The sequence below is a fragment of the Achromobacter spanius genome, assembly GCF_002812705.1.
GTDB lineage: Bacteria > Pseudomonadota > Gammaproteobacteria > Burkholderiales > Burkholderiaceae_B > Achromobacter > Achromobacter spanius.
The window spans coordinates 4,501,242-4,557,655 of the sequence record NZ_CP025030.1; the positions used below are offsets into that span (position 1 = coordinate 4,501,242).

53 protein-coding genes (2 of these 53 cut by a window edge) are annotated in these 56,414 nt (G+C 65.4%); 30 read left to right on the forward strand and 23 right to left on the reverse strand.

The genetic code is table 11. From position 1 onward, the window contains the following. The 3 genes in view from CVS48_RS20295 to CVS48_RS20305 are tightly spaced (at most 40 nt apart) and all read right to left on the reverse strand, a layout consistent with a single transcriptional unit that may run on beyond the window. A protein-coding gene (locus CVS48_RS20295) for an efflux transporter outer membrane subunit (protein WP_100856009.1) crosses the window boundary here: on the reverse strand, positions 1–1,169 show its 5' portion. The gene continues 265 nt to the left of window position 1, outside the view; only the first 1,169 of its 1,434 coding nucleotides appear in the window; its start codon is at positions 1,167–1,169; its stop codon lies off the left edge, out of view. 5 nt (positions 1,170–1,174) lie between these two features. Beyond that, the gene (locus CVS48_RS20300; protein ID WP_100856010.1) at positions 1,175–4,324 is read right to left on the reverse strand and encodes an efflux RND transporter permease subunit; all 3,150 of its coding nucleotides are present in this window, start codon (positions 4,322–4,324) and stop codon (positions 1,175–1,177) included. Positions 4,325–4,364: 40 nt separating this feature from the next. Continuing rightward, positions 4,365–5,570: an efflux RND transporter periplasmic adaptor subunit gene (locus CVS48_RS20305; protein ID WP_100856011.1), complete on the reverse strand. Its 1,206-nt coding sequence runs from the start codon at positions 5,568–5,570 to the stop codon at positions 4,365–4,367. Between the two features lie 215 nt (positions 5,571–5,785). Between CVS48_RS20305 and CVS48_RS20310 the strand changes: the two genes are divergently transcribed. Further along, positions 5,786–6,373, forward strand: a complete 588-nt coding sequence (locus CVS48_RS20310) for a TetR/AcrR family transcriptional regulator (RefSeq protein ID WP_100856012.1) — start codon at positions 5,786–5,788, stop codon at positions 6,371–6,373. On the opposite strand, the gene CVS48_RS20315 is transcribed toward CVS48_RS20310, so the two are convergent. From CVS48_RS20315 to CVS48_RS20325, 3 genes are all read right to left on the reverse strand, one after another. Then, on the reverse strand, positions 6,374–7,384 hold the full coding sequence (locus CVS48_RS20315) for an aldo/keto reductase (RefSeq protein WP_100856013.1): 1,011 nt from the start codon (positions 7,382–7,384) through the stop codon (positions 6,374–6,376). 331 nt (positions 7,385–7,715) lie between these two features. Further along, positions 7,716–8,777: a serine hydrolase domain-containing protein gene (locus CVS48_RS20320; RefSeq protein WP_100856014.1), complete on the reverse strand. Its 1,062-nt coding sequence runs from the start codon at positions 8,775–8,777 to the stop codon at positions 7,716–7,718. Between the two features lie 36 nt (positions 8,778–8,813). After that, positions 8,814–10,013: a pyridoxal-phosphate-dependent aminotransferase family protein gene (locus tag CVS48_RS20325; protein WP_100856015.1), complete on the reverse strand. Its 1,200-nt coding sequence runs from the start codon at positions 10,011–10,013 to the stop codon at positions 8,814–8,816. A gap of 214 nt (positions 10,014–10,227) precedes the next feature. On the opposite strand from CVS48_RS20325, the gene CVS48_RS20330 reads away from it, so the two are divergent. The 7 genes from CVS48_RS20330 (at position 10,228) to CVS48_RS20360 (ending at position 18,013) form a co-directional block, all read left to right on the forward strand. Further along, positions 10,228–11,019, forward strand: coding sequence for a GntR family transcriptional regulator (locus CVS48_RS20330; RefSeq protein WP_419191435.1), 792 nt, complete (start codon positions 10,228–10,230; stop codon positions 11,017–11,019). A gap of 108 nt (positions 11,020–11,127) precedes the next feature. Next, positions 11,128–12,711 carry an ABC transporter substrate-binding protein gene (locus tag CVS48_RS20335; RefSeq protein ID WP_100856016.1) on the forward strand — a complete coding sequence of 528 codons (1,584 nt, stop codon included), beginning with the start codon at positions 11,128–11,130 and terminating at the stop codon, positions 12,709–12,711. Between the two features lie 66 nt (positions 12,712–12,777). Then, entirely contained in the window at positions 12,778–13,695 is a 918-nt protein-coding gene (locus CVS48_RS20340; RefSeq protein WP_050446616.1) for an ABC transporter permease, read from the forward strand. Between the two features lies 1 nt (position 13,696). Next, positions 13,697–14,608, forward strand: a complete 912-nt coding sequence (locus CVS48_RS20345; RefSeq protein ID WP_100856017.1) for an ABC transporter permease — start codon at positions 13,697–13,699, stop codon at positions 14,606–14,608. Positions 14,609–14,610: 2 nt separating this feature from the next. Continuing rightward, positions 14,611–15,600, forward strand: a complete 990-nt coding sequence (locus tag CVS48_RS20350) for an ABC transporter ATP-binding protein (RefSeq protein WP_050446618.1) — start codon at positions 14,611–14,613, stop codon at positions 15,598–15,600. Continuing rightward, positions 15,597–16,622, forward strand: a complete 1,026-nt coding sequence (locus CVS48_RS20355; protein ID WP_100856018.1) for an ABC transporter ATP-binding protein — start codon at positions 15,597–15,599, stop codon at positions 16,620–16,622. Before CVS48_RS20350 ends, CVS48_RS20355 begins: the two co-directional genes overlap by 4 nt. Beyond that, positions 16,619–18,013, forward strand: a complete 1,395-nt coding sequence (locus CVS48_RS20360; protein WP_100856019.1) for a M20 family metallopeptidase — start codon at positions 16,619–16,621, stop codon at positions 18,011–18,013. Before CVS48_RS20355 ends, CVS48_RS20360 begins: the two co-directional genes overlap by 4 nt. Before the next feature lie 18 nt (positions 18,014–18,031). Here the strand turns inward: CVS48_RS20360 and CVS48_RS20365 are convergent, their stop codons facing one another. Then, complete coding sequence (locus CVS48_RS20365; protein WP_100856020.1) at positions 18,032–18,910, reverse strand: LysR family transcriptional regulator; 879 nt, start codon at positions 18,908–18,910, stop codon at positions 18,032–18,034. 80 nt (positions 18,911–18,990) lie between these two features. Here CVS48_RS20365 and CVS48_RS20370 point away from each other — a divergent pair, with 80 nt between their 5' ends. Together CVS48_RS20370 and CVS48_RS20375 are read left to right on the forward strand one after the other, a co-directional pair. After that, on the forward strand, positions 18,991–19,443 hold the full coding sequence (locus tag CVS48_RS20370; protein ID WP_242001208.1) for a hypothetical protein: 453 nt from the start codon (positions 18,991–18,993) through the stop codon (positions 19,441–19,443). Positions 19,444–19,696: 253 nt separating this feature from the next. After that, a complete protein-coding gene (locus CVS48_RS20375) occupies positions 19,697–20,596 on the forward strand; it encodes a pepsin/retropepsin-like aspartic protease family protein (protein WP_100856021.1) in 900 nt (299 codons plus the stop codon). Between the two features lie 33 nt (positions 20,597–20,629). Here the strand turns inward: CVS48_RS20375 and CVS48_RS20380 are convergent, their stop codons facing one another. Next, positions 20,630–21,250, reverse strand: a complete 621-nt coding sequence (locus tag CVS48_RS20380; RefSeq protein WP_100856022.1) for a TetR/AcrR family transcriptional regulator — start codon at positions 21,248–21,250, stop codon at positions 20,630–20,632. A gap of 319 nt (positions 21,251–21,569) precedes the next feature. Here CVS48_RS20380 and CVS48_RS20385 point away from each other — a divergent pair, with 319 nt between their 5' ends. Then, positions 21,570–22,151, forward strand: coding sequence for a hypothetical protein (locus tag CVS48_RS20385; RefSeq protein WP_100856023.1), 582 nt, complete (start codon positions 21,570–21,572; stop codon positions 22,149–22,151). Between the two features lie 6 nt (positions 22,152–22,157). Here CVS48_RS20385 and CVS48_RS20390 read toward each other — a convergent pair whose 3' ends face one another. The 3 genes from CVS48_RS20390 to CVS48_RS20400 all read right to left on the reverse strand — a co-directional run bounded on the left by CVS48_RS20390 (position 22,158) and on the right by CVS48_RS20400 (position 23,326). Next, on the reverse strand, positions 22,158–22,496 hold the full coding sequence (locus CVS48_RS20390) for a hypothetical protein (protein WP_100856024.1): 339 nt from the start codon (positions 22,494–22,496) through the stop codon (positions 22,158–22,160). Then, positions 22,486–22,992 (reverse strand): 2-thiouracil desulfurase family protein, encoded by a 507-nt coding sequence (locus CVS48_RS20395; protein WP_100856025.1) that lies wholly within the window; start codon positions 22,990–22,992, stop codon positions 22,486–22,488. The genes CVS48_RS20390 and CVS48_RS20395 overlap by 11 nt, the downstream gene beginning before the upstream one ends. Before the next feature lie 67 nt (positions 22,993–23,059). Continuing rightward, entirely contained in the window at positions 23,060–23,326 is a 267-nt protein-coding gene (locus CVS48_RS20400; protein WP_100856026.1) for a hypothetical protein, read from the reverse strand. Between the two features lie 125 nt (positions 23,327–23,451). On the opposite strand from CVS48_RS20400, the gene CVS48_RS20405 reads away from it, so the two are divergent. Beyond that, complete coding sequence (locus tag CVS48_RS20405) at positions 23,452–24,231, forward strand: AraC family transcriptional regulator (protein WP_100857774.1); 780 nt, start codon at positions 23,452–23,454, stop codon at positions 24,229–24,231. Positions 24,232–24,239: 8 nt separating this feature from the next. Here CVS48_RS20405 and CVS48_RS20410 read toward each other — a convergent pair whose 3' ends face one another. After that, the gene (locus tag CVS48_RS20410; RefSeq protein ID WP_100856027.1) at positions 24,240–26,054 is read right to left on the reverse strand and encodes an NYN domain-containing protein; all 1,815 of its coding nucleotides are present in this window, start codon (positions 26,052–26,054) and stop codon (positions 24,240–24,242) included. 298 nt (positions 26,055–26,352) lie between these two features. Here CVS48_RS20410 and CVS48_RS20415 point away from each other — a divergent pair, with 298 nt between their 5' ends. The 10 genes from CVS48_RS20415 (at position 26,353) to CVS48_RS20460 (ending at position 33,856) form a co-directional block, all read left to right on the forward strand. Then, positions 26,353–27,258 (forward strand): motility protein A, encoded by a 906-nt coding sequence (locus CVS48_RS20415; protein WP_100856028.1) that lies wholly within the window; start codon positions 26,353–26,355, stop codon positions 27,256–27,258. Then, positions 27,255–28,232, forward strand: a complete 978-nt coding sequence (locus CVS48_RS20420) for an OmpA/MotB family protein (RefSeq protein WP_100856029.1) — start codon at positions 27,255–27,257, stop codon at positions 28,230–28,232. The genes CVS48_RS20415 and CVS48_RS20420 overlap by 4 nt, the downstream gene beginning before the upstream one ends. Before the next feature lie 165 nt (positions 28,233–28,397). Continuing rightward, complete coding sequence (locus CVS48_RS20425) at positions 28,398–28,751, forward strand: YciI family protein (RefSeq protein ID WP_100856030.1); 354 nt, start codon at positions 28,398–28,400, stop codon at positions 28,749–28,751. A gap of 99 nt (positions 28,752–28,850) precedes the next feature. Further along, positions 28,851–29,102 carry a FitA-like ribbon-helix-helix domain-containing protein gene (locus CVS48_RS20430; RefSeq protein ID WP_100856031.1) on the forward strand — a complete coding sequence of 84 codons (252 nt, stop codon included), beginning with the start codon at positions 28,851–28,853 and terminating at the stop codon, positions 29,100–29,102. Next, complete coding sequence (locus CVS48_RS20435; RefSeq protein ID WP_100856032.1) at positions 29,099–29,533, forward strand: type II toxin-antitoxin system VapC family toxin; 435 nt, start codon at positions 29,099–29,101, stop codon at positions 29,531–29,533. The genes CVS48_RS20430 and CVS48_RS20435 overlap by 4 nt, the downstream gene beginning before the upstream one ends. A gap of 123 nt (positions 29,534–29,656) precedes the next feature. Beyond that, on the forward strand, positions 29,657–30,067 hold the full coding sequence (locus CVS48_RS20440; RefSeq protein ID WP_100856033.1) for a YciI family protein: 411 nt from the start codon (positions 29,657–29,659) through the stop codon (positions 30,065–30,067). An 18-nt stretch (positions 30,068–30,085) separates the two neighbouring features. Next, a complete protein-coding gene (locus CVS48_RS20445) occupies positions 30,086–30,493 on the forward strand; it encodes a VOC family protein (RefSeq protein WP_100856034.1) in 408 nt (135 codons plus the stop codon). Then, positions 30,490–31,764: an RNA polymerase sigma factor gene (locus tag CVS48_RS20450; RefSeq protein ID WP_100856035.1), complete on the forward strand. Its 1,275-nt coding sequence runs from the start codon at positions 30,490–30,492 to the stop codon at positions 31,762–31,764. Before CVS48_RS20445 ends, CVS48_RS20450 begins: the two co-directional genes overlap by 4 nt. An 86-nt stretch (positions 31,765–31,850) precedes the next feature. Beyond that, positions 31,851–32,732, forward strand: a complete 882-nt coding sequence (locus CVS48_RS20455; RefSeq protein ID WP_242001207.1) for an AraC family transcriptional regulator — start codon at positions 31,851–31,853, stop codon at positions 32,730–32,732. A gap of 134 nt (positions 32,733–32,866) precedes the next feature. Then, positions 32,867–33,856, forward strand: coding sequence for a DMT family transporter (locus CVS48_RS20460; protein WP_100856036.1), 990 nt, complete (start codon positions 32,867–32,869; stop codon positions 33,854–33,856). On the opposite strand, the gene CVS48_RS20465 is transcribed toward CVS48_RS20460, so the two are convergent. Further along, entirely contained in the window at positions 33,827–35,011 is a 1,185-nt protein-coding gene (locus CVS48_RS20465; protein ID WP_100856037.1) for an MFS transporter, read from the reverse strand. The two genes, CVS48_RS20460 and CVS48_RS20465, sit on opposite strands and share 30 nt — an antisense overlap. Before the next feature lie 222 nt (positions 35,012–35,233). On the opposite strand from CVS48_RS20465, the gene CVS48_RS20470 reads away from it, so the two are divergent. Continuing rightward, positions 35,234–36,139 (forward strand): LysR family transcriptional regulator, encoded by a 906-nt coding sequence (locus CVS48_RS20470; protein WP_100856038.1) that lies wholly within the window; start codon positions 35,234–35,236, stop codon positions 36,137–36,139. A gap of 79 nt (positions 36,140–36,218) precedes the next feature. Here the strand turns inward: CVS48_RS20470 and CVS48_RS20475 are convergent, their stop codons facing one another. The 3 genes from CVS48_RS20475 to CVS48_RS20485 all read right to left on the reverse strand — a co-directional run bounded on the left by CVS48_RS20475 (position 36,219) and on the right by CVS48_RS20485 (position 39,789). Next, the gene (locus CVS48_RS20475) at positions 36,219–37,028 is read right to left on the reverse strand and encodes a DUF169 domain-containing protein (protein WP_100856039.1); all 810 of its coding nucleotides are present in this window, start codon (positions 37,026–37,028) and stop codon (positions 36,219–36,221) included. A gap of 262 nt (positions 37,029–37,290) precedes the next feature. After that, complete coding sequence (locus CVS48_RS20480; protein ID WP_100853105.1) at positions 37,291–38,424, reverse strand: IS481 family transposase; 1,134 nt, start codon at positions 38,422–38,424, stop codon at positions 37,291–37,293. A gap of 447 nt (positions 38,425–38,871) precedes the next feature. Further along, the gene (locus tag CVS48_RS20485; protein WP_100856040.1) at positions 38,872–39,789 is read right to left on the reverse strand and encodes a LysR family transcriptional regulator; all 918 of its coding nucleotides are present in this window, start codon (positions 39,787–39,789) and stop codon (positions 38,872–38,874) included. A 103-nt stretch (positions 39,790–39,892) separates the two neighbouring features. Here CVS48_RS20485 and CVS48_RS20490 point away from each other — a divergent pair, with 103 nt between their 5' ends. Continuing rightward, positions 39,893–40,642, forward strand: coding sequence for an SDR family oxidoreductase (locus CVS48_RS20490; RefSeq protein WP_100856041.1), 750 nt, complete (start codon positions 39,893–39,895; stop codon positions 40,640–40,642). A 22-nt stretch (positions 40,643–40,664) separates the two neighbouring features. On the opposite strand, the gene CVS48_RS20495 is transcribed toward CVS48_RS20490, so the two are convergent. Together CVS48_RS20495 and CVS48_RS20500 are read right to left on the reverse strand one after the other, a co-directional pair. Continuing rightward, positions 40,665–41,453 (reverse strand): HEAT repeat domain-containing protein, encoded by a 789-nt coding sequence (locus tag CVS48_RS20495; RefSeq protein WP_419191473.1) that lies wholly within the window; start codon positions 41,451–41,453, stop codon positions 40,665–40,667. A gap of 41 nt (positions 41,454–41,494) precedes the next feature. Next, positions 41,495–42,007, reverse strand: coding sequence for a MarR family winged helix-turn-helix transcriptional regulator (locus CVS48_RS20500; protein ID WP_100856043.1), 513 nt, complete (start codon positions 42,005–42,007; stop codon positions 41,495–41,497). 171 nt (positions 42,008–42,178) lie between these two features. Here CVS48_RS20500 and CVS48_RS20505 point away from each other — a divergent pair, with 171 nt between their 5' ends. Further along, positions 42,179–43,435, forward strand: a complete 1,257-nt coding sequence (locus CVS48_RS20505; RefSeq protein WP_100856044.1) for a hypothetical protein — start codon at positions 42,179–42,181, stop codon at positions 43,433–43,435. Positions 43,436–43,484: 49 nt separating this feature from the next. Here CVS48_RS20505 and CVS48_RS20510 read toward each other — a convergent pair whose 3' ends face one another. From CVS48_RS20510 to CVS48_RS20530, 5 genes are all read right to left on the reverse strand, one after another. Further along, positions 43,485–45,422 carry a TRAP transporter large permease gene (locus CVS48_RS20510; protein ID WP_100856045.1) on the reverse strand — a complete coding sequence of 646 codons (1,938 nt, stop codon included), beginning with the start codon at positions 45,420–45,422 and terminating at the stop codon, positions 43,485–43,487. Then, on the reverse strand, positions 45,419–46,045 hold the full coding sequence (locus CVS48_RS20515) for a TRAP transporter small permease subunit (RefSeq protein WP_100856046.1): 627 nt from the start codon (positions 46,043–46,045) through the stop codon (positions 45,419–45,421). Before CVS48_RS20515 ends, CVS48_RS20510 begins: the two co-directional genes overlap by 4 nt. 19 nt (positions 46,046–46,064) lie before the next feature. After that, on the reverse strand, positions 46,065–47,189 hold the full coding sequence (locus tag CVS48_RS20520) for a TRAP transporter substrate-binding protein (protein WP_100856047.1): 1,125 nt from the start codon (positions 47,187–47,189) through the stop codon (positions 46,065–46,067). A 268-nt stretch (positions 47,190–47,457) separates the two neighbouring features. Beyond that, positions 47,458–48,090, reverse strand: coding sequence for a Vgb family protein (locus CVS48_RS20525; protein WP_100856048.1), 633 nt, complete (start codon positions 48,088–48,090; stop codon positions 47,458–47,460). Between the two features lie 31 nt (positions 48,091–48,121). Further along, on the reverse strand, positions 48,122–49,351 hold the full coding sequence (locus CVS48_RS20530; protein WP_100856049.1) for a helix-turn-helix domain-containing protein: 1,230 nt from the start codon (positions 49,349–49,351) through the stop codon (positions 48,122–48,124). A gap of 257 nt (positions 49,352–49,608) precedes the next feature. Between CVS48_RS20530 and CVS48_RS20535 the strand changes: the two genes are divergently transcribed. From CVS48_RS20535 to CVS48_RS20555, 5 genes are all read left to right on the forward strand, one after another. Continuing rightward, positions 49,609–50,328, forward strand: a complete 720-nt coding sequence (locus tag CVS48_RS20535) for a DUF3348 domain-containing protein (RefSeq protein ID WP_100856050.1) — start codon at positions 49,609–49,611, stop codon at positions 50,326–50,328. 10 nt (positions 50,329–50,338) lie between these two features. Next, positions 50,339–53,569 (forward strand): DUF802 domain-containing protein, encoded by a 3,231-nt coding sequence (locus CVS48_RS20540; protein WP_242001206.1) that lies wholly within the window; start codon positions 50,339–50,341, stop codon positions 53,567–53,569. Next, positions 53,566–54,216: an OmpA family protein gene (locus CVS48_RS20545; protein WP_100856052.1), complete on the forward strand. Its 651-nt coding sequence runs from the start codon at positions 53,566–53,568 to the stop codon at positions 54,214–54,216. Before CVS48_RS20540 ends, CVS48_RS20545 begins: the two co-directional genes overlap by 4 nt. Continuing rightward, entirely contained in the window at positions 54,206–54,925 is a 720-nt protein-coding gene (locus CVS48_RS20550) for a DUF2894 domain-containing protein (RefSeq protein WP_419191434.1), read from the forward strand. Before CVS48_RS20545 ends, CVS48_RS20550 begins: the two co-directional genes overlap by 11 nt. Before the next feature lie 223 nt (positions 54,926–55,148). Beyond that, positions 55,149–56,414: the 5' portion of a B12-binding domain-containing radical SAM protein gene (locus CVS48_RS20555; RefSeq protein WP_172616226.1), read on the forward strand. The gene runs 648 nt beyond the window's last position; 1,266 of the gene's 1,914 nt are visible here — the first part of the coding sequence; the start codon lies at positions 55,149–55,151; the stop codon falls past the right edge of the window.

Here is a 56,414-nt window from a genome sequence, read left to right on the forward strand (position 1 = left end):
GCCAGCGCGTCGGATACCTCTTTGAACGCGGTCTGGATCGCCAGCTCGTACTGCGCCACGGCGATGTCCTTGCGCACCGTTGCCAGGTCCAGGTTGGCCACATTGCGCCCGCCCGAGAAAATGGGCAGCGTGATCTGCGGCGTGAACGACCAAGCCCGCTGACCACCGCCGAACAGGTCGGACAGGTCCGCGCTGGACGAACCGAACAGGCCCGTCAGCGTAATGCTGGGAAAGAACGCCGCCCGCGCCGCGCCGATGCTGGCGTTGCGCGCTTGCAGTTCGTGTTCGGCGGCCAGGATGTCGGGCCGACGTTCCAGCAGTTCCGACGGCGCCCCCGCCGCAATCTCCTGCACCAGCACGGGCGACGTGGGCAATTGCTGGGGCAGGTAGGGACGCAGATCGTTCACACCTACCAGCAGCCCCAGCGCGTTGCCCGCCTGGCGGACCTCGCGGTCGATGCGCTCGCGCTCGGCGCGTGCCTGTTCGGTCAGGCCCAAGGCCTCTTGGTAGTCCAGCGCCGTGGCCGCGCCGGCCTGGCGCCGCTGGGCGGTCAGGTGCAGCGACGCCTCGCGGCTGGCCAGCGTCTGCTCGGTGACTTGCAGGCGGCGCATCGCGCTGTCGCGCGTGAGATACGCCTGGATCACTTCAGCCACCAAGCTGATGCGGGTGCTGTGCGCGGTTTCTTCGGTAGCCAGATAGCTTTGCAGCGCGGCGTCCGACAGGCTGCGCACGCGGCCAAACAGGTCGATCTCGAACGAGGTCAGCCCAATACCGGCCTGGTAGCTGCTTTGCACGGCCGAACTGCCCGTGCTGTTCAGGTCACCCGGCACCCGCTGCCGCGTGCCCGTGCCTTGCGCGTTGATGCCCGGCAGGCGGTCGGCGCGTTCAATGCGGTACTGCGCGCGGGCCGCCTCGATATTCAGCACGGCCTGGCGCAAGTCGCGGTTATTGTCCAGCGCCAACGCCACCAGTTGGCGCAAGGGCTCGTCGGTAACGAAGGCCTGCCAGTCCAGCGTGCCGGCCGCCGACGGCGCCGAGGCTTCCGGCTGGCCGAACTGCGTGGGGATGGGGGCATCAGGCCGCTGATAGACCGGCGCCATCGAGCAGCCGGCCAGCGCCGCCGTCAACATCAGGGCGCCCAGGGTGCGCGAAAAAGAAGTTTGCATCATGACGGTCATTCCTCGGCCGTGCGCGTGGCAGGCAAGGCATCGGGGGCCGGCTTGCTGCGATTCTTCGGCAGCAGCGACAGCACCCAGACAAAGAAGATGGGCACAAAAATCACGCCCAACAAGGTGGCGGTCAGCATGCCGCCGATCACGCCCACGCCCAAGGCGCGCTGGCTGGCCGCGCCCGCGCCGCTGGCCAGCGCCAGGGGCACCACGCCCAGGATGAACGCCAGCGACGTCATCACAATGGGACGAAAGCGCAGCTTGGCGGCCTGGATGGCGGCGTCCGCCAGCGTGTGGCCCTGCTCGCGCAGGCTCTTGGCGAACTCCACGATCAGGATGGCGTTCTTGGCCGCCAGGCCGATGATGGTGATCAGGCCCACCTTGAAGTACACATCGTTGGACATGCCCAGCACGGTTACCGCCAACACCGAACCCAGCGCGCCGATCGGCACGATCAGCATCACCGATGCCGGAATGGCCCAGCTTTCATACAGCGCCACCATCAGCAGGAACACCACCAGGAACGCCAGCGCGAACAGCATGGGCGCCTGCGCCCCGGCGAATTTCTCCTGATACGACAGGCCGGTCCATTCATAGCCAATGCCGTTGGGCAGTTCGGACACGATCTTTTCAATCACGGCCATGGCCTCGCCCGTGCTGTGCCCCGGCATCGCGTCGCCCGCGATCTTGAACGCGGGGTAGCCGTTGTAACGCGAGATCTGCACGGGGCCATTTTCCCAATCGGTCTTGACGAAGGCCGACAGCGGCACCATGCCGCCCGACTTGTTCGGCACGTTCAGCGTCAGGATGCTTTCGGGCGTCATCCGGTCACGCACATCGGCCTGCACCACCACGCGCTGCAAGCGCCCGGCGTTGGCAAAGTCATTAACGGTGGCCGAGCCATAGGCCGCCGAGATGGCCGTGCTGATCGTGTCAAAGCCCACGCCCAGCGCTTCGGCCTTCTGGCGGTCGATGTCCAGGCGCAACTGCGGCGCGTCGGCCAGGCCTTCCATCATGGCGTAGGCGATAACGGGCGAGCTATTGGCCTTGGCCAGCAATTGGTTGCGTGCATCGGTCAGCGCCTGGCGGCCCAAGCCGCCCCGGTCTTGCAGGCGCAGCGCAAAGCCGCCTGAATTACCCAGGCCGTCGATGGGCGGCGGGTTCACCGCCATGATGGAACCGTCCGGGATCACCGCGAAGCGTTCGTTCACGCCAGCCGCCACATCCGAGGCTGCCTGACCCTTGCCGCGTTCAGACCAGTCTTTCAGCGTGGGAAACGCAATGCCCGCGTTCTGGCCGGTGCCCGAAAAGCTGAAGCCCATCACGGTAAAGGCGTCGCCCATCGCGTCCAGCGACATCAGGTGTTCCTCGACATCCGCCACGACCTTGTCGGTGCGGTTGTAGGTAGCGCCCGGCGGCAACTGCACGTCAACAATGACGTAGCCCTGGTCTTCGGCCGGCACGAAGGATTCCGGCACGCGCACGTACAACACGCCCAGCACCGCCACGATGGCCACGTAGATCACCATGTAGCGGCCGGTGCGCTTGACCAGCCGCGAGTTCAAGGCTTCGAAGCGCCCGGTCAGGCGGTTGAACATGCGGTTGAAGCCGCCGAAGAAGCCCTTCTTCTCGTCGTGATGCCCCTTCGGGATGGGCTTGAGGAAGGTGGCGCACAACGCCGGCGTGAAGGTCAGCGCCAAGAAGCCCGAGAACAGAATCGACACCGCCAGCGACAGCGAAAACTGCTGGTAGATGACGCCCACCGAGCCGCTCATGAAGGCCAGCGGCAGGAACACGGCGGACAGCACCAGCGTAATGCCGACGATGGCGCCCGACACCTGCTCCATGGCCTTGATGGTGGCCTCGCGCGGGGGCAAGCCTTCTTCGGCCATGATGCGTTCCACGTTTTCGACCACCACGATGGCGTCGTCCACCAGGATGCCGATGGCCAGCACCATGCCGAACATCGTCATCATGTTGACCGAGAAGCCCAGCACCGACATCACCGCGAACGTGCCCAACAAGCAGACCGGCACGACGATGGTGGGGATGAGCGTGTAGCGGAAATTCTGCAGGAACAGGAACATCACCAGGAAGACCAACACCATGGCTTCCAGCAGCGTGTGCACGACCTTGGTGATGGCCACGCTGACAAACTGCGAGGTATCAAAAGGCACCGAGAATTCCACGTCCTCGGGGAACGAGGCCGACAATTCCTGCAAGCGTGCCTTCACGGCCTTGACCGTGTCGATGGCGTTGGCGCCCGGCGCCAACTGCACCGCCGCGCCCACCGACTTCTTGCCGTTCAGGCGCGTTTCAAAGTCGTAGCTCTGGCGCCCCACTTCCAGGCGCGCCACGTCCGACAGATGCACGACCGAGCCATCCGCATTCGCGCGCAGCACGATGTTGCCGAATTCCTCCGGCGAATCCAGCATGCCCTTGACCGCCAGCGTGGCCGTCAATTCTTGTTCGGACGAACCGGGGCGGCTGCCGAAACTGCCGGCCGGCACCTGCAAGTTTTGCGCGGCGATGGCCGCGTTGACGTCCGCCACCGACAGGCCCACGCCCAGCAACTTTTGCGGGTCGATCCACACGCGCATGGCCGCTTCGGCGCCAAAGAACTGCACCTTGCCCACGCCTTTGACGCGGCGGATCTCGTTGTTGATGTGGCGCGCGGCGTAGTCCGACAAGCCGACCACGTCCTTGTGCGCGTCTTCGCCCTTGTACGTCAGCGCGTAGATCATCAGGAAGTTCGAGCTGGCCTGCTCCACCTGCAAGCCCTGCTGCGTCACCGCCTGCGGCAGGCGTGCTTCGGCCTTCTTGATGCGGTTCTGCACGTCCACCTGCGCCAGGTCCGGGTCCATGCCCGGTTCGAACGTGACGGTGATTTCAGCGCTGCCGCTAGAACTGCTGGACGACTCGTAATACAGCATGTTCTTGGCGCCGTTCAGCTCTTCTTCGATGACGCTCGTCACCGAATCCACCAGCACCGAGGCCGACGCGCCGGGATAGGTGGCGGCAATGGTCACCTGGGGCGGCGCCACCACCGGAAACTGCGATACCGGCAGCGACGGAATCGCCAGCAAGCCCGCCAGCGAAATGAAGATGGCCACCACCCACGCAAAATTGGGACGGCCAATAAAAAACTTGGACATGATCTACCTTTGGGAATGCACGCGGTGCGTGGGCGGCTGCTTAGTTCGCGGCATGGCTGGCGGCTGGGTCGGTGGCCGGGTTGCTTGCCGCAACCCGCGCTTGTTCAGCGGGCGGCGTCACGCTGACTTTCTGGCCGGGCACGGCGGCAGACACGCCGCCCACGATCACGCGGTCGCCCACCGACAGGCCGTCGACGATGTGCCAGTCCGCGCCGCGCATCGTGCCGGTTTGCACCGCGCGCGATTCCACCACGTCGTCCTTGCCCACCAGCATCACCTGCGGTTTGCCATCGGTGCTGCGCGTAACCGCACGCTGCGGCACCAGGATGGCGTTCGGGTCCACGCCCTGTTGCGTTTCCACGCGCACGTACATGCCGGGCAACAGCAACACGTCGGGGTTGGCGAATTCGCCGCGCACCGACACCTGGCCGGTGCTGCGGTCCACCGCGATGTCCGAGAACAGCAGCTTGCCGCTGCGCCGTTGGTCCGTGCCGTCGATCGTGATAGAGATGCTGGCGCCCTCGCCCTGCCCCAGGCTGCCGTTTTGCAACGCCGCGCGCATGCGCAGCATGTCGGCCACGGGCTGGTTGAAGTCGACGTAGATGGGGTCCAGTTGCTGGATCGTTGCCATGGCGGTGGCTTCGTTCTGGCCGACCAGCGCGCCTTCGGTCACCTGCGCGCGACCGATGCGGCCCGAGATCGGCGCCTTGACGGTGGCGTAGTCCAGGTTCAGTTGCGCGGTCTCGACGTCGGCCTGGGCAGACCGGCGCGCGGCCTGGGCACTTTTCAGCGTGGTGGTGGCGGTATCGAAATCCTGCTGGCTGACGGCTTCGATCTTCACCAAGGGGGTGTAGCGCTTCAAGATGGCTTGCGCGTCGGCCACGGCGGCGTCCGCCTTGGCGAGCTCGCCCTGCGCGCGCGACAGCGCGGCCTTGAACGGCGCGGGGTCGATGCGGAACAGCACATCGCCCGCCTTCACGTCGGCGCCTTCCTCAAAGTTGCGGCTCAGAACGATGCCCGCCACGCGGGCGCGCACTTCGGCCACCCGAACCGGTTCGACGCGCCCGGGCAAGGTGCTGGACAGCGCATAGCGCTGCGCTTGCACCTCAACCACCTGCACCGGACGCGGCGTGTCGGCCTGCGCCTGGTTGGGGCTTTCGCCGCCGCAGCCAGCCAAAACCAGGGTCAAGCCCAGGGCTGACACCAATGCCGTCGCGGGCAAGCGCCGCTTCATCTGAATCTTCATTTTTTTACCTTGCGCCCCGCGGCACTGTATTCACCAAGTTGCGGATGCTACTGGAAAGATCGATTTGAATCAATAAAGATTCATTTGATTATCAAAAGATCATCAAAGACCATTAACAAGTCGTTTCTTGTCAAATCCGCAAAAGTTTGCACAAGCTGAATCCTGCATGCTCCAATACCCCGCAAATGATCTCACGCACATAACAGGGGAAGGCGATGTCTGACGACACAGGACACGAGCGGTTTTTGGTCGCGTTGGCGTTGGCGATGGTGGACCAGCCGCGCGCCACCTTGCAGGAGCTGGCCAAGGCCGTGGGCGTCAGCAAGGCGACGCTATACCGCTTCTGTCAGACGCGGGACCAATTGGTCCTGCGGCTTACGACGCATTGCGCGCACATCATGAAGAAGGCGCTGGCGGACTCGCATCTGGATAGCGCGCCGCCGCGCGAGGCGCTACGCAACCTGATTCAGCAGAACATGGCGCACAAGGAATTGACCGCATTCCTGATGTATCACTGGAAGCCCGACAACGAGCAGCAGCCCGACATCATGAGCAGTTGGTCGGGCTACCAGGAATCGTTGGATGCGTTCTTCCTGCGCGGCCAGCGCGAAGGCGCCTTCCGCGTGGACATCACGGCGGCGGCGCTGACCGAGATGTTCTTCGGCGTGCTGACCAGCATGGTGGACGCCGAACGACGCGGGCGCGTCGCACGGCTGGGCATTGCGTCCGTGGTCGAGCAGATGATGCTGCACGGCATCGCCAGCGAACCGGTGCGCGCCCCGGTCCAGGGCGCGCCGGCCTGATCAGGCGCTGGCGACGGGGCGACCGAAGAACGGGTAGTTCGGGTCGTTGTAGCCGTGGCTGGAGGCGTGCCCGGGCACGACCCAGCCATCCACGATGGCTTCGTCTTCGGGCGTGATGGTGACGTCCAGCGCCGCGTAGTAGTCGTCCATTTGCGCCAGCGTGCGCGGGCCGGCGATCACGCCGGTGATGATCGGGTTGGCCAAGACCCAGGCGGTCGCGAAATGGCCCGGCAGCACACCACGCGCGGCGCTGTGCTGCACCAGTTGCTGGGCAATCTGTAGCGATTCTTCGCGGAATTCCGTGGCCAGCATGCGGCGGTCGCCGCGCCCGGCGCGGGTATCGGCGGCGGGCGCCTGGCCCGGCAGATACTTGCCCGTGAGCACGCCACGCGCTATGGGGCTGTAAGGCACCACGCCCAGGCCGTAATGCTTGCACGCCGGCAGGATTTCAACTTCCGGACCACGGTTCAGCATGTTGTAGTACGGCTGGCAAACCACCGGCTGCGGCACGCCCATCTTTTCGCAAAGACGCATCACTTCGGCAATGCGCCATCCCCGGAAGTTCGACAAGCCAAAGCTGCGCAGCTTGCCCGCGCGGATCAGGTCGCCCAGCGCCCACAGCGCCTCTTCCAGATTCTCTTCGTGAAAGTCGCGGTGCAGGTACAGGATGTCCATGAAGTCCGTACCCATGCGCGCCAGGCTTTGCTCCACGCCGCGCATCAGCCACTGGCGCGAGTAATGCGACTGGTTCGGCCCCTTGCCGACCGGGTTGCCGATCTTGCTGGCCAACACCCAGTCGTGGCGCTGCCGTTGCAGCAGCTTGCCCACCACTTCTTCCGAGCGGCCTTCGTTGTAGACATCGGCCGTATCGATGAAGTTGACGCCATGATCGCGCGCCGACGCGACGATGCGCGCGGCCTCGTCATCCGGCGTCTGCTCGCCAAACATCATGGTGCCCAGGCACAAGGGCGAAACGCGAAGATTGCTGGTTCCCAGTCGACGGTATTTCATGGGACAGTTCCCTTTCAAATGTAGGATGGGTGAAGCGCGAAGACCCACGCCAAAAGAAAAACAAAGTGGAACGCGCGCAACCCATCAAGCGGCGCGGGCCTCGCGGCGATTGTTCCTATATAGAGGCCGTCACAAGAAAACCGGTCAGGAACCGTCGCATGAAAACCGTTGCGTTGCACGATGGGTTGCGCGCGTTCGACACCTGTTTGCTATGTTGCGATTTTGCGCGCTTCACCCATCCTACACCTCGTCGACGGCATCCCCCACGTAGGATGGGTGAAGCGCGAAAACCCACGTCAAAAGAACGCCAAGGCGCAACGCGCGTAACCCATCAAGCAGCCTCGCCCGCATCCACCGCCGCCAAAATTTTCCCAAACAGCGCATCAGCGTGCGCCGAATTCAGCCAACGCACGATCACAACCATTTTTCGCTCCGGCTCCACCCACGTGAACGAACTACCCGCGCCCACCCCGAAGAAGCTCGAAGCCGGCACGCTGGGAAACACGCGGCCTTCGTGATTAAGCCAGATCAGATAACCGTAGTACGGCGCAATCTCGCAAGGCGTGCGCATCGCCTGGATCCATTCACGCGACAAAATCTGTTTCCCATTCGCGGCCTGGCCGTCATTCAACAGCATCTGACCGATCAGCGCCTGGTCGCGCGCGCTGATGGACATGCCGCCGCCCCAGTGCGAACCGCCCGGCACCGACGGCATGCGCTGGCCGTCGATCTCGACCCAGGCGGTGTCGTAGCCTACCCATTGCCAATCTTCACTAGCGCCGATGGGGCGCGTGACGGCTTCGCGGAAGACGTCGGGCAAGGGTTTGCGGAACAGGTGCAACAAGGCATACGACAACTGGTTGATGCGGACGTCGTTGTATTCCCAATACGTGCCCGGACGCTGCAAGGGCCGCGCATCGCCCTTCTTGCCGTCCGGCGGCACGCCGAAGGTCACCGCGCGATAGCGGTCCGCCTGGTCCGACACGCCAAAGCGTTCGCCTTCCCATTCGCTTGTCTGCTGCAACAGATGGCGCCAGGTGATGTCGGCGTTCTGGCCTTCGTCAAAGCCGATGCCCGGCACGCGCTTGCCCACGGGTTCGTCCACGTCTGGCAACAGGCCACGGTCATGCGCCACGCCGGCCAGAATCGCCAGGTACAGCTTGGCCACGCTGAAGGTCAGATCGGCGCGCTCGGGTTCGCCCCAGGACGCCACCGTCTTGCCGTCCACCACCACCACGCCCGACACCGGGCCACGATCGTGAATGGGACCCAGCAGGCGGTTCCACGGCGGCGGGTCGTTCAGGTGCACGCCAAAGTTGCCCTTGACGCTGCGGTCCCAGGTGGATTCGTGTTCATTGGCGAATTCAATCGCCTGCTGCATAAGCGTGTTCATGGTTTCCCTTCGTGTTGTCTTTGTCTTGCTTGATCTTCAGACCGCCGTTGCGCCCTCGGGCGAGCGCGCCAGAAATTCCATTGCCGCCTGCACACCGCCGGAACGATGCGGCACGCCCGCGGCTGCCAATCCCATTTCGACGCCGGCCAGCGTGCCGCACAGCGTCAGGTCGTTGAAGTGGCCCAGATGGCCGATGCGGAAAATGCGGTCGGAAAGCTTGCCCAAGCCCTGCCCCAACGACATATCGAAGCGTTCCAGAATCAGCTTGCGCAGCGCGTCGGCGCTATGGCCCTCGGGCATCATCACCGCGGTCAGCGCGGGGCTGTGGGCGGCCGGATCCAGGCTCAACAATTCCAGCCCCCAACCCGCCACGGCCAGCCGCGTGGCGCGCGCGTGGCGTTCGTGGCGCGCGAACACAGCGGGCAAGCCTTCGGCTTGCAACATGGCCAGCGCTTCGTGCAGGCCGTACAGCAGATTGGTGGACGGCGTATACGGAAAATAGCCCTTGGCGTTGGCGGTCAGCATTTCGCCCCAGTCCCAATACGAACGCGGCAGGCGCGCAGAGTCGGCGGCGGCCAGCGCACGCGCGCTGACGGCGTTGAACGCCAGGCCCGGCGGCAGCATCAAGCCCTTTTGCGAGCCGGCCACGGTGACGTCCACGCCCCATTCGTCGTGGCGGTAATCAATCGAACCCAAGGAAGAAATCGTGTCCACCATCAGCAGCGCGGGGTGCGCGGCGCGGTCGATCGCGGCACGCACGGCGGCGATGTTGCTGGTGACTCCCGTGGACGTTTCGTTATGCACGACACACACCGCCTTGATCCGGTGCTGCGTGTCTTCGGCCAGGCGCGCGCCGATCACGGCGGCATCAACGGGATGGCGCCAGTCGCCTTCCACGTATTCCACTTCCAGCCCCAAGCGCCCCGCCAGCTTCTTCCACAGGCTGGCGAAGTGGCCGGTTTCCACCATCAGCACGCGGTCGCCGGGCGACAGCGTATTGACCAACGCCGCTTCCCAGGCGCCGGTGCCCGACGACGGAAAAATCACCACGGGCGATTGCGTCTGGAAGACCTGCTTTGCGCCTTCCAGCACGGCGAGGCCCAGCGCGCCGAACTCGGGTCCGCGATGGTCGATGGTGGGTTGATCAATGGCGCGCAAGACGCGGTCGGGCACATTGGTTGGCCCCGGAATCTGCAAGAAGTGCCGGCCGGACAGATGGGTGTTCAGGGTAAGCATGCGTAGCCCCAGGGTGGAATTTTTTGTATACCAGTGAAAGAAGCGCGGCATTTAACACGGCGTTTGAAACGACCGGGGCCGAGCACGCGGACTTGCGGCATGCGCCACTCTATCCCATTGTTTTTACATCGATAACCTAGGGTATACACCCATCAATGAAGTCATGGCGACGGGTTTATAGTGCAAAAAAACACGGGGAAATGTTGGTATACCAATGAGCAGCAATCCTAGCCTGATGCCGGGTTTGGCCAGGTCGGCACGCGCCGATTCCACCACGCCCGACGCGTTGCCAGACGCCGCCGCGCCTGCCGCGCCACGTGCCGCCGGCAACGGCCGCACGCTGCCCGGCGCGGTTGCTGGCGCGCTGCGTGAACGCATCATCCAAGGTGAATTCCCCCCCGGCTCCCGCTTGAACGAACGCGCCTTGTGCGATCTCTTGGGCGTATCTCGCACTCCGATGCGCGAAGCCTTCCGCGTATTGGCGGCCGAAGGCCTGGTGCAGATCGAACCCAACCGCGGCGCGCAAGTGGTGGCGCTGTCTGAAGCGAACATCCGCGAGGCCTTCGAAGTCATCGGCGGCCTGGAAGCCATGTCTTGCCGGCTGGCGTGTGAACGCGCCACCGACCTTGAAATTGCCGAGATCCGCGCGCTGACCTACGAGATGATGGCCAGCCACGCGCGCCACGACCTGCCCACCTACTTCCACACGAACCGCGAGATCCACGAACGCATCAGCCTGGCTTCGCACAACAGCCTGCTCAAGCAGTTGTACGACGCGCAAAACGCGCGCATCCAGAACCTGCGTTTCGTGTCGAACGAGAACCGGCAGAAGTGGGACCTGGCCATGCGGGAACACATCCAGATGGCCGAGGCCCTGGACGCGCGCGACGCGGACCGGCTGGCGGGCATCATGCGGCAGCACTTGCAGCGCAAGTGCGAGGCCGCGCTGAAAAGCCTGAACCCCGATGCGGCGCCCCCGCCCGCGCAATCGTCCAACTCTGGTTGAGCCTGCCCTCCCAGCGCAAGGACGATAACGATCAAAACAGGGTGGCGCGGCCCGGAGCGAGACGTTGGATACGCAGTACTTGTAGTGCCTTCCACAGGAGCCTTCACCATGGCTGATAGTCGCTTCACACCGCAGCACCTCATCTCCGTACCCGCTTTGCGCGCCCGCCGCATCACCCCCATGCGCGCCGTTGCCGCCGCCATCCTGGCCTGCGCCACGCTTGCCGCCCAGCCCGCGCTGGCCGGCAAGAAGGACGACACCTTGCGCATGGCGTATGACCAGGCGCCGGAAAGCGTGGACCCCTACTTCAACAACGTGCGGATCGGCGTCATCATTGCCGCCAACGTCTGGGATACGCTGCTCTACCACGATCCCGTCTCCAATGAATATCGGGGGCAACTGGCCAAGAGCTGGAAGCAGATCGATGACAAGACGATGGAATTCGAGCTGCGCCAAGGCGTGAAATTCCACAACGGCGAAGAGTTCGATGCGGACTCCGTCGTGTACACGCTGAACTATGTGGCCGACCCGAAGAACAAGGCCGTTACGCAGCAGAATGTGTCGTGGATCGACAAGGTCGAAAAAATCGACAAGTACAAGGTGCGCCTGACCACCAAGGAGCCCTTCCCCGCCGCCAAGGAATACCTGTCCACCACCGTGGCCATCCACCCGGCCAAGTACTACAAGGAAGTCGGCCCCCAGGGCATGAACGCCAAGCCGGTGGGCTCTGGCCCGTACAAGGTGGTGGACTATCAGCCGGGCAAGTCCATCACGCTGGAACGCAACACCGAGTACTTCAAGGATTCGCCCAAGGCGCAGCCGAAGATCGGCAAGGTCGTCATCCGCTTCATTCCTGACCGCCAGACGCAGATGGCTGAAGTCATCTCGGGCGGTGAAGACCTGATCATGAGCGTGCCCAAGGACCAGGCCGAACAGCTGGGCCAGATGCCGAACCTGCAGATGGTCACCGGCAACACCATGCGCATCGTGTTCATGCAGATGAACATCAAGGAAGGCACGCCCGCGCCGCAACTGAAAGACGAGCGCGTGCGCAAGGCCATCATCCACGCGATTGACCGCGAATCCATGCTGAAGAACATCGTGGGCGAAGGCGGCGGGCTCATCAACACCATCTGCACGCCCTCGCAAGTGGGTTGCACACAAGATGGCGCGCCCACCTACAAGTACGACCCGGCGCTGTCCAAGAAGCTGCTGGCCGAAGCGGGCTACCCCGACGGTTTCGACATCGACATCGTGGCCTACCGCGAGCGCAACCAGACCGAAGCCATCATCAACTACCTGCGCGCCGTGGGCATCCGTGCCAAGCTGAACTTTTTGCAGTACGCCGCCATGCGCGACATGATCCGCGCCAACAAGGCGTCGCTGACGCACCAGACCTGGGGCTCCAACCTGGTGAACGATGTGTCGGCGTCCACGCCCGTGTACTTCGCCTTCGGCAACGACGACATCACCCGCGACCCCAAGGTGCGCGACCTGCTCAACAAGGGTGACCACACCATCGAGGCCAAACCGCGCAAAGCCGCCTACAAGGAAGCGCTGGATTTGATTGCGGAGAAGGCGTACGCGGTGCCGCTGTGGACGCTGCCCGCCTACTACGTTGCCACCAAGGACGTGAACTTCAAGCCCTATTCGGATGAACTCGTCCGCTTCTGGGACATGAGCTGGAAGTAAGGCCCAGGCTTGGCGCCGGGCGTGCGTAATGCGCGCCCGGCGTGCTGACACGTTAGAGGAAGTCCTATGCTGTATTTCACGATCAGGCGTCTGGGCCTGGCGGCGCTGGTGGCGCTGACCGTATCGGTCCTGGCGTTCCTGCTGCTGCACCTGTCGGGCGACCCCGCCCTGGCCCTGGCGGGCGAAGGCGCGCGCCAGGCCGACATCGACATGATCCGCAAGACCTACGGGCTGGACCGGCCGCTGGTGGTGCAGTATGCCGACTGGCTCTGGCATATTGCGCAAGGGGATTTCGGTACGTCTGTGTACTTCAAGACCGACGCCGGCCCGCTGATTTGGTCCAAGCTCAAGACCACCTTGATGCTGGGCATGGGCGCGCTGGGCTTCGCGCTGTTTATCTCGATTCCGCTGGGCGTGCTGGCCGCCATCTACAAAGGCAGCGTGATCGACCGCGCCTGTCTGGCCATCGCGGTGCTGGGCCAGGCGCTGCCGAATTTCTTCTTTGCGCTGATCCTGATCATGCTGTTCTCGATCTCGCTGCGCATCCTGCCGGTATCGGGCAGCGGCACCTGGCAGCACTTCGTAATGCCCGCCATTGCGCTGGGCTACTACGTGGCGCCCGCCTTCATGCGGCTGATACGCGCCGGCATGATCGAGGTGCTAGGCGCCGACTACATCCGCACCGCGCGCGCCAAGGGCCTGCCGGCCCGCAAGATCATCTTCAAGCACGCGCTGCGCAACGCCATCGTGCCCGTGGTGGCGCTTGCCGCCGTGCAACTGGGCTACCTGCTGGGTGGCTCGGTCGTCATTGAAACCATCTTCGCGCTGGACGGGCTGGGCTACCTGGCCTACCAAAGCATTACGTACAAGGACTTTCCGGTGATGCAGCTGATCGTGCTGCTGCTGTCCGTGCTGTATGTGCTGCTGACGCTTGCCGCCGATATCGCCAACGCGTGGCTTGATCCGCGCATCCGGGTGTCCTGACATGACTACGCCTATCCTCACCCCTACGGTTCCGGGCGCCCCCGCGCCCATGGAACTCACCGCCGCCAACTTGCGCTGGCGTCGGCTGCGCCGCAACAAGGCCTTGCTGGCGGGCGGCGGCATCCTGCTGATCATTGTGCTGATTGCACTGCTGGCGCCGTGGATCTCTCCGCACGACCCCTACTTCCAGGACCTGGCCTACCGTACGGCGCCGCCCGTCTGGTACGAAAAAGGCACCTGGCTGCATCCGCTGGGCACCGACCAGTTGGGCCGCGATTACATGTCGCGCCTGTTCTACGGCGCCCGCATCTCGCTGTTGATCGGCATCAGCGTGGCGCTGATATCCGGCATCATCGGCACCGCCATGGGCATGGCCGCCGGGTACTTCGGCGGCAAGGTCGACATGGCCGTGTCGTTCCTGATCACGACGCGCCTGTCGATGCCTGTGATTTTGGTGGCGCTGGCCACCGTGGCCATCGTGGGCGGCTCGCTGTGGGTCGTCATCCTGGTGCTGGGCCTGCTGAAATGGGACCGCTACGCCGTCGTCATGCGCAGCGCCACGCAGCAGGTGCGGTCATTGGAATACGTGGCGGCGGCGCAGGCGGCGGGCGCGTCCACCTGGCGCATCGTGTGGGGCGAAGTGCTGCCCAACGTGGTGCCGCAGTTGATCGTGATTGCCACGCTGGAAGCCGCCAGCGCCATTCTGCTGGAGGCCTCGCTGTCGTTCCTGGGCCTGGGCGTGCAGCCGCCGCTGCCGTCCTGGGGGCTGATGATCTCTGAAGCCAAGGCCTATATGTTCTTCTCGTTCTGGCTGATCGCCATTCCGGGGTCTGCGTTGGCGCTGCTGATCTTCGCGATCAATCTGGCTGGCGACGGGCTGCATCAACTGCTGACGCCTGAAGAGAGGGGCTGACCATGAACGACAAGGAAATTGTTCTGGACGTGCAAGGGCTGACGGTGGACATCGCCACGCCGCGCGGGCCGCTGCACGCGGTGCGCGACGTGTCGTTCCAGGTCAGGCGCGGCGAAACGCTGTGCCTGGTGGGCGAATCGGGCTGCGGCAAGTCGATGACCTCGCTGGCCATCATGGGCTTGCTGCCCAAGGCCGCCAAGCGCAGCACGCGCCGCCTGGCGGTGCTGGGTGAAGACCTGTCCGCCGCGCGCGGCCGCCGCATCAATGCGCTGCGCGGCAGCAAGATGGCGATGATCTTCCAGGAACCCATGACGGCGCTGAACCCGGCCTACGCCATTGGCGAGCAACTGACCGAGCACTACATTCACCACCGCCACGCCAGCCAGCAACAGGCGCGCGACCGCGCCGTGGAGCTGCTGGAAAAAGTGGGCATTGCCTCGGCCGGGCAACGCCTGACGCAGTATCCGCACCAGTTGTCGGGCGGCCTGCGCCAGCGCGTGATGATTGCGATGGCGCTGATGTGCGGCCCGGAATTGCTGATCGCCGACGAGCCCAGCACCGCGCTGGACGTCACCATCCAGGCGCAGATTTTGCGCTTGCTGGCCGACCTGCAAGCCGAGCTGGGCATCGCGATGGTGCTGATCACCCATGACCTGGGCGTGGTGGCGCGCATTGCGCAGCAGGTGGCGGTGATGTATGCCGGGCAGATTGTCGAGGAAGGCCCGGTTGAAGATATCTTCGCCACGCCGCGCCATCCCTACACGCAAGGGCTGCTGGGCTGTATTCCCGTGCCCGGCCGCACCCCGCCCGGCGAATCGCTGGGCACGATTCCGGGCGTGGTGCCATCGCTGGTGGGCGACCTGCGCGGCTGCGCCTTCGCCGACCGCTGCCAGTATGTGCAGCCGCAATGCCGCGACACGGTTCCCGTGTACGGCCACCCGCCGCACCAGCAATGGCGCTGCATCCGCCAAGAAGAAGGAGTTCCGGCATGAGCGCGCTCTTGCAAGCCGAAGCCGTCAGCCGGCAGTTTTCCATCCGCTCGGGCATGTTCCGCCCACGCAGTACCTTGCATGCCGTCAATGGTGTGGACCTGGCGGTGGAACGCGGCGCGGTGCTGGGGATCGTGGGCGAATCGGGCTGCGGAAAATCCACGCTGGCGCGCATGCTGCTGGGGCTGACGCCGCCCAGCGCGGGCGTGATCAAGCTGGACGGGCAAGACATCAGTCAGATGGACCGGCGCGCGCTGGCCCGCCGCGTGCAGCCGATTTTTCAGGATCCGTACTCGTCCTTGAACCCGCGCCGTTCCATTGCGTCCATCGTGTCGCTGCCGCTGGAGGTGCACGGCATCCCCAACCCCAAGCTGCACAAGGCCATTGAAATGCTGGAGCGCGTGGGCCTGCCGCCGCGCCTGGCGCACAACACGCCGGGGCAGTTGTCGGGCGGGCAGCGCCAGCGGGTGGCGATTGCGCGGGCGCTGGTCATGAACCCCGAGATCGTCATCTGCGACGAGCCGACGTCCGCGCTGGATGTGTCGGTGCAGGCGCAGATCATGAACCTGCTGATGGACCTGCGCCGCGAATTCAACCTGACCTATGTCTTCATCAGCCACAACCTGGCAGTGGTGGAGCACATTGCCACGCACGTGGCCGTGATGTACCTGGGCCGCGTGGTGGAATCCGCCGACACCGCCAAGCTGTTCCACGACCCGCGCCACCCCTACACGCAGGCCTTGCTGGCGTCGGTGCTGACGCCCGAGCCCGGCCTGGGCATACCTGACATGGGCTTGGGGCTGTCGTTTCCCGACCCGCTTAACCCGCCGCCGGGCTGCCCCTTCCACCCGCGCTGCCAGTACGCCATGGCGCAATGCAAGACCGAACGGCCTGCGCTGACCTTGCGTGATGAGTCCGTGGTGGCTTGCCATCTGTACCCCGCGGCCCCGTCCGCCATTGCCGCATCGAATGCGTCTTCACTGCTATCTTCAATACCCAATTCCACCGGAGCTCGACCATCATGACTCGTGAGCAAGCCATCGCCCAGGCGCAACACTGTTTTGATTCTGGCGCCTTCCGCGCGCTGCTGGCGCGCCGCCTGGCGCTGCCCACGGAAAGCCAGAACCCCGAGCGCGCCGCCGTGCTGGCGGACTACCTGGAAACGGAAATCCGCCCCGCATTCGAGGCGCTGGGGTTCACCTGCCAAACCTTGACGCATCCGAAGGCGCTGGCGCCCTTCCTGTATGCCGAACGGATTGAAGACCCGGCGCTACCGACCGTGCTGGGCTACGGGCATGGCGACGTCATCCGGGGCTTGGAAAAGGAATGGAAGGAAGGCTTGTCGCCCTGGGCGCTGACCGAGGCCGAAGGCCGCTGGTACGGCCGCGGCATCGCCGACAACAAGGGGCAGCACACCATCAACATGGAAGCGCTGCGGCTGGTGCTGGAAGCGCGCGGCAAGCTGGGCTTCAACGCCAAGTATTTGATAGAAATGGGCGAAGAGACGGGGTCGATGGGTTTGCGGGAATTGTGCGCCGAGCATCGCGACATGCTGTCCGCCGACCTGCTGATCGCGTCCGACGGCCCGCGCCTGGCGCCCCAACGGCCCACCATCTTCCTGGGCGCGCGCGGTAGTTTGAACTTTGACCTGTCGATCGAGGCGCGCGCGGGCGGGCATCATTCCGGCAACTGGGGCGGGCTGATTTCCAACCCCGGCATCCAGTTGGCCCACGCCATTTCCACGATTGTGTCGCCCACCGGCCAGATACGCATCAAGGAATGGGTGCCCGCCGAACTGCCCGACGCCGTGCGCCGCGCGCTGGCGGATTGCCAGGTGGATGGCGGCACCGACGGACCCGAGATTGAACCGGAATGGGGTGAACCCGGCCTGTCTCCAGCGGAGCGGGTCTTTGGCTGGTGCTCGTTTGAAGTGTTGGCGTATAAGACCGGCAACCCGGAAACGCCCGTCAACGCGATTCCGCCACGCGCCTGGGCGCGTTGCCAACTGCGCTTCGTGGTGGGCGTGGACCCGGACGACCTGATCCCAGCGCTGCGCCGCCATCTGGACCGCGAAGGTTTTCCGATGGTGAAAATTGCGCTGACGCGCGAGTCCATGTTCCGCGCCACCCGCATTGATCCTGACGACGCCTGGGTGCGGTGGGCGGTGGATTCGCTGGAACGTACGTCGGGGCAGAAGACGGCGTTGCTGCCTAATTTGGGTGGATCATTGCCGAATGATATTTTCACGGACGTGCTGGGCCTGCGCACGATATGGGTCCCGCATTCATATCCTGGATGTTCGCAGCACGCGCCGAATGAGCACCTGCCGCCGGAGCTGCTGCGGCAAGCGCTGGGGTTGATGACGGGTCTGTATTGGGACTTGGGCGCGGGGGGAACGCCGGCGGTGTCGCGCTGAATTTTTCTGCGGACGGGGTTATTTCGCTGTCCGCAGAAAATCAATGAAGCGCCGCACCTTGGTGCTGACATGGCGGGTATCGGCGTACACCGCATACACAGGCTGTGGCGGCAACGCGTAAGACGACATTACCCGCTGCAACGCGCCGCGCGCCAAGGGCTCTGCCACCAGCCAGTCGGGCAGAGCCGCCACGCCGCAACCGCCTTCCACAAACGCCAGCAAGGCCGACGCCGTGTCCGCATGCGCCACGGGCGACACGCGCAGTGTGTGGTCGCGCCCTTTGCTGTCCGTCAAGCGCCACTGGTCGCGACGGCCCGGGCGATTCGCCAGCCATGGCATCGCGGCCAATGCCGCGAGCGACCGTGGCGTGCCTTGCTCCGCCAGCAACGCCGGGCTGGCCACCAGCAACAGCTTGAATTCACCGATGGGCGTGGCGCGGTACGTGGAGTCCGCCAACGCGCCCACGCGGATCGCCACGTCCACCCGTTCGCCAATCAAGTCCGCATGCGCCGATCCCGCCTGATAGCTGACCCGCAACGCCGAATGCTGCTTGGCGAACGCGGCGAGTGCAGGCGCGACGATGCGGTTGCCATAGTCCACCGACGCCGTCACCCGCAAGCTGCCGGACAACGTCAGCTGCCCCGATCGCGCCTCGTCCACCGCAGCGTCGGCGTCACGCAGCAGCCGGGCGCAATTGCCGTAGAAGCCGTCGCCCGCCTCGGTCAGCGCCAAGCGGCGCGTGCTGCGTGTCAGCAGGGCCACGCCCAGCTCCTGCTCCAACTGCTTGACGTTGAAACTGACAACGGCCTTGGTCGTGCCCAGCGCGTCGGCTGCCGCCGTGAACGAGCCGGAGTCCACCACGGCCACAAACATGGACAGACGATTCAGGTTGATCATGGCAAGGATTTATTGTCAAAAAACTGCGAACAGTATATCTACTTGAAGGCTATTTTTTTGAACATGGCAAGCTGCCTAGAATGGCGCTCCTTGTTGATTTCACCGCGCTTTCCATGACGGATTTTTCTTCTCTCCACCCGCCTTCGCCGCAGGACGCCCACGTGCAGTTTGCGCTGGACGTTCATGCACACATCGAACAATGGATAGGCCAGACCGACGCGCCGACCTCCGTGCTCACTGCCCTGCTGGGCAGCTTTGCGCCTGCGTTCAGCATGATCACAACCGACGGACAACGCCTGCCGCACGGGGCATTGGCTGCGTTGTTCGCCGGCTTGCGCGGGTCGCGTCCGGGCTTGAAGATCCGGATCGATGAATGGGCGGTGCCATATGCGGACGCGGGCTCGGCGCTGCTGACCTATCGCGAACGCCACACCTGGAACGGCGGCGCTTCGCAGCGGCGCGCCACTGCGCTGTTCACGCCGGGCGAAGATGGCCAGCCGCAATGGGCGCATCTGCACGAAACCTGGGCCTGACCCGGGTGCTATATCCCCGGTAGCTATAAACAAGCGGCGAATAAATCTTAAGTTCTAAACCGAATCAGCCACATCTCAAACGCTGCTTGATGGGTTTCGCGCGGTCGATTCTTGCGTTCTTGCGATGGCCTTGGCGCGCTACACCCATCCTACTCACCACCTGAATCGGTCTTAATAGATAGATAAAATTCGACATTAGCCCGCTTCTGCTTTCTAATGCCCGCATTGTGTATTTAAAATCAGGAAACGTACTTTGTCCTATTGCCGATGGACCGTTACCGCAGCGCTGCTATTTGCTTGCGGCGCAAGCCTTGCATCCCCCACCGTCATCCCCGTCAAGATCGCCGATGATCTCGGCGTGCCGTTTATCAGGGTGACGCTTGGCACGGTCAAGACGGATTTGATGCTGGACACGGGCGGCCAGATTGGCATCACGGTGCCCGAAACCCTGATCACCCCCGAGACCGGGGTGTTCCTGACGGGCAGGCAAGAACGTCGGACCGACGTGACCGGGAAAATCTTCCAGGTGCGGCAATTGATTGCCCCCGACGTCTATTTGGACACCGCAAAACTCGGTCCCGTCGCGGGCGCCGTGAATTACGTCTGGGGGCTGCGCATCAACGATGACGACCGCATGCCCGTGCCAGAATCGTTGAAAGCGGGCGTCATCGGGCTGGGCGCCCTGTCCTCGCGCAACATGCTGCTGGATATGGCGCAGCAACGCCTGCTGTTGTACGAACGCGGTGGCATGGAGCGCCCGGACCTGTCTTCCTGGCAGCACGTTCCGTTTGTCTACGACGACGAAGGAATCGTGATCACGCTACACGCCGATGGCATTCCGATACGCTTCTCGCTGGACACCGGCGCCAGCACGTCGATACTGCGCGACGACGCAGCTATCTTCACCCAGCGGCCGTCGCCCTGCGCCGGCAAACAAGCCGAGGACACCCACTGCGGCATCTGGCGGCTGAAGCGTCCCGAATCTAATGGTATGCCGCTGGACGACCTGGACGTTCTCGTCGTCCCCATGGCAGGCGTGCCATTCGACGGATTGATTGGCATGGATTTCCTGCGCAGCCACAAGGTGTTCATCGACTTCGACACGCAGACCCTGCACATCCAGGCCACGCCCGACACGAATGCGTCCGGCTGACCGCGCGGGCAATGGCCCAAAAAAAGCCTCCGTCTACGAGGCTTGTCGTTGAGGGTGGCGGATGCCATCCAGCAGCAGGTCTGTGATGAACTCCGCTAGCGCCTGTTGCTGTGCCGCGTCCGGCATCTGGCGGGTGAAGCGCTCGATGATGCCCATCAGCGATTGTGCGAACCAATCCGCTGAAACCTCGGTGCGGAACAAACCCGCCTGCTGCTCGGCGCGAATGTTGTCAGCGATCATCGCCACCAGTTCGTCCTTCAGCGCTTCGGCCGCCGCCACCTGAAAGAAGCCGATGCGGGTCAGGTTGGGATCTTCTTGCAAGATGGCAAGCAGGCCCAGCACGCCGCCACGAATGCGATCGGCCAGTTCGGCCCCTTCCAAACCAGCCGGCAATCGCGCCTGGCTGATCGCCTGACGCAAACGCTGCGCGAACATGCCGACCAGTTCGTCGTAGGCGGCTTGCTTGCTTGAGAAGTATTGATAGAAGACGGGTTGGGTGACCCCGGCCCGGGCGACGATGTCGCTGATCCGGGTGTGCTGGAATCCGCGTTCGGCGAACTCCGCGGCGGCAACTTGCAAAAGCTGTAAGCGGGTGCGTTCACCTTTGGTGAGACGCTTGTCTTGCGATAAAGAAGGGGGTCGTGCCGTCATCATCGCGAGAAAGTACCCTGCTTCATAGCTTTGCGCTACTAGTTCGCATGGCCTTCGCGCAACGCGATGTCACGGCATTACAACGCCCGCCACGAGGCCAGCCGAAAAGTTTACAAATTACTGAAATGAAGCCGTCGCGATTTCACGACAAACCCGCGTCTGCACACGCCTCAACCGATTTCCCGGCCTGTTTACAGCCCTTGAAGTCACTTGAAATGCCCGTAGCTTTTGCAACAACTTTTGATGCCCCCGCAGCAGTAAAGTAGCGCTATCGCCGAGCGCATTTCGACTATGCACGCGCCCGGCGGACAGGAGCAAGATCATGAAACGGTATACAGGCCGGATGGTTGCCTTGACGTTGGCGCTTGCCGTGGCAAGTGCGCCCGCGATGGCGGGCGGCCGTGGCGGCGGCGGTTACCACGGAGGCTATTACGGCGGCAGTGGCTATCACCACCATGGCGGTGGCGGGAGCAGTTCAGACGGTTGGTGGATAGGCGGCGCTTTCGCGCTGGCCGCCGTTGGCCTGTTGCTGGCGGCGAACTCTGGCCCCAGTTATGCGCAGACCAGTGTCTATGCCTCGCCGGGTATTGGCTACACCAGCCCGCCCATCTATGCCGCGCCCGTCTACGACGCGCCGCCCGTGTATGCCGACCCGTCCGTTGCCTATGCGCAACCGCAATCGCAGCTTGAATCGCAGCCGCAGTACGCGCCCGTGCAATACGAGGCCGCGCCCCAGGTCAGCGCCGCCCAGGCCAGCGCCACCACCGATTGCCAGCGTTGGGCCATGAACCAAAGCGGCTACAACCCGGCCACCATTTCGCAATGGACAACGCAAGTGATGGTGGATTCGTACAACCATTCGCTGGATTCGTGCATGACCAGCCGGGGTTACCGCAGTCAATAAAGTCTGTCAGCGGGCGTGGCGCCGCCAAGCGCGCCACGCCAGTCCCAATCCGGCGGCCAGCAATGCCGTCGCCGGCAACACCCACACAAAACCTGACGACGTATAGACCACCTGGTCCACCGGATCGTAATAGCGACCCAATTCGTTGAAGTCCCACTTCCAATAGAACGCATACCAGGCGTAGTAGAAGAAAGCGGACAGCCCCAGGCACAGCACGGCGCCAACGCGCGCACGCCGCCGATGGCGGCGCACGGCATCCTTACCACCAGGCAGCATCGCCGCCAGTCCGCCGCACGCCGCGATGACCAGCACCGCCAGCACCACGGCTCCCGCGCTAAGCCACATCTTGCGACTCCAAGCGCGCCAGACAGGCGTCGGCCTCGGCCCATTGCTTTTCGCTGAAGACCTGCACGCCGGCGCCGATCAGCAATTCGGCCGTGATGCCCACGCCCGCTTTCCGCTGCCCCGAGTAATGGCCGTCGTACACATAGCCGCTGCCACACGACGGGCTGCCTTCTTTCAGCACCGCGATGCGAATGCCGCGCTGGCGCGCCAAGGACAACGCCGCATGGCCGCCTTGCACGAATGCCTGGGTGACGTCGTCTCCCGTCACGGCGACCACGCGCGCGCCGCCGGCCAGCACGTCGGCGGCCTGTTTGCCCGGCTCGATCTCAGCGGGCGGGCGCGGTATAGCCATGCCCCCCGCGACTTCCGGACACACCGGCACGACCCGCCCTTCCCCGCGCCAGCGGGCCAGAACGGCGTCATCGTTGGGCACCGCGCGTCCGTCATAGCGCACGGGGTTGCCCAACAGGCAGGAGCTGATCAACACGTATTGCATGGGATATTCAAACAGGGCTGGGCTTGGAAATAAGCAGCCCTGAATCATAGACCAGCAGCCCGGCGCGTCAGCAACGGCTCGGCATCAGCGTCTGTATCCACGCCCGCAAGCCGGGGTCGCGCAGTTCCAGCACATCGAACAGGCCAAGCGCACGCAGGGCCGGCAGCGCGTCTTGAATGTCGCGCCTCGCGTCGGCCACCGCCTCTGGCGAGGCCTTGGCATCGGTGCATACGCGCGCGTTCGCCAGAAACGCGCCCACGGTTCCCTTGCGCACCGGCACGCCGTTGAATTCACTGTGGTTCATGCTGTCCGGCAAGATGTCTTTGGCTTGCATGCCTGGCTCCTGATGGTGAGACACAGGCGTTACGATAGCGGCATCAAGTTGGCGTTACTGCGGGGTTTTGGTCAATGAATACCGCGTTTCTGCCACATGCCACGCGCCACCCGCCACCTGCTGACATGACGACTCCCTTGCTGCACCCCGAACGCGCTCAATCGACGCACGGCCCGGCGCTGATCGCCGCGCGCCGCGATGACGGCCTGCTGCGCGACACCGCCATGCACCAGCATGCGCGCGGTCAACTGCTGGGCGCTTATCGCGGCCTGGTGACGGTGGTTGCGGGCGCGCGGCAATGGGTGGTGCCGTCCGCGCATGCAGTGTGGATTCCGCCGGGCCAGCCCCATGGTTTGAGATCGCACGGGGCGTACGCGGGCTACAGCGCCTACCTGAGTCCCGCCGCTTGCGCGGGCTTGCCCACCACTGCCCGCGTGCTGCAAACATCAGCCTTGTTGCTGGCGGCCGTGGACCGCGCCGCTTCGTGGAATGGCAATGAGACAGCCGCCGCGCGCAAGCGCGTACTGGAATTGATTCGAGACGAAATACGCACCCTACCCCTGGCCGGCCAAGCGCTGATCCTGCCTGGCGACCCGCGCTTGCAACGGCTGGCGGTGGCTATGTCGGATCACCCGTCGGACACCCGGTCATTGGATGCCTGGGCCGCGCAAATCGGCATGGCGCCGCGCACTTTGGCGCGCCGCTTCCTGGCCGAAACCGGCCTGCCGCTGGGCGCATGGCGGCAGCAGGCCCGCCTGATGCGGGCGCAGGAAATGCTGGCGGCGGGGAGTGCCGTGACGACGGTGGCGCTGGAATTGGGCTACGACAACATCAGCGCCTTCATCGCCATGTTCAAGCGTGAAGTCGGCATCACGCCGGGCCGCTTTCGCGGCCCGGTGGACTAAAACCCTGATCAGGATTCCTTGGCCGCCGTTTTGCGGGGGCTGCGGGTGCGCGACGCGGTCTTGCGGGCGGGCTTGGCAGGCGCCTCGGCCGTGGCTTCAGCAGCTGGTGCCGATGCCGCCGCTTCGGTTGCCACCGATTCCGTTGCAACGGCTCGGGTGGTACGACCCGCTTCGGATTCCGCCGACTTGGCCTTCGTGGTCTTGCTGGCGGTACGGCCGCGCTTGGCCGGGGCTGCCGGAGCGGGAGCAGGTTCCGCCGCGGGCCTGGCGTTTCCGCCCGCGAACGGGTCTGCCACTTTAGCGGGCGCCTTGTCGGCTGCCTCGCGGCGCGTCTCCGCAGGGGGCTCAACAAACGTCCATTCCGCAATATTCACGGCAGGCAGCGGCTGGCGCGCCTGCGGCAAGGGCGTCGGCATGGGCGGCAGGCGTGACGGCTGGACAGGCTTGGGCGCTTGAGCGCGCGCCAGCGCATCCGCGCGCATGGACTCCAGTTTGGCGACTTCCCGGGCAAGCGCCTTGGCAGTTTCGTCGTCGGCCTCGGCCTGCTTGTCCACCTGGGCCTGCTTGTTCGCCTGGCGTTCAGCCTGGGCCGCGCCCTGGAACGAACCGGGCGACGTAGTGGCTGGCGTAGTGGCTGGCGTAGTGGACGGCGTAGTGGACGGCGTATGCGAGCCCTCTTGCGCCCCCTCTTGCACCCCCTCGGCCGCGGCAACCGGAAGGACCAACTGCGCGTCCGGCGCGGCGTCAGACGATGCGGCCATCGCCGCTTCGCTCGCGCCTTGCTCGACCGCATGGCTGGCGCCTCGGCCGGATCCGCCCGACTTGCGGCCGCCGCGCGATTTGCGGGCAGGCCGGGAAGTGCTTTCTTCTTGCACCGCTCCCGTTTGGCTGTCATCGACATCCACCTGCGCCGCCTGTGCCGACTGGCGGCCCTGCGACGACCGGGATCCGCCCTGGCCGCCCGAGCGGTTCACGGCCGGCGCGCCGTCGATGCTGTCGCGATACACGTAGGTGCCGGACTTCTCTTCGCGGCCCACTTCCAGGAAGCCGCGCGACTGCGCTTCGTCCAGCAGGTTGCCGAAGGCACGGAAGCCGTAGTACGACTCGTTGAAATCCGGCTTGCGGCGCTTCAACGCATCTTTCAATGCCGATGCCCAGATCTTGCCGCTGTCGCCGCGTTCGGCCATCAGCGCCTCGAAGGTCTCGACGACCATGTCCACGGCCTGGGTCTTGCGCGCTTCCAGTTCTTCCTTGCGGCGGCGTTCTTCGTCCGGCGTGCGGCGTTGGCCGGTACCGGCAGCGGCGCCACCACGGTTGTCGCGGCGGGCGTCGGCGGTGCGCTGGCCTTCGCGCGCCAGGTCGTCATAGAAGATGAATTCGTCGCAGTTGGCAATCAGCAGGTCGGACGTGGATTGCTTCACGCCCACGCCGATCACCTTCTTGTTGTTCTCGCGCAGCTTGGACACCAGGGGCGAAAAGTCGGAATCGCCGCTGATGATCACAAAAGTATTGACGTGCGACTTGGTATAGCAGAAGTCCAGCGCGTCCACGACCAGCCGGATGTCGGCGGAATTCTTGCCCGATTGGCGCACGTGCGGAATTTCGATCAGCTCGAAATTGGCCTCGTGCATGGGGGCCTTGAATTCCTTGTAGCGTTCCCAGTCGCAATAGGCTTTCTTGACGACGATGCTGCCCTTGAGCAGCAGGCGTTCCAGCACCGGCCGGATGTCGAACTTCTGGTATTTGGTGTCCCGCACACCCAGCGCCACGTTCTCGAAGTCGCAGAAAAGCGCCATGCTGACGTTTTCGTTGGGGGTAGTCATATTCGTCTCCAAAGCGAGGCGGCCACGTGCTTCGGGCCGCCAGATAGCGCTCATGATATACATATCCGGCATTACCCCCCGTCTTCCCTCCCCTTGAGCCGCGCATTTGTTACCACCGCGGCGGCTTGACCCGGCCCTGTTTCCGACGGTACCGGCCAGATCCTGACGACTTGCCTAAGCCGGCGCTTACCGGCCCTTTCGCCCCGCTTTCCGGCGGATTGACTTGGGCGCGTGCTGGCTAGAATTCCCGACAATCCGGCATTCCGGCTCGGCGTGCCATCCCCTTCGGGCAAGATCCATGAATCCGTCTACCCTCATCGGCGCCGCCGTCGGCCTGCTTAGCCTTGTTATCGTCGTGGCGCTGTCCGCCACCGACGCCAGCATGTACGTCAACCTGCCGGGCTTGGCCATCGTGCTGGGCGGCACCTGCGCCGCGCTGTTCATCGCCTACCCGCTGCATGAAGTGCTGCGGATCTTCAAGCTGGTCCGCACGGTGTTCCGCAACGACCAGCACGACCAGCAGCGCGACATCGAAGAACTGGCCACGATGGCGCAACTGTGGATGAACACCGACGTCCACAAGGTCGAGCACGAGCTCAAGAAGGTGTCGAACCCGTTCTTGCGTACCGGCGTGCAGTTGATCATCGACAACACCCCCGAAGACCAGATCATTGAAGTGCTGCAATGGCGCGTGGCGCGGCTGCGCGCGCGTGAACAGGCCGAAGCGCAGATGTTCCGCGTCATGGCCACGTTCGCGCCCGCCTTCGGCATGTTGGGCACGCTGATCGCCTTGATCAACATGATGGCGGTGCTGGGCGACGGCAGCATGACGACGATCGGGCAACATCTGGCCGTGGGCCTGATGACGACGTTCTACGGCATCTTGCTGGCCAACCTGATCTGCAAGCCGATCGCGCTGAAGCTGGAACGCCGCACCGCGCGCCGCGTGGAATCCATGAACATGGTGCTGCAAGGCATTTCCATGATGTGTGAGAAGCGCGGCCCGGCCGTGGTGCGCGAAACGCTGAATTCCTTCGTGCTGCACGTCGAAGACGAAATCTATGACGGCGGCGTGGCAGCCGCGCCGCCATCCAATTCCAAGGTCAAGCCCAAGACGGCGACGCCGGCCAAGGGCGCCAACAAGGGTGCACCCGCCGCCAACCCGCCCGTGTCCATCACCCGCCCAGCCGCCGCGCGTCAATGAGCCTGATTTCCCCTTCCCTGGCGCAGCGGATCGAACTGGCCCGCCAGGCCCAACTGCGCGCCCAGAAAGCCGCGGACACGAACGCCTGGCGGCCCAGCAAGAGCGACCGCAAGGACCGCTACGCCCGCTGGCACGTCGAGGAAAAAGTCGAGCAGGACGCCGAGAATTGGCTGCTCAGCTACCTGGACCTGATCACCCTGCTGCTGGCGATGCTGGTCGTGATGCTGGCGGTGTCGCGCCTGCACGGCCTGGGCCCTGATGCCTCGGGCAAGCCCATCGAACTGGTCGGCACGCTGGCAGCCGCCGGCTTGCCGGTGTATGACGGCGAATACTCGGAGTTCGACGCCGTCGCCATTCCCGCCAGCTGGGCCGAGCCCCCCGCGCCGCCTCCCGCCGCCGTCCAGACGGCCGACGCGGCGCCGGTCGAAGACGGCGTGAAGGTAGCCGAGGCCGCCCCGCCGCTGATCGCCCCGTCCAAGGAATCCCTGGGCCTGGACGACCTGGGCAAGTCGGTGGACGTGATCATCAACGAACAGTCCGTCAGCTTTCGGATCAGCAATGAATTGCTGTTCCCCTCGGGCCAGGCCACGCTCAGCCCCGCCGGACTGGACGTGATCAAGCGCCTGGCGGTCATCCTGAACAAGAACGCGCACCCGGTGTCGGTGGAAGGCCACAGCGACCCCGTGCCGATCCAGACGCGCCAGTTCGCGTCCAACTGGGAACTGTCCACCAGCCGCGCCACCAGCGTGCTGCGCGAACTGGTGCGCGACGGCGTGTCCGCCGACCGACTGCGCGCAGTGGGCTACGCCGAAACGCGCCCGATCGAATCCAACGACACCCCGGCCGGCCGCGCCGCCAACCGCCGCGTCGAGCTGATCATGGACATCGCGCCGAAGCAGGCCCCCACGAAGAAAGCCCAAGCCCCCGCCGCGCCGTCGGCGCCCCAGGCGGACACGGCACCGGCGCGCTCCTGATCGGGCGGCCTCACAACACGCTGCGCACGGGCGGCATCACGGCAATAAGCACGTGGTTTGTGCCGCTCCAGGGCGGACAAAAGCCTCACGGTCAGGCTGGCGGGGCACTGGGCAAGGGCGGTAAGCTTCGCCCCATCGCTCCCCAGGCCCGAACCAGGAAACGCCATGTCCTATATGTTGCTGATCGTTGAACCGGTAGGCCAGCGCGCACAGCGCACGCCCGAAGAAGGCCGCGAGGCCTATGCGCAGATGGTGCGCTACGCCGAAGGCCTGAAAAGCCGCGGCCTGCTCGTCAGCGCTGAATCATTGAAATCCGAATCCGAAAGCGTCCGCCTGCAAATCCGCGATGGCGAACGCTCGCTGATGGACGGGCCGTATGCCGAAGCCAAGGAAATGATCGGCGGGTTCTTTCTGTTGACCTGCGACACCCGCGAAGAAGCGCTGGCCCTGGCCGCCGAATGCCCCGCTGCGCAGTGGGCAACGGTAGAGGTCCGCGAACTTGGGCCCTGCTTCCTGTAGGGCGAGGCTTGCTCCTGGCCGGCCACGGCAATTTAGGTTGCACTCGTGACTGCATATTCCTAGAATGCATGCATCGAATGCATCAGGAGCGCTCGCATCATGCCCATGTTGACCGTTAGAAATATCTCTGAAGAAGTGCACCGCGCGCTGCGCGTGCGCGCCGCCCAGCATGGCCGAAGCACCGAAGCCGAGGTCCGCGCCATTCTTGAAGACGCCGTCAAGCCTGAAGGGCGCGTCAAGCTGGGCTCGTTGCTTGCGCAGATCGGCCGCCAGGCCAAGCTCACCGAAGAGGAAGCCGCCTTGTTCGACCAACGCGACAAGGCGCCCGCCGCCCCACCGAGGTTTGAATGATTCTGCTGGACACCAATGTCATTTCGGAACCGCTGCGCCAAGCGCCCGCCGACGCCGTCATCGAATGGATAGACCGGCAGCCCTTGGAAACCCTGTTCCTTTCCGCCGTCACCGTCGCTGAATTGCGGTTTGGCGTCGCCTGCATGCCAGTGGGCAAACGGCGCGACGCCTTGCATGGCGACCTGGAACAGCGCGTGCTGGCCTTGTTTGCCGGGCGCGTCCTGGCTTTCGACACCGCCGCCAGCCTGGAATACGCCACGTTGATGGCGCGCGCGCGGGCTTCGGGCCAGTCCATCGGCGGGCCAGACGGCTACATCGCCGCCACCGCCGCCGCGCACGGCATGAGCGTGGCCACCCGGGACATTGCGCCCTTTGAAGCCGCGGGCGTTTCCGTCATCAACCCTTGGGGCGCCTCGCACCCGCCGCACTAGTACTTACCCTGATTTCGTGACAGTCCTGTCGATCTGACCGCCTTCCATTCGTCGTCCCCATACAAGCCCCCGAAGATTCACCCCGGAACGGGCGGCGAAGTCCCACTCCAAGGAGAGACTCGGATGCGTTTCATGATGATTGTGCGGGCCACGCCCGATAGCGAAGCCGGCCTGATGCCGGACGACAGCCTGCTTGCCGCGATGGCGACCTACCACGAGGCGCTGATGAAGGCCGGCGTGCTGCTGGACGCCAATGGCTTGAAGCCCACGTCCCAAGGCTGGCGCGTACAGTACGCGGACGGCCAACGCCAGGTGGTGGACGGCCCTTTCGCGGAAACCAAGGAACTGATCGCGGGCTACACCCTGATTCAGGTGCGCTCGCGCGAAGAAGCCATGCAATGGGCGATGCGCTTTCCGCAACCCTTCCCCGGCCAGAACTGCGCGATTGAAGTGCGCCAGTTGTACGAACTGGAAGACTTCGAACCCAGCCAGCAAGTGGAACGCTTTCGCGACATTCCCGGCGTCAGCCACTGATACTCAGGAGACAAGGCCATGCACAAACAGATTTTCGTCAACATCGCCATCAGCGACATGCAGAAATCGCAGGACTTCTTCAAGAAGCTGGGCTTCACCTTCAACCCGGATTTCACCAACGAGCAAGGCGCCTGCATGGTCATCAGCGATGACATCTACGCCATGCTCCTGACGCGCGATTTCTTCCAGGGCTTTACCGGCAAACCGCTTGTGGACGCCAAAGAGGCTACAGAAGTCCTGATCTGCCTGTCTTGTGAAAGCCGCGCCGAAGTCGACGACCTGGTCGCTCGCGCACGCGCGGCCGGCGGCACCGTACCGCGCGAGCCGCAAGACCACGGCTTCATGTACGCGCACGGCTTCGAAGACCTGGACGGCCACATCTGGGAACTGGTCCACATGGCGCCCGGCGAGGTCCCCGCGGCATGACGCAGGCGGCCACGCATCGTGCCATCGAGGCGGTCTGGCGGATCGAGGCCGCCAGCGTCATCGCCGGCGTCGCGCGCCTGGTGCGCGACGTCGGGCTGGCCGAAGAACTGGCGCAGGACGCGCTGGTGACCGCCCTGGAACGCTGGCCGCAGACCGGCGTGCCGGACAACCCGGGAGCCTGGCTGATGACCACCGCAAAAAACCGCGCCCGCGACCGCCTGCGGCTGGATGCGCTGCACAGCCGCAAGCACGAGCAGATTGGCCATGAACTTGAAGCCTTGCACGCGGATGTAGAACCCGACTTTGTCGACGCCCTGGACGCCGCGCGCCAGGACGACATCGGCGACGACCTGCTGCGCCTGGTGTTCACCGCCTGCCATCCGGTGCTGTCCACCGATGCCAGAGTGGCGTTGACGCTGCGCCTGCTGGGCGGGCTGTCCACCGCCGAGATCGCCCGCGCGTTTCTGGCATCTGAATCCACCATTGCCCAGCGCATCGTGCGCGCCAAGCGCAGCCTGACCGCCGCCAAGGTGCCGTTTGAAGTGCCCGATGCCAAGGACCGCGCCGCGCGCCTGACGTCGGTGCTGGAAGTCATCTACCTGATTTTCAATGAAGGCTATTCGGCAACATCAGGCGACGACTGGATGCGCCCGGCGCTATGCGACGAAGCGCTGCGCTTGGGCCGCATCCTGGCCGAACTCACGCCTGACGACGCGGAAGTACACGGCTTGGTGGCGCTGATGGAACTGCAAGCCTCACGCCTGCATGCGCGCACGGACGCGGGCGGCAAGCCGGTGCTGCTGATGGACCAGGACCGCAGCCGCTGGGACCCCTTGCTGATCCGGCGCGGCTTGGTCGCGTTGACCCGCGCCGCCGCGCTGGGCGGACCGCCCGGCCCCTATGCCTTACAGGCGGAATTGGCCGCCTGCCACGCGCGCGCGCCCACGCCGCCAGACACCGATTGGCCGCGCATCGTGGCGCTTTACGACGCGCTGGTGCAACTGACGCCCTCGCCCGTGGTCGCGCTGAATCGCGCGGTGGCCGTGGGCATGGCGTTCGGGCCGCAGGCGGGGCTGGTCCTGGTCGACGCGCTGGCCAGCGAGCCCGCCCTGGCTAACTACCACTGGCTGCCCAGCGTGCGCGGCGACCTGCTGGCCAAGCTGGGGCGCAACGCCGAGGCACACACAGAATTCGAACGCGCGGCCGGCATGACCCGAAACGCCCGCGAACGCGAGCTGCTGTTGGCGCGCGCCCAGGCGATGCAGGCGTAGGTGATTCCTGGCTAGCCGATGCACGCCCACGCGATGCGCGCCGGGCCGAAGGGCCGACAACCCTGCGCCGTGCTTAAATTCCAAGCATGGGTTCCCTGCCTGCCGCCTTTTCCGCTTCCGACGCCGATGCCGACGCTTCCGTCTTGACGGGGGTGCCGGCCGCGTTCGACCATCCCAACGACCGCGCCGAATTCCGCCGCGCGGCGCATCAGCCCGGCGTGGAGCTGTACCGCGCCCACATCATCCGCCACGCCTTCGAACCGCACACGCACGAAGCCTATGGGCTGGGCGCCATCGAATCCGGCGTCGAACGGTTTCGCTATCGCGGCGCCGATCACCTGGCGCCGTCAGGCTCCGTCGTGCTGATGAACCCCGACGAACTGCACACCGGCCGCGCCGAAACGGAAGGCGGCTGGCGCTACCGCATGGTGTACATCGACCCCGACGTGGTGGCCCGAGTGTCGGGCGAAGCCGGCTGGTGGTTCGACACGGCCGTCGGCCATGACGCCGCCGGCGCACAGCGCGTCACCGCCCTGCTCGACTCCTTGTGGCAGGCACATGAACCGCTGGCTTTCGATAGCGCGCTCTACACCCTGCTCAGTGAATTCCGCCGCCACGCCCAAGTGCCGCGCGATGCGCCGTCCGAGGGCGCGCCGCGTTTTGCCCCCGTCGTCGACTACCTGCGCGCGAACCTGTCGCGCCGCCTCACGCTGGATGAGCTGGCAGCCGTGGCGGGACTGAGCCCCTTTCATTTCCTGCGGCGCTTTCAGTCGCACTACCACGCCACGCCCCAGCAGATGCTGATGGCCTTGCGGCTGTTCGAGGCCAAGCGGCTGTTGGCAATGGGGATCCCGCCCGCGCAGGCGGCGCTGGCGGCCGGCCTGACCGACCAGGCGCACCTGACGCGGGCGTTTTCGCGCCGCTACGGCGTCACGCCCGCCCGCTATCAGAAGCAGGTACGTGGGTAGGCCCGGCCACACCGCAGACCAGAAACAGGCGCGGACGTAAGCCCAAGCACGCCGCGAACCACACCGCAATCTGGTACAAGATTTGCCCCGCCCGCGCCGCTAGACTGCCCCCCATCGATACGCAGGAGCATGGCATGTGGGCAGGAACCCTTTACGCGCTGGCCGCCGGCTTGATGTGGGGGCTGGTGTTCGTGGGGCCGTTGTTGTTGCCGGAATACCCGGCCGCGCTGCAATCGGTGGCGCGCTACCTGGCGTTTGGCCTGATCGCGATGCCGCTGGCGTGGCTGGACCGCAATCGGTTGCGGCAACTCCGCCGCGCCGACTGGATCGAGGCGCTGAAACTGGCGGCCATCGGCAACCTGCTCTACTACCTGTGCCTGGCCAGCGCCATCCAGCGCGCGGGCGGCCCCGTGCCCACGATGATCATCGGCACGCTGCCGGTCGTGATTGCCGTTTGCGCCAACCTGCGCAACGCGCGCCGCGACGGCAAGCTGCCATGGAAGCGGCTGGCGCCATCGCTGGCCCTGATTGCGCTGGGCATTGGTTGCGTCAACCAGGTAGAGCTGCAAGCGCTGCGGCAGGACGCCGACGCCGACTTGTCGCGCTACGCCGTGGGCGCCCTGCTGGCGCTGGCCGCCGTCGCCTGCTGGACCTGGTATCCCCTACGAAACGCCGACTGGCTGCGGGCGCACCCCGACCGCAGCCCCAGCACCTGGGCCACCGCGCAGGGCGTGGCCACCCTGCCGCTGGCGCTCGTGGGCTACGCGGCGCTATGGGGCGGCATGGCCGCTACCGGCAACCCCTTCGACATGCCGCTGGGACCGCGCCCCGACGTATTCCTGGGCCTGATGATCGCCATCGGCCTGTTCGCGTCCTGGCTGGGCACGCTGTGCTGGAACGAAGCCAGCCAGCGCCTGCCCACCGCCCTGGCCGGCCAGCTTATCGTTTTCGAAACGCTGGCCGCGCTGGCCTACGCCTTCATCCTGCGCGGCGCCATGCCTCAACCGCTGACCTTGGTCGGCATCGCCTGCCTGGTGGTGGGCGTGCTGCGCGCGGTGCGCGTCAAGCCGGTGCCAGTGCCTGCGCCCAAGCCACTACAAGTGGGCCGCCCGCACTCGCCGTAGACCGGCCGCGATGACCAAGCCGCCTAGCGCCGCCGCCAGCACCACATATGACGCCGCCCCCCAGCCAAAACGGTCGATCACCCCGCCCACGGTGACCGGTCCGATCACCTGCCCCAGGTTGCTGCCCTGCATCACCAGCCCGACCGACGCCGCCGTCAATGCGGGGCGCGGCGCGACCAGTGGCGCCGTGCCCAGCAAGGTGGCGGGTATCAGCCCGCCGACCGCCGAGAACAGCACGCACAGCAGAAAGGTAGGCATGGCGGGCAGTACGGACTGGAAGATCAACAGCGCCACCACGCCCATCGTGGCGCTGGCGCAGGCGATCAGGGTGGATCGCCGCCAGCCGCGAGCCAGCAGCACGCCCGCGCCCAGGTTGCCGATGATGTTGGCGGCGCTGGCGATGGCGCTGTACAGGCCGGCTTGCGCCAGCGTCAGGCCCAGTTGTTCCATCAGCAGCACGGGCAGGAAGGTGAACAGCGCGAAGAACATCAGGCTGTAAAGCGTGAACGACAGGGCCAGCAATACCGGCCCGGCCGCGCCCAGCGTATCGACGCTGTCCTGCCGCATGCCGCGCCAAGACAGCGATGCCGAGGTCGTGGATTCCCCCACGGGCACCAACGCCGCCACGCTTGCCAGCGCCACGGCCACCGCCGCACCCGCGCACCACCAATAGGCCTGCCAGTGGTCGAACGCCTGCGAGGCCAGCATCGCGACGGCCATGCCGGTCGGCATGTAGCAGCTCCAGAGCGCAAAGGCGAAATCCCGGCCGGACGTTGACACCATGCGCTGCAAGGCGGCGGGGCCGGCCACGGTGATCATCAGAAAACCCAGGCCCTCGATCACGCGCGACGCCAGCAGCAGCCCATAGCTGGGCGCCATGGCGCCCATGGCGGTGCCCAGCGCCGTGGCCAGCAAGCCCAGCAGCAGCATGCGCCGCGCACCGAAACGCGCGATCACCCCGCCAGCGGCAATACCACCCACTACGCCCAATAGCGAAAACACCGCCGTCAGCGTGCCGATCGACGCCAGGTCCAGGCCCATGTCCTGGCGCAACAAAGGCGCGGCGATGATCACCTTGCCCACCTGCAACGACGCCACCACGCCCGCGCCCACAATAGCCAGCACCCCGGCCCAACGGGTTTCAACCTGATTCATTGCTGCCTCGATACCCATGCGATGGTCGCCAGCATGCCCGCTGAAAGCGATCTTGAGAAGTGATAATTTTTCGATGAAAATGATCGACGGAATAGATCACTGAGTCGATCAGCGATTCGATCACTGAATGGATCACTGAATCAACCACCGAATCGATCAGCGGTTCGATCACCGATTCGATCAGCCCGTCGCATCAAACAAATAGCCGATCAGCCCCGCCCGATGATAGATGCCCTGACCCTGGACCAATTGCGCGTGTTCGCCGCCGTGGCCGATGCCGGCAGCTTCCGCGCGGCCGCCCGGCGCCTGTCCCGCGTGCAATCGGCGGTCAGCCACGCCATCGCCAATATGGAACTGCAATTGGGCGTGACGCTGTTCGACCGCACCGGCCATCGCCCCGTGATGACGACGCAAGGCCAGGCGCTGCTGGCCAACGCCCGTGACATCCTGCTGCGCGTGGACGCCATGCGCGCGCGCGCCCAAGGCATGGGCACGGGTGTCGAACTGGAATTGTCTCTGGTGGTGGACACCCTGTTTCCCATCGCCACGGTGGGCGCGGCGCTAAAGACCATGCGCGACTTGTATCCCATGGTGGCCACGCGCGTGGCGGTCTTGCCGCTGGGCGGCCCGATTGATGCGCTGCTGTCGGGCAGCCATACGCTGGGCATCATTGCGGGCGAACACTTTCGCCATCCGCGCATCACCGTGCAGGCCTTGTCGTCGGTGCAGATGGTGGCCGTGGTCGGCGCCGGCCATCCGCTGGCGCGGCACGCGACGGGCGACGCCACGTTAGGCGCGTCGGAATTGGCCGATCACTTGCAGATCGTGCAGTCCGATCCGTCCAGCTTGAGCGAGGGGCGCGACTTTGCGGTGCTGTCGCCGCAAACCTGCCGCGTCAGCGGCCAGGACACCAAGCATGCCTTGATTGTGGCGGGCCTGGGTTGGGGCCGACTACCGCTCTGGCAAGTGGAGCGCGACCTGGCCGAAGGCCGACTGGTACGCCTGCCCACGCAGAGCCTGGGACGCGGCAGCCAGGTCGCCACCGAGACGTACCTGGCGCACCGCATCGACATGCCGCTAGGTCCAGCCGCGCGCGCGTTTGCGGAAGCGCTGAGGGCCAGCGCCTAAGCATTGCGCCTACGCATTGCACCCAAGCATCGCGCCTACGCGCCAAGCCGCAAGCTCCGCCTGCGACACCTATCGCCCCCTAGGCCTTGCGATCCCCCCGCGCGGGCGCTTGCGCGTAGCTCACCCCCATGCCGGCGCGCACATCGTTCTGAATGCCGTAAGGCGCAATCGGATAGCGCAAGCCGTTGGCGGCCAAGGCCTTCATGCCTTCGATGGCAATCGGCAGATAGCGCGGCGGCAACGCCATCAGCATTTCTTCATCCGGCACACCGCCGTAGCGGCGTTCGGCGAAGCAGGGCAAGGACAAGCTCGGTTCGTCCGTGGCAAGCGCCCGGCCCCAGGAATCCGCACAGGCGGTTTCGCCCACCACGCTGAAGTCAAAGCGCCGATAGTTCTTCCACTGCAAGCCATTGATAAGAATGATCATCTGCCCCGGCGTGGCATACACCAGGCAGATGTCGGGCGGGTCCAGCCGGCCCGAGGCCAGCGGCGACACCACCATGCCCCGGTACTTGCCCGCCGGCACACAGGACAGCGCTTCCTGGCGTGCACGCGCGTCGGCTTCAGTGGCATGCCACACGCCCACGTACTCCTTGCCGCTTTTCCAGGCTTCGTCCTGCGGGCCAAGACCTATCACCGCGCGGCATTGCGACCCGACAAGATCATCGCCCGTGATGCCCACCGTCCAGCCCAGCCGCGCCGCCATGCCGACGATCTGGTCGGTGGTGTGCGTGGCTTGCGGCCGGCGCAAGCCCTTCACGCCGGCCATGTCCGCTTCGTTCTCGAACAGCTTCATGCCGATGACCGTGGTCTTCAAGCGCAGCAGCTTGTTCAGGTCGTCCACCAATTGCGGCCAGTTCAAGGCCGCGTCTTGCGTTGTCTCTTCCATACCCGTCCTTTGGACTGTTATGCGCGGCGTCTGCCGCGATGGGAATTCGTGCCGGCGAGTTGGCTGGGTGTTTACCGCGAGTGACCGCGGGTTGAGCGCGTATCGACCGCGTGTTGCCCAATCGCTGACGAGGCATAAGCATGCACCAATCCGCCGGCGCGTGAAATATGCAGAATTGGGGTATGTGGTATCCCATGCCTGTATGGACCGGGGACATGGGTGACACATGTTCGGGGACATGGGTAACACATAGGTTTTTATCCTATTGGCGTGCTCTGAGGTCGATCTGTTGAACAATTTTGTACAGGAAGACGACATCAAGCACGCCGTCTTGCGAGGAGGGTCTGACCGCGACAGGCAGACCCGCCATTCCCTCTCCGACGAAGACGACGCGTCCGTTCACAATGATCTGCCCTTTGGTCCTGACCTTGAGCACTCGATCGCCCGGCTCGTATTCGATCGGGGGCAACGAGGCAGGATAGCGACGAGGGCTAGGTCGATATCTCGACAGGGGCGGCATCTGCCCCAACGCCTGGTGGGGCCGGACGTGGTTGTACTGTTCACGCCACTGATCCATGGCTTGCTGGCAGTCCAGCAGACTGCTAAACCCCCGGGCCTGGATCAACTCGCGCTTGAGCGTTCGATGCAGGCGTTCTAGCTTGCCTTGGGTTTGCGGGTGGCGAGGGCGACTGTGGCTGATACGCACGCCCAGCCGCATGAGCCAAACCTCCAGGCCTGTCAGCCCCAGGCCGCGCACCGATGCCCAGGATGGGCCGTTGTCCGCGGTGATCCGTTCGGGCAATCCGTAACGGCGAAATACGGCCTTCAGGTGCTGCTGCACAGTTTTGCTGCGCTCATCGCCACAAGCCTGGATGCACAGGGCGTAGCGTGAGTGATCGTCCAATAGCGTCAGCGGATGGCACCGTCCCTGACGCGCGTCGGTCAGGGCAAAGTGCCCCTTGAAGTCCATCTGCCACAACAGGTTTGGCGCCTCATGCTCAAAGCGCTGGTTCGCCAGCCCGACGTTCGAGTCCTCGCCTTGGACCCGATAGCCATGTCGTCGCAAAATTGCCGAGATGGTACTGGGCGCGGGCGCCGTAGTCGGCCCAAGCAGCGCCCGCAACTTGCGAGGCCCCCAGTACGGGTAACGCTTGTGCAGGTCGATCACCTGCGCTTCGATTTGCTCACACGTGCGCCCAGGACTATTGCCTGGCCTGCGAGACAGATCTTGCAACCCAGCCTGGCCGTTCTGCTCGTAGCGGCCCAACCACTTGTATGCGGTCTTGGCGCTGATATCGAAACGCCGGCAAAGCTCCCGCACATTGCTGCCCGGTTGCAGGGCAAGCTGAACGAACTCCATTCGGCAGGACATAAGGCTTGACTCCTTCCACGGCATCGCTCGCTCCTAAAAACGACCATACCGTGATGCTAGAAGTGTTACCTATGTCCCCGAACACCCGTTACCCATGTCCCCGGGCCATACACCATGCCTTTGATCCATCGTGCTTGCGGCAAGACGGCGAGTCGTCGGTGCGGCGACTTGCATTTGGCGGTGCGGCGCTTTGCATTCGTCAGGGCGGAGCTTTGCATTTGGCGGTGCGGCGCTTTGCGAGTCGTCGGTGCGGCGTTTTTGTGGCGGTGGTGCGTGATGGGTTTCGCGCGGTTGAAACCGGGGTTCGCGGGGCGACGTCACCGCGCTCCACCCATCCTACGTAGGATGGGTGGAGCGCGCGAAAGCCACGCCGCGCAAACCCATGGTTCAACGCGCGCAACCCATCATGTCTTGTTTGCGTCACAGCGCATCCAGACTGGCGCGCGCGTCGTCCGCCACGCGCCGCCCCGCTCAACGAAACGCATCCACGCCCCGCATCAGCGCCGCCGCCATGGTGGGCTGGCGCAACTGCTCCAGCCACCACTTCAGCGCCCGGCCCTCGTGGCCGCCGCGCCACGCCAGGTACAGCAGGTTAGGTTCACGCGGGGTCTCGGTCGCCATTTCCAACAGTTCGCCGCGCGCCAGCAAGGACGCCACACGATGGCGCGGCAACCAGCCCACGCCCAGCCCATCGCGCTGCGCCAGGATCTTGGCGCGCATGCTGGGTACGGCCAAGACCGGCTGCCCGCTGACCCTGCCATAGCCGCGCGCCGCCGCCCCGCGCGACGTGTCCGCCACCACCACCGCGCGGTGCTGCTGGATCTGGTCTTGCCGCAAGGGTGTTTTCAGCTTGGCCAGCGGATGGCGCGGCGCCACCGCGAACAACCACTCCATCTCCCCCAATTGCGCCCACTGAAGATTCGGCATAGCTTGGGGCTCGTTCGTCGCCCCCACGATCAGGTCGGCCCGGCCCTCGCGCAGCGCTTCCCACGTACCGCCCAGCACCTCGTGCGTCACGCGCAGGCTGACCCCGGACGCCAGCTTGTCGAACGCGTGGATCAAGGGCAGCATCAGCTCGAATTCCAGGATCTCGTCGCTGACAATATGCAGCCTGTCTTCCCAACCGCTGGCCACCTGCTTGACGCGTTGCGTCAGCCGCGACACGTCCAGCATCAGGCGGGCGGCTTCGTCGGCCAGCAGTTGGCCGGCCGGCGTCAGTTGCAGCCGGTAGCGGCGGCGGTCGAACAGCAGCACGTCAAAACGTTCTTCCAGTTGGCGGGCGGCGTGCGACACCGAAGATGGCGCGCGGCCCAGTTTCACCGCCGCGCGGGACAGGCTGCCGCTGTCCCGGATGGCTTCCAGCAGTGCCAGTTCATTGGTCGTCAACATGTGCGATTCCTTCGAACGTGTTCGTCCGAAAGATCGTACGACAATGCGCCCACCCAGGCGCAACATGGCTACACCTTATCGAACGACTCCCAAGGAGATCACCATGAACCGTTTTGAACACAAGACCGTATTGGTCACCGGCGGCACCAGCGGCATCGGCCTGGCGGCCGCGCAAGCTTTCGCGGCCGAAGGCGCCCGCGTCATCGTCACGGGCCGCGACGAAACCGCGCTGGAAGCGGCGCGAGTCACCCTGGGCGGCAATACGCTGGCCATTCGCAACGTGGCCGGAGCGCCGGGCGCCTCCGCTGCGCTGGCCCAGGCGCTGAAAGACGCGGACGTGCGCCTGGACGCCGTCTTCGTCAACGCGGGCATCGCCAAATTCGCCACCTTGGCCGAGGCCACTGAAGACCTTTGGGACCAAACCTTCGACACCAATATCAAGGGCGTGTTCTTCCAACTGCAAGCCCTGGACCCGCTGCTGAATCCGGGCGCGTCCATCGTGCTGAACGGCTCCATCAACGCCCACATCGGCATGCCCGCATCCAGCATTTACGCCGCCAGCAAGGCTGCGCTCATCTCTTTGGCCAAGACCTTGTCGGCGGAACTATTGCCACGCGGCATCCGCGTGAATGTGGTCAGCCCCGGCCCGATCTCCACCCCCATCTACGGCAAGCTGGGCCTGGACGCGGCAAGCTTGGAAAAGACGGCCGCCGGCATTCAAGCGCAGATCCCGCTGGGCCGCTTCGGCACCCCGCAGGAATTGGCCTCGACCGTGCTGCATCTTGCCGCCTCGGAATCCGCGTTCATCGTGGGCACCGAGATCATCGTGGACGGGGGAATGAGTCAGCTTTGACTCATCATCGCTGCCCCCTCTGCTACGTCCCGATCGAACGCAACGCGCGCTGACAGATGCGTTCGGTCGCGGCGGCCGGCTTGCCCGTCAGCCATCGCGCGCAGACTTCGCGCCCCCAGGCGGGCTGGTCTTTGCCGGCGTCGTTCAGCCAGTTGGCCACCGAATCCTGCACATACACCGAGGGGTCCGCGCGCAACGGTTCCAGCAAGGGCAGCGCCATGGCGGGGTCGGCTTTAAGCGCCGCGATGTGCGCGCACCAGACACCGCGCGGGCGCAGGCATTCGCTGGCAAAGCGGCGCACGCGCTCGGACGGGTCTTGGGTCCAGGGGCGCAATGCCTGGATGGCCCCCGGCAGATCCACCGCCAGGCGCGGGCGCACCGCCAGCCATGCCCATTCGCGTACGCCGAAATGCGCGTCGTCGGCCAAGGGGCGGATCCGCTCAAGCCGCGCACGCAAGGGCAAGTCCGGCCGTGCGCCGATGACAAAGCAGGCCCAGCCGCGCACGGTGTCGGACGCATGCGCGGCAAGCTGCGCTTCGCAATCGGCGCCCAATGCTTCCACCAGCAGTTCGGCGGCCAGCGCCATGCGTTTGGAGATTCCCAGCGCCGACTGCGCCTGCATCCGCGCGATGGCCTCGTGCCCGGCTTGCGGGGCCGCCGCCTGCATCAGCGCCGCGAAATCTACCGCCAGGCATTCGGTCAGCGTCGTGGCCGGCGCGCCCGCGTTCAGTTGCGCAAGCCGCGCGGCGGGGATGTCCTTGACGCCACGCCCGGTGGGCTTGGCGGTGGAGACCTTTTTGGAGGTCGGCATGTTGGCGGAGGGTGATTTGGCAATGGGTGATCTGGCAGTACTCATGACTGCCTCTGCGCGATAGCGGCGCGGCCGGCATCGGTGCCGCGCCAGACGCGCGCCAGCAATCCGCTTAGTTGTGTCTTGTCCGCCGCGCTCAACTTGCCGAACAGCGACGCAATCCAGGCCGTGTGCTCGTCGAATAATTGCGCCGCCGCCGTCTTGCCCTTGGGGGTCAAGGTCACCATGATCTTGCGGCGATCGCCCTGGCCCGCCTGGCGAAGCACGTAGCCGTCCCGCGTCAAGCCATCGAGCAGGCCCGTGATGGTGGCGCGCGTCACGCCCGCCCCGTCCGCCAACTGATGCGGCGACAAGCCATCGGGCTGCTCGTGCAACAGAAACAGCAGCACGAACTTGCCTTCCGACAATTGCCGGGGCGCCAGGCGCGCCGCGCAATCGCGGTCGATGGCATTGGCCAGCGACAACAACTGAAAGCACAGTCCGATATCGTCGGCCGAGGCCAGGCCGCGCCGCGCGGCTTCGTCCAGCAGCGCGTGATGTTTGGGTTCAAGCATGGGGAGGTCGGGGGGCAAGGCGAGGTTCATGGTTCAATTCACGAGCAGATAGTAAGGCACCTAATCATAAGACGGCAAGCGCGGGGGTTGCCCGTTGAAAATTGCCGGGGTCCAAAGCGAGCCCCCTGCCGCTATCATCCCGATCTTCCCCTTAGCGATCCGCCCATCCCGATGATCCCTATCCTTCCTGCCCGTCTGCTACTTGGCGCGTTGGCACTGGCCGTGTTGGCACCCTGCGCCGCGCCGGCCGACGCCGCGTTGCGCACCGTTTACCGTGGCACGCTCGAAGGCGCGGGCGATGTGGTGATGGAACTGGATAGTGAGACGTCTTCGGGCGGCACATTGACGGGCCGATACTTCTATCCGAAGCACGGCGTCGACATCCCCTTGAAAGGCACGCCCGAGGCGTTGACCGAACCCCGCCTGTTTCAGGACCTGGCGCAAGCCGGCATCGACCCCGACACGTCGGCAGCCACCGCCGCCACCTGGCAAGGGCGGCGCGACGCCGACGGCTATCGCGGACGATGGATCGACGCGCGCACGGGCAGGCAACGCGCGTTCACGCTGCGCCGCGTGGCCCAGTACGATCCCGACGCGCTGGCGCCGAACAGCGTGCAAGCCGTTACCGACGCGATCAGCGGAGGCACGGGCAGCGGCATCGATCGCAGCGTCGGCATCAATGCCACCAACGCCCCGTACGAAACCCTGAAGCTTGCGGCTTACGCCAAACCGGTCGGCCCCGACAGCGGCACGGGCGCCGTCGCCTACCGAATGTGGCGCGATCCGCGCACCCAGTTCAGCTACCCGCGCCTGAGCCGCCACCCCGACCCGCACGTGTTGGCGCGCATCAATCACCTGCTTGAACAACGCCATTGGCAGATGAACCTGGCCGCGCTGGCTTGCATGGCGTCGGCCTATACCGACGGCAACCCCGCCGCCGGCACGCTGGGCAGCTATGACGATGAAACCATCACCGTGCAGTGGCTGTCGTCCGCGCTGATGACCGTGACCGAGTCCGGCAGCCTGTACTGTGGTGGCGCGCATCCCGACAATCATTTCGAGCCCTACACCTTCGACCTGCTGCAAGGCGGCTACCTGGATTGGAACCGCGTGCTGGACGCATACGTGCCGGGCGAAAACGGATGGCGCCAGGAAAGCCCCGCCCTGCTTGCGCTGGTGGACAAAGCGCGCGCGCCGCTGGCCGGCACAAACGTCGAGAACACGGAAGAGGCATCGCTGAAGGAATGCTCTGACCTTTGGCCCAGCTATCTGGCCTTGGGCACCCAGGCGCCGGGCGAGCTGACCCTGTCAGTCTCTGGCGTGGGCCACGCGATGGGCGTCTGCCTGGGCACGCACGCAAGCGTGCCGTTCAAGGACCTGACGCCGTATCTGGCGCCGGGCGGGCAGGCGTATCTGGTTGGCGAATAGCGGGATCGCGCCCCGGCCGGGCGCGCCCTTATCGCTTACCGCCTGCCACTTACCGATACAGCACCGTGGGCAGCCACATCCCGATTTCCGGGAACATGTACAGCAGGAAGATCGCCACGATCTGGATGCCCATGAACGGCATCATGCCCAGGAAAATCTGGTTCAACGTCACGTGCGGCGGCGACACGCCTTTCAGATAGAACGCCGACATGGCCACGGGCGGCGACAAGAACGCGGTTTGCAGGTTCAGCGCCACCAGCAGGCCGAAGAACAAGGGGTCGATGCCGAAGGTGTTCAAGAGCGGCACGAAGATGGGCATGAAGATCACGATGATCTCGGTCCATTCCAACGGCCAGCCCAGCAGGAAAATAATGGCCTGCGCCAGCAACAGGAACTGGATGGGCGTGAGGCCCAGCGACAGCACCCATTCTTCAATGATGCGCTGGCCGCCCAGCAGCGCGAACGCCGCCGAAAAGATGGATGAGCCCACGAACAGCCAGCACACCATCGCGCTGGTCTTGGCGGTAAGGAATACCGATTCGCGCAGCACCGGCAGGTTCAGGCGCCGGTACGCCAGCGCCAGCAAGGCGCCGCCCATGGCGCCCATGGCCGCGGCTTCGCTGGGCGTGGCCAGGCCGAAGACGATGGAACCCAGCACCGCTGCGATCATCACCGCCAAGGGGAAGAACGACCCCATCAGCATCTTGAAGATCTCAAGGCGCGCCCAGGTCAGCGCGGCGTAGAACACCACCAGCATCACCGCGCAGATGGCGGCAAAGATCCAGAAGCCGGTCGGCGCGGGCACGCTGTTGTCGTCGTCGGCAGCAGCAGCGGACGCGGCCGCGGCGGCTTCGGGCGCGGCTTGTGACGCGTCCTGGGGCGTGCCGGGCGGTTCCGACAAGCCACCCGCCCCCGCATCCGACGACGGCGGCTCGGCCAGGCCGTCGGCTGGGGGTTCGCTAAGTCCGGAATCAAACCCACCGGAGCCCAATTGCAGTTCAGCGGGAATCTCGTATTCCACCACCGGGCGCGTCAACCCATGGTGCACCACCGCCACCAGCAACACGGTCACGGCCAGCGGCGCCAGCACCGTCGCCATGTTGCGCAGCATGAAGCCGAACGACACGCCTTCGTTGCGGCGGCCCTTGAACATGGCGGCCACCATGCCGGTCAAGGCGCGCGTGTATCCGGCGTCGGCCAAGGTCTTGGTTTCGGGTGACAAAGGCACTCCGCGCTCGCTGACCGGCAAGGGCGGCGCCATGTCGGGGCGCAGCTTGGCCAGGATGATCACGTAGCCCATATACAGCGCGGCCAGCATGATGCCGGGAAACAGCGCGCCCGCGTACAACTGCACCACCGACACGCCGGTGGTCGCGCCGTACACAATCAGCATGACCGACGGCGGCAGCAAGATGCCCAGGCAACCGCCCGCCGTGATGGACCCGGCCGTCAAGCGCACGCTGTAGCCGGCCTTCAACATGGCGGGCATCGCCAGCAATCCCATCAGTGTCACCACCGCGCCGACGATGCCGGTGGCCGTGGCGAAGATGGCGCAGGTGGCCAAGGTGGCGACCGCCAGCGCGCCCGGCAGCCGCGCCAGCGCCAGGTGCATGGACCTGAACAGTTTTTCGATCAGGTTGGCGCGTTCGACCAGATACCCCATGAAGACGAAGAGCGGAATCGAAATCAGCGAATCGTTCGTCATGGTGGCGTACGTGCGCTGCACCATCAGGTCCAGCGTCTGCCCGATCGAGCGGCCCGCGTCGTCGCTTTGCAGGTAATACGCCAGGAACGTGAACAGCACGCCCATGCCCATCAGCGTGAACGCCGTGGGAAAGCCCAGCATGATGGCCACCACGATCAGCGCCAGCATCAGCAGCCCGATGTGCCCCGTGGTGATCTCACCCCACGGGGTCAGGAAGGCGATCATCAACAGCACTATCCCGATGCAGGACAGGCCAAACCACAACGCCTTGTGGATTCTCATCGGTGGGATTCCCCGGGGGTGGTCACGTAACGGTCCAGTTGGGCGATGTCTTCGTCCTTCACGTGCACCATCTCTTTCAGCTTGTCGATGTCCACTTCCTCGACGTCTTCTTCGCGTGACGGCCACGCGCCTTGGCGCAGGCACAGCACGCAACGCAGCACCTCGGCCACGCCTTGCAGCAGCAGCACCGCGCCCGCAATCGGAATGAACGCCTTGAAGGGATAGATGGGCGGCCCGTTGGCCATCAGCGACGAGTGCTCACCGATGGCAATGGAATAGCTGGCGTAATACCAGCCCGCCCACACCAGCGCGATCACGCCGGGAAAGAAGAACACCAGGTACAGGATCAGGTCCAGCCCGCCCTGCACGCGCGGCGGCAGAAAGCCATAGAGGATGTCTCCGCGCACATGGCCGTTCTTGGCCAGCGTGTAGGCGCCGGCCATCATGAAGAGGATGCCGTAATACATCATCTGCATGTCGAACGCCCATGCGCTGGGCTTGTTCAGCAGATACCGCGCCGCCACCTCCCAGCACACGTGCAGGGTCAGTACGACGATCAGCCAGGCAAACGTCTTGCCGACGAAGGTGGAGACGCGGTCTATCAGACGGACGAGACGAAGCATCGGGGGGCCTGGGTTGGGGTCAGGCCGGCTTGCTGCTGCGCGCGAAATAATGGTTGTAGGCCATTCGGAAATTGACCGAGGTGTCCCCCTGCCAACGCCCCACCCGTTCGGCGAAAGCCCGCTGCGATTCCAGCACTTTCTTGAACAGGGGATTCTCGGCCGAGCGCTTGGCGATCATCTCGTCCCAGATCTTCAATTGCTGCTGCAGGATGGCGTCGGGCGTCTTGTAGAACTTGACGTTGTGTTCCTTCTGCAGCTTGATGTAGTCCTGCGAATAGCGGTTGGCCGCCTTCCAAGACATGTCCGCGCTGCTGGCCTGCGCCGCATAGCTCAGCACGTGCTTCAAGTGCGGCGGCAGCGCGTCGTACTTGGCCTTGTTGAACATGATTTCGAACTGCTCCGCGCTTTGGTGAAAGCTTTGCAGCATGCAGATCTTGGACACGTCCTGAAAGCCCAGCGCCAGGTCAGACGACGCGTTGTTGAATTCGGCGCCATCCAGCAGGCCGCGATCCAGGGCGGGCACGATTTCACCGCCCGGCAAGGCGTTCACCGCCAGGCCCATGGCCGTGTACATATCGATGGCCAGGCCCACGGTGCGGAACTTCGCGCCCTTGACGTCTTCGATCTTGGTCACCGGCCGCTTGAACCAGCCGAAGGGTTGTGTCGGCATCGGGCCGTACATCAGGGACACCACGTTCACGCCCATGGCCTTCTGGATTTCCGTCAGCAGGTCCTTGCCGCCGCCGTACTCGTGCCAGGCCAGCAGCATGTTGGCGTCCATGCCGAACGCCGGCCCCGAACCCCACAGCGCCACCGCCGTGTTCTTGCCGTACCAGTACGCCACCACGCCATGCCCGCCGTCCAGCGTGCCGGCCGACACCGCGTCCAGCAAGTCAAACGCCTTCACCACCGCGCCCGCCGGCAGCACCTCGATCTTCAACTGGCCGCCGGCCATGTCGTTGACCTTTTGCGCGTAGTCGCGGGCGAACTCGTGGAAGATGTCGTTGGCGGGCCAGGTGCTTTGGAACCGCAACGAAATGGGCGCGTTCTGCGCCCGGGTAACAGCAGGAAAACCCAGTGCGGCGGCGCCCGCGACGGCAGCGCCGGAGATGAACTTGCGGCGGGGCTTTGTGACGTGTTGCATGGCTTTTTGTCTCCTTGGTGGACTACATGGGACCAGCTTGTAGTAACTGCACCTGCGAGGACGCGGGGATCGCCTGCTGCGCGCTTCCCTGTGTCGGGGCTACGACTGCTTTGCAACTTTGTGCTGATTAAACCTGCCTGACTAACGGCTGACAATCAGCTTGTAGTCGGGAATTACCCTACAGGAGGGCTAGTGCATATGAGGGGGGTCCCGCGATTGCCTGAACTGCCGCGTCGCCAGGCAATGCGCATGCCCTCACGAAGCAGGCTTACTTGGGCCGACGCACCGCCCTGACCTTGCCGCTGTTGCCGCCGCCGCAGAAAAAGCGGCCCGCGCCATCGGACTCCAGGCCCGACACGCCCACGCCCGCCGGCATGTCGACGCTTTCCAGCACGGCCCCGGTGGCCGGGTCCAGACGGCGCAAGTCGCTGTCGTCGTTCTCCCAGGTGCCGTGCCAAAGTTCGCCGTCCACCCAGGTGACGCCGGTCACGTAGCGATTGGATTCGATGGTGCGCAACACGCGGCCGGTCTCCGGGTCCACTTGGTGGATCTTGCGTTGCTGGTATTGGCCGACCCACAACGACCCATCGGCCCAGGCCATGCCCGATGCTTCGGCGCCGCCGGGCGCGGGGATGGTGGCGTGCACGCGACCGTTGGCCGGGTCCAGCTTGAGGATGCTGCCGTCCGAAATTTGATAAAGGAATTTGCCGTCGAAGGCGGTGCCGGCGTTGGCCACCATGTTCAACGTACGCTGCGTTTCGCCGCTGTCGGGGTCCAGAGTGATTAGCTTGTCACCCGTGGCAAACCAGACCTGGCGGCCGTCGTAGCTCACGCCATGGACGGCGTCGACATCAGGGAAAGGACCAAATTCACGCAGGATTTGGGCTTGGCTTCGTTTCATGTCTGGCTCCTTGTAATGGGGTGAATCCATGCTACAGGCCGGGCACCAGCGACGGGAGTAACAAGCTTGTCGTGAATGCCGGCACGGCCGGTGTCGTCCAGCGCCGCGCGCGGCCATGGCCCAGCGGCTGCGCCTGGCCCGACGCCGCCAGCGCATCCAAGGCGCGCTGTACCGTGCGCTGGCTCGCGCCCAAAGCCAACGCCAGCGCCGAACTGGACCACGCCTGCCCATCCACCAGACAGGCCAGCACCGCCGCGTGATCGCGGTCCGCAACATCGACGGGACGGGCCAGCACGATGACCTGCGTGTCCGCATGCGGGCGCAGCACAAAGCCATGCCGCGTGGCACTCACGTCCGCCATGCCTTGCATCGCGGTGCGCAAGCGCCCGATTTCCACGCGCAGCCGTACGCGATGCGACTCGTCTTGAAAGCCGGTGCGGAAAGCTTTGGCGATCAGCAGTTCACGGGTCACGTCCTGTGGCCAGGCCTCGGCCAGCATGCGCGCCAGCGTGAACAACACGGGGCGGCTGGCCAGTGGCGCCGTCTGGCCGTCCTGGCGCAATACGTTGCGGCACGCGTCGATGATCAGCGCTGGAGACGCCAGCAGCGATTCCACCTCGTCCAGCAGCAGGTTCCGCGTGCCGTCTTGCGCGACCAGACGCGCGGCCGGCGCGCGCAGCGTCTGCACCGCTTGGTCCACCTCGGCCTGCAAGGCGGCGATGCCCGCCTCACGCGCAGCCTGTTCGGCGCGCGCCAGCGCCGCTCTGGCATGCCCGGCCTGCACGCGCCGCAGCGCGATACCGGCCGCGATCAGTTCATGCATGGCGCGGGACGCGACCGGCATCGCGTTGCCGTCCACGCTGGCCAGCGTCTGTTCGGCATCATCCAGGCGCCCCAACATCAATAAGCGCCGCGCCGCCAGATACGCGGCGTGCGCCGCATTGATGGCGTCGCCCTGCGCGGCCAGCGTGGCGCGCGCCGCCGCCAGCGATTTCTCGGGCCAGGCCAGGTCGCGCGAGGCCAGCGCGACTTCGGCTTCGGCCACGATGCAGCGGGCGCGCGCCACGGCCTGCGCCGGGCCGAATGCGCGGGCTGCCTGGCGCAACAACGCCTTGGCCCGAACGAAGTCGCCCAGTTGCGCCATGGCGATGCCGCGCAAGGCCAAGGCGGGCGCGTCATCGCGCAGCGCAACGTGGTTCAGCGCGGTCAGCGGGTCGCCCGCCGCCAGGGCGCGCGCGGCGCTTGTGATCAGCAAATCCATGGATGTCTCGCCACCTTCAACCCTTGCCTATGCCGGTTGCGACTGAATCTACCACTGCCCGCGGCGCGGATGCGGGCAAGCCAGCGTCAGAACGACGATGCACCCGTGACGATGCACCCGTGACGATGCAACCCCTGGGGATGCAACCCATGACCAAGCAACCCATGATGCGACCCCATTATTAAGGCAGCGCCTCCCCCACCCGCCCTTAAGCAGCCTGCCAGCGTGTAAACTCCCCCCTTTTTGACTCTGGTGGTATGTTGCAAGCCCCACAGCGCACAGGTTTAAGCGGCCCGACGCTCATTCGCTTGCTGACTCGCCTGACGGATGTCGACGTTCCGGAATCCAGGCAATCGCTTTCCGACCATTTGAGCCAGTGGCTCGGTTGGACGGACGCGATCGCGCTGTCCGCGGCCCTGACCACGAGCCCGCCGGTGATCGCCCCCGGCGCGCGTCTGTTCAGCAGCGCCGAAGAGCGTGAATGCGTGCGCGTGCGCACGACGCTGGCCGACGCCATCGCCAGCGATACGGCGGCCACAAGCGCCAAGCGGCTCGTTGCCGGACAGGCGCCGGCCAAGCCGTCGGCGGCGGTTGAAGAAGCCCAGGCCGATTACTCGAATTTTCGTCAGCGGTACGTGTCGTTACAGCACACGATGGAGACCAGCGTGGGCAATTTGCGCAGCCGCCTGCGCGGCATGGTCGCCGCCCGGAATGGCGAGATGACGCGCCTGGCCGTGGTGGACGCCATCATGGACCGCGCGTTGCTGCCCAAGGAACGCACCCTTCTGGGCGCGATCCCGAAGTTGCTGCAAGGCCATTTCGAGCGTTTGCGCCTGGCTGAAGAAGCGCAAGAGCCCGCGACTCCCGGCGCGTGGCTGGACGTATTCCGCAAGGATATGCGCAGCGTTCTGCTTGCCGAATTGGATGTACGTTTACAACCGGTGGAAGGGCTGCTTGCCGCCCTTCGCGCCAGCTAACCAGGACACCATGTCCAAGACTCTGATCAATTTCGTTGTGTTTTTGGCCGGTTTGGCCGTTGTGGGCTGGATCGGCGCGGGCTACGCGGGGTCCAACCCGCTTGCGCTGGCCGTGACGCTGCTGATAGGCGTCTGTTACCTGGCCGGCGCCTGGGAACTGCTGCGTTATCAGCAAGCCACGTCCAGCCTGGCGCGGTCCACCGCCGCGCTGTCCGAAGCCCCCGCCAGCCTGGCTTCCTGGCTGGACCAGCTGCACCCCAGCCTGCGCAACGCCGCGCGCCTGCGCGTGGAAGGCGAACGGGTGGGCTTGCCCGGCCCGGCCCTGGCGCCCTATCTGGTCGGCCTGTTGGTGCTGCTGGGCATGCTGGGCACGTTCCTGGGCATGGTCGTGACGCTGCGCGGCACCGGCATCGCACTGGAAAGCGCGACCGACCTGGGCGCCATACGCGCGTCGCTCGCCGCGCCGGTCAAGGGCCTGGGTTTTGCGTTCGGCACGTCGATTGCCGGGGTGGCCGCGTCCGCCATGCTGGGCCTCTTGGCCGCGCTGTGCCGCCGTGAACGGGTGCAGGCCGCGCAGCTGCTGGACAGCAAGATCGCCACGACCCTGCGCGTGTATTCGCAAAGCTATCAGCGCGAAGAATCGTTCAAGCTGCTGCAACGCCAGGCCGAAGTCATGCAGCGCCAGGCCGAGGCCATGCCGACGCTGGTTGACCGCCTGCAAGCCATGATGCAGAACATGGAGCAGCAGACGCGCTCCATCAATGACCGCCAATTGGCCAGCCAGGACGCCTTTCAGGGCAAGGCCGAGGCGGCCTACGCGCGCCTGGCGTCGGTGATGGAACAGTCCATGAAGGAAGGCGTGGCCGAAAGCGCGCGTTCCGCCGGGGTGGCCTTGCAGCCGGTCGTGCAGGCCACGATGGAAAGCCTGTCGCGCGAAACCGCCAGCCTGCAAGACACGGTGGCGCAAGCCGTGCAGCAACAATTGAGCAGCCTGACCTCGGGCTTCCAGGCGTCCACCGCCAATGTGGCCGACATCTGGAACCAGGCGCTGGCCGGCCAGCAACGCGCAAGCGAAACGCTGGCGCAAGACCTGCGCGCCTCGATGGACCGCTTTGCCGAAACCTTCGAACAACGCTCGGCCGCGCTGCTGGACGGCGTTTCCGCGCGCCTGGAGGCGTCGTCGGGCAATATGTCGGAAGCCTGGACTTCCGCGCTATCGCGCCAGGAGCGCGTCAGCGAAAAACTGGCGGGCGACAACCTGCAAGCGCTGACCGCCGCCGCCGCCAGCTTTGAACAGCACTCGGCGTCGCTGCTGCGCACGCTGAACGATTCGCACGCGCTCTTGCAATCGGACCTGGCCTCGCGCGATCAACAGCGCCTGGCCGCGTGGGCCGAGACCCTGGGCGCCATGGGCGCCACGCTGCGCCAGGAATGGGAACAGGCCGGCACGCAAGCCGCCGACCGCCAACAGGCCATCAGCGACACCCTGGCCCAGACCGTGCGCGACATCAACGCCCAGGCCGCCGCGCAAGCCCGCGTGCTGGAAGCCGTGTCGACCCGCATGGAAGCCGCCGCCAACAGCGTGTCGGACCGCTGGAACAGCGCGCTGAGCCGCCACGAGCAAGTCAGCGAGAAGCTGGCGCAAGACAATCAACAAGCCTTGACGACGGCCGCTGCAGCGTTCGAGGCGCATTCGGCGTCGCTGCTGCGCACGCTGGACCAATCGCATGCCGAGCTGCATGCAGCCCTGGCCGCGAAGGACCACGAACGCCTGTCCGCCTGGACCGATACGCTTGCCGCCATGGCCGCCACCTTGGGCCAGGAATGGAAGGCAGCCGGCGACCAGAGCGTGGCGCGCCAGCAGGAAATCAGCGACGCGCTGGCCCTGACCGCGCAGAACGTCACCGGCCAGACCGAAGCGCAATCCCGTCTGCTGGAAAGCGTGTCGACGCGCCTGGAAAGCGCGGCCGGCAGCGTGACCCAGGCCTGGACCGAGGCGCAGACGCGCCAGGCGCAGCTTGGCGAGAAGCTGGCCGCCGACAACCAGCAAGCCCTGAGCACCGCCGCCGCTGCGTTCGAGCAGCACTCGGCGGCGCTGCTGCACACGCTGGACCAATCGCACGCGGACCTGCAAGCGGCGCTGGCAGCCAAGGACGAAGAACGCCTGTCCGCCTGGACCACCAAACTGGCCGCGATGGCTGACGCGCTGGGCCAGGAATGGGAACTGGCGGGCGCGCAAGCCGCCACCCGCCAGCAGGAACTGACGCAGGCGCTGGGCCAGGCCACGCAAGAGATCACGGCGCAGACCCAAGCGCAGGCGGGCGTGCTGGAAAGCGTGTCCACGCGCCTGGAAACCGCCGCCAGCCAGGTCACGCAAGCCTGGACTGACGCGCAGACGCGCCAGGAACAGCTAGGCCAGCAATTGGCCGAGGCCAATCAGCAGGCGCTGGAGGCGGCCGCGGCCACCTTCGAACAGCACTCGGCCTCGCTCTTGCACACGCTGGACCAGTCGCACGCGGACTTGCAAGCGGCGCTGGCCGCCAAGGACGAAGAACGCCTGTCGGCCTGGACCGCCAAGCTGGCCGCGCTGGCCGACACGCTGGCGCAAACGGCGGACGGCATCACCGCGCAAACGCAAGCCCACGCCAGCGAGACCATTGCCGAAATCGGCCGCTTGGTGCAGGCCGCGTCGGAAGCCCCGAAGGCGGCCGCCGACGTCATCGGCGAACTGCGCCAGAAGCTGTCCGACAGCATGGTGCGCGACAACGACATGCTGCAAGAGCGCAACCGGCTGCTGGAGACGCTGGACACCCTGCTCAATGCCGTCAACCACACCGCCGCCGAACAACGCTCGGCGGTGGACGCGCTGCTGGCCTCGTCGGCCGAATTGCTGGAGCGCGTGGGCACGCAGTTCACCGAGCGCGTCGAAGCCGAAACCGGCAAGCTGACCGACGTGGCGGCGCACGTCACCACCAGCGCGGTGGAAGTGGCCAGCCTGGGCGAATCGTTCGGCGCGGCGGTGCAGTTGTTCGGCGAGTCCAACAACACGCTGGTGGCGCACCTGCAACGCATCGAAGCCGCGCTGGACAAGTCCATCGCGCGGGGCGACGAGCAACTGTCCTACTACGTGGCGCAGGCGCGCGAAGTGGTGGACCTGAGCCTGATGTCGCAAAAGCAGATTATTGAAAACCTGCAACAGTTGGCCGTCCAGCGCGCCGACGCCAGCGCGGAACCCGCATGAGCGACGACATCGACGGCGGCATCGAGACTTCCGCCCCCGCCTGGGCCGTCTTCGGCGACCTGATGTCGGTGCTGCTGGGCGCCTTCGTGCTGATCCTGGTCAGCGTGATCGGCATGCAGTTGCAGTTGTCGACGCAGTTGGAAGAAGAGGTCAAGCAGCGCCAGGAAGAAACCCAGCGCCGCGAAACGCTGGAACAGGCGCTGGCGGGCCCGCTGGCGGCGGGCCGCGTGACCCTGGTCAATGGCCGCATCGGCATCAGCGGCAGCGTGCTGTTCGCGCTGAACTCCGACCAGTTGCAGCCCGAAGGCCGCGAGATCCTGAAATCGCTGATCGAACCGCTGTCCGCGTACCTGAAGACGCACAACGAAATTCTGATGGTCAGCGGCTATACCGACGACCAGCAGGTACGTGAAGGCAACCGCCGCTTTGCGGACAACTGGGATTTATCGGCGCAGCGCGCCCTGACCGTCACGCGCGCCTTGATCGACGAAGGCGTGCCGTCGTCCACCGTGTTCGCGGCGGCGTTCGGGTCGGAGCAGCCCGTGGCGTCCAACGCCGACGAGGAAGGCCGCGCCAAGAATCGCCGGGTGGAAATCACGCCCATCCCCAAGCAATCCGATGCCCCAGGGAAGCCGCGTGAGCAGTGACGGCGGCATTCTCGGCACGCTGGACGCGCAGGCCATGTTGGACGCCTGGCGCGAGGGTGGCGTCGACCGGGTAGACCCGGTGCGCTTTCGCTTCTTGCAAGCCATGGCGCGGCGATCCGCCGTGCTGGATGGCCTGGCGCGGCAGTTGCTGGACGAAAGATTGGCGGGGCATCTGAATGCCTATGCGCAGTTGCTGGATGCCGATGCGGATGCCGATGCGGATGCCGGACCAGATGCCGAGCTGGCTGCCGAACCCAGCGCCGAGCGAAACGCGCCACCGCCAGCGGAGCCCGCCAACGACGCGCCCAGCGCGCTGGCCGGCTTGTTGGCTTATCTGGCGGACCCAAGCCTGAGCACGCCGGATGGCGAGCCTGACTGGAACCGCGACGCGCTCGGCCTACGCGACGCTTACCCCGACGTGCAAATGCTGGAGTACTTTCGCGCCGTCTGGTCGCGCGTCAGCGCCGACCGGCAGGTGCGCCAGTCGCAGCAGCAGGTACACAAGAACGCCGGCCCGCTCAATTCCAACCAGTTGGTGCACCGCGCGCTGTCCTTGATGCGCGAGCTGTCGCCCGGTTACCTGCAACAGTTCCTGTCGTACACGGACGCGCTGATGTGGATGGAGCAGATCCACGCGGCCACCGCCCCCGCCCCCAAAGACGCCGCGCGAGGCGCCGCCAAGAAATCGTCGCGGGCGAAGGCGCGGTAAGCGTACCCAGGCGTTCCCCGGCGTTTCCCGGCGTACCTATAAGCCTACCCACGCGCCCCACAGGCAGCCCCGCGATCCGGGCAACCGCGCGTGCTGCCTATAATTGCCAAAGCCAGCGCCTCGAACCCAGCGCAGAAAGTCAGTATCCCAAGTCCGTACCCCAAGCCCGTCGCCCCGCCCCCTCGTCCCAACTTCCGCTTTGACGGCAGCCATGCCGTGCCTCATGTCCACCTTGCCTCTACGCGTGCTGTCCATCATCCCTCCGATGACGCAGCTGAATACGCCCTACCCCTCCACCGCCTACCTGACTGGTTTCCTGCGTTCGCGCGACGTGAACGCGGTGCAGGAAGACCTGGCGCTTGCGCTGGTGTTGCGCCTGTTGTCGGCGGAGGGCTTGCGCGCCGTGGCGGAGCAGGTCAACGCGCTGCCGCTTGACAAGCACACGCCCGCCATCCAGGCGTTCGTGGCGATGCAGCCGCGCTACCTGGCCACCATCGGGCCAACGATCGCATTCTTGCAAGGGCGCGATTCCACGCTGGCCCACCGCATCGTGGGCCGCCACTTCCTGCCCGAAGGCCCGCGTTTCAGCACGCTGGACGTCTACATGGACGAAGACGGCGGCGACCCGCTGGGTTGGGCGTTCGGCGCGTTGGGGCTGCAAGACCGCGCCAAGCACCTGGCCACCCTCTACCTGAACGACCTGGCCGACGTGCTGCGCGACGCCGTGGACGATCGCTTTGAATTCGTGCGCTATGCCGAATCGCTGGCAGGCAGCCAGCCCACGTTCGACCCCTTGGCCAACGCCCTGACCAGTGCGCCCACGCTGGTGGACGACACATTGCGCGACCTGACGACCGAAGCCCTGACGCGCCACGCGCCGACGATGGTGCTGTTGTCGGTGCCGTTTCCCGGCGCGGTGTACGCGGCGTTTCGGATCGCGCAGACCATCAAGGCGCAAGACCCCGGCATCGTCACCGTGCTGGGCGGCGGCTTCGTCAATACCGAACTGCGCGAACTGAAAGACCCGCGCGTGTTCGACTACTTTGACTACGTCTGCCTGGATGCCGGCGAACGCCCGCTACTGGCCTTGCTGGAACACGTGCAGGGCAAGCGCTCGCGCCAGCGCCTGGTGCGCACGTTTGTGCGCAACCAGGACAGCAACGCTGTGCAGTACGTGAACCTGGTGGAACCCGACGTGGCCTTCGCGGAAGTGGGCACGCCCACCTGGGACGGCCTGCCGCTGGACCGCTACCTGTCGCTGCTGGACATGCTGAACCCCATGCACCGCCTCTGGAGCGACGGACGCTGGAACAAGCTGACCGTGGCGCACGGCTGCTACTGGAAAAAATGCAGCTTCTGCGACGTCAGCCTGGACTATATCGGCCGCTATGAAGGCGCGTCGGCGTCCGTACTGGCCGACCGTATCGAAGCCATCGTGCGCGAAACTGGGCAGACCGGCTTCCACTTTGTGGACGAAGCCGCGCCGCCC

Bases quoted from the DNA above. Each gene is read 5' to 3' on its own strand.
- CVS48_RS20525 (WP_100856048.1), bottom strand. From the start codon at position 48,090: ATGAAACGAAGCCAAGCCCAAATCCTGCGTGAATTTGGTCCTTTCCCT.
- CVS48_RS20510 (WP_100856045.1), bottom strand. From the start codon at position 45,422: ATGAGAATCCACAAGGCGTTGTGGTTTGGCCTGTCCTGCATCGGGATA.
- CVS48_RS20370 (WP_242001208.1), top strand. From the start codon at position 18,991: ATGGCGCTCCTTGTTGATTTCACCGCGCTTTCCATGACGGATTTTTCT.
- CVS48_RS20300 (WP_100856010.1), bottom strand. From the start codon at position 4,324: ATGTCCAAGTTTTTTATTGGCCGTCCCAATTTTGCGTGGGTGGTGGCC.
- CVS48_RS20450 (WP_100856035.1), top strand. From the start codon at position 30,490: ATGACGCAGGCGGCCACGCATCGTGCCATCGAGGCGGTCTGGCGGATC.
- CVS48_RS20365 (WP_100856020.1), bottom strand. From the start codon at position 18,910: ATGATCAACCTGAATCGTCTGTCCATGTTTGTGGCCGTGGTGGACTCC.
- CVS48_RS20535 (WP_100856050.1), top strand. From the start codon at position 49,609: ATGTTGCAAGCCCCACAGCGCACAGGTTTAAGCGGCCCGACGCTCATT.
- CVS48_RS20305 (WP_100856011.1), bottom strand. From the start codon at position 5,570: ATGAAGATTCAGATGAAGCGGCGCTTGCCCGCGACGGCATTGGTGTCA.
- CVS48_RS20460 (WP_100856036.1), top strand. From the start codon at position 32,867: ATGTGGGCAGGAACCCTTTACGCGCTGGCCGCCGGCTTGATGTGGGGG.
- CVS48_RS20310 (WP_100856012.1), top strand. From the start codon at position 5,786: ATGTCTGACGACACAGGACACGAGCGGTTTTTGGTCGCGTTGGCGTTG.
- CVS48_RS20530 (WP_100856049.1), bottom strand. From the start codon at position 49,351: ATGGATTTGCTGATCACAAGCGCCGCGCGCGCCCTGGCGGCGGGCGAC.
- CVS48_RS20545 (WP_100856052.1), top strand. From the start codon at position 53,566: ATGAGCGACGACATCGACGGCGGCATCGAGACTTCCGCCCCCGCCTGG.
- CVS48_RS20390 (WP_100856024.1), bottom strand. From the start codon at position 22,496: ATGTGGCTTAGCGCGGGAGCCGTGGTGCTGGCGGTGCTGGTCATCGCG.
- CVS48_RS20485 (WP_100856040.1), bottom strand. From the start codon at position 39,789: ATGTTGACGACCAATGAACTGGCACTGCTGGAAGCCATCCGGGACAGC.
- CVS48_RS20480 (WP_100853105.1), bottom strand. From the start codon at position 38,424: ATGCCGTGGAAGGAGTCAAGCCTTATGTCCTGCCGAATGGAGTTCGTT.
- CVS48_RS20345 (WP_100856017.1), top strand. From the start codon at position 13,697: ATGACTACGCCTATCCTCACCCCTACGGTTCCGGGCGCCCCCGCGCCC.
- CVS48_RS20435 (WP_100856032.1), top strand. From the start codon at position 29,099: ATGATTCTGCTGGACACCAATGTCATTTCGGAACCGCTGCGCCAAGCG.
- CVS48_RS20475 (WP_100856039.1), bottom strand. From the start codon at position 37,028: ATGGAAGAGACAACGCAAGACGCGGCCTTGAACTGGCCGCAATTGGTG.
- CVS48_RS20355 (WP_100856018.1), top strand. From the start codon at position 15,597: ATGAGCGCGCTCTTGCAAGCCGAAGCCGTCAGCCGGCAGTTTTCCATC.
- CVS48_RS20320 (WP_100856014.1), bottom strand. From the start codon at position 8,777: ATGAACACGCTTATGCAGCAGGCGATTGAATTCGCCAATGAACACGAA.
- CVS48_RS20380 (WP_100856022.1), bottom strand. From the start codon at position 21,250: ATGATGACGGCACGACCCCCTTCTTTATCGCAAGACAAGCGTCTCACC.
- CVS48_RS20415 (WP_100856028.1), top strand. From the start codon at position 26,353: ATGAATCCGTCTACCCTCATCGGCGCCGCCGTCGGCCTGCTTAGCCTT.
- CVS48_RS20445 (WP_100856034.1), top strand. From the start codon at position 30,086: ATGCACAAACAGATTTTCGTCAACATCGCCATCAGCGACATGCAGAAA.
- CVS48_RS20425 (WP_100856030.1), top strand. From the start codon at position 28,398: ATGTCCTATATGTTGCTGATCGTTGAACCGGTAGGCCAGCGCGCACAG.
- CVS48_RS20440 (WP_100856033.1), top strand. From the start codon at position 29,657: ATGCGTTTCATGATGATTGTGCGGGCCACGCCCGATAGCGAAGCCGGC.
- CVS48_RS20360 (WP_100856019.1), top strand. From the start codon at position 16,619: ATGACTCGTGAGCAAGCCATCGCCCAGGCGCAACACTGTTTTGATTCT.
- CVS48_RS20385 (WP_100856023.1), top strand. From the start codon at position 21,570: ATGAAACGGTATACAGGCCGGATGGTTGCCTTGACGTTGGCGCTTGCC.
- CVS48_RS20400 (WP_100856026.1), bottom strand. From the start codon at position 23,326: ATGCAAGCCAAAGACATCTTGCCGGACAGCATGAACCACAGTGAATTC.
- CVS48_RS20500 (WP_100856043.1), bottom strand. From the start codon at position 42,007: ATGCTTGAACCCAAACATCACGCGCTGCTGGACGAAGCCGCGCGGCGC.
- CVS48_RS20470 (WP_100856038.1), top strand. From the start codon at position 35,234: ATGATAGATGCCCTGACCCTGGACCAATTGCGCGTGTTCGCCGCCGTG.
- CVS48_RS20505 (WP_100856044.1), top strand. From the start codon at position 42,179: ATGATCCCTATCCTTCCTGCCCGTCTGCTACTTGGCGCGTTGGCACTG.
- CVS48_RS20330 (WP_419191435.1), top strand. From the start codon at position 10,228: ATGAGCAGCAATCCTAGCCTGATGCCGGGTTTGGCCAGGTCGGCACGC.
- CVS48_RS20540 (WP_242001206.1), top strand. From the start codon at position 50,339: ATGTCCAAGACTCTGATCAATTTCGTTGTGTTTTTGGCCGGTTTGGCC.
- CVS48_RS20420 (WP_100856029.1), top strand. From the start codon at position 27,255: ATGAGCCTGATTTCCCCTTCCCTGGCGCAGCGGATCGAACTGGCCCGC.
- CVS48_RS20350 (WP_050446618.1), top strand. From the start codon at position 14,611: ATGAACGACAAGGAAATTGTTCTGGACGTGCAAGGGCTGACGGTGGAC.
- CVS48_RS20405 (WP_100857774.1), top strand. From the start codon at position 23,452: ATGACGACTCCCTTGCTGCACCCCGAACGCGCTCAATCGACGCACGGC.
- CVS48_RS20335 (WP_100856016.1), top strand. From the start codon at position 11,128: ATGGCTGATAGTCGCTTCACACCGCAGCACCTCATCTCCGTACCCGCT.
- CVS48_RS20325 (WP_100856015.1), bottom strand. From the start codon at position 10,013: ATGCTTACCCTGAACACCCATCTGTCCGGCCGGCACTTCTTGCAGATT.
- CVS48_RS20490 (WP_100856041.1), top strand. From the start codon at position 39,893: ATGAACCGTTTTGAACACAAGACCGTATTGGTCACCGGCGGCACCAGC.
- CVS48_RS20340 (WP_050446616.1), top strand. From the start codon at position 12,778: ATGCTGTATTTCACGATCAGGCGTCTGGGCCTGGCGGCGCTGGTGGCG.
- CVS48_RS20430 (WP_100856031.1), top strand. From the start codon at position 28,851: ATGCCCATGTTGACCGTTAGAAATATCTCTGAAGAAGTGCACCGCGCG.
- CVS48_RS20410 (WP_100856027.1), bottom strand. From the start codon at position 26,054: ATGACTACCCCCAACGAAAACGTCAGCATGGCGCTTTTCTGCGACTTC.
- CVS48_RS20465 (WP_100856037.1), bottom strand. From the start codon at position 35,011: ATGAATCAGGTTGAAACCCGTTGGGCCGGGGTGCTGGCTATTGTGGGC.
- CVS48_RS20515 (WP_100856046.1), bottom strand. From the start codon at position 46,045: ATGCTTCGTCTCGTCCGTCTGATAGACCGCGTCTCCACCTTCGTCGGC.
- CVS48_RS20520 (WP_100856047.1), bottom strand. From the start codon at position 47,189: ATGCAACACGTCACAAAGCCCCGCCGCAAGTTCATCTCCGGCGCTGCC.
- CVS48_RS20455 (WP_242001207.1), top strand. From the start codon at position 31,851: ATGGGTTCCCTGCCTGCCGCCTTTTCCGCTTCCGACGCCGATGCCGAC.
- CVS48_RS20395 (WP_100856025.1), bottom strand. From the start codon at position 22,992: ATGCAATACGTGTTGATCAGCTCCTGCCTGTTGGGCAACCCCGTGCGC.
- CVS48_RS20495 (WP_419191473.1), bottom strand. From the start codon at position 41,453: ATGCCGACCTCCAAAAAGGTCTCCACCGCCAAGCCCACCGGGCGTGGC.
- CVS48_RS20315 (WP_100856013.1), bottom strand. From the start codon at position 7,384: ATGAAATACCGTCGACTGGGAACCAGCAATCTTCGCGTTTCGCCCTTG.